50 protein-coding genes and 4 tRNA genes (2 of these 54 only partly in view) are annotated in these 57,671 nt (G+C 54.0%); 15 read left to right on the forward strand and 39 right to left on the reverse strand.

Annotated features, from left to right (window positions below):
* From fliP to FE848_RS02670, 20 genes are all read right to left on the reverse strand, one after another.
* Positions 1-485: the 5' portion of a flagellar type III secretion system pore protein FliP gene (gene fliP / locus FE848_RS02575; protein ID WP_265091879.1), read on the reverse strand. 280 nt of this gene lie to the left of the window's left edge; only the first 485 of its 765 coding nucleotides appear in the window; the start codon lies at positions 483-485; its stop codon lies beyond the left edge, outside the window.
* 8 nt (positions 486-493) lie between these two features.
* Entirely contained in the window at positions 494-949 is a 456-nt protein-coding gene (gene fliO / locus FE848_RS02580; RefSeq protein ID WP_200201156.1) for a flagellar biosynthetic protein FliO, read from the reverse strand.
* Position 950: 1 nt separating this feature from the next.
* Positions 951-1,457 (reverse strand): flagellar motor switch protein FliN, encoded by a 507-nt coding sequence (gene fliN / locus FE848_RS02585; protein ID WP_200201157.1) that lies wholly within the window; start codon positions 1,455-1,457, stop codon positions 951-953.
* Positions 1,450-2,448, reverse strand: a complete 999-nt coding sequence (gene fliM / locus FE848_RS02590; protein WP_200201158.1) for a flagellar motor switch protein FliM — start codon at positions 2,446-2,448, stop codon at positions 1,450-1,452. The genes fliN and fliM overlap by 8 nt, the downstream gene beginning before the upstream one ends.
* 53 nt (positions 2,449-2,501) lie before the next feature.
* Positions 2,502-3,014, reverse strand: coding sequence for a flagellar basal body-associated protein FliL (gene fliL / locus FE848_RS02595; protein ID WP_200201159.1), 513 nt, complete (start codon positions 3,012-3,014; stop codon positions 2,502-2,504).
* 174 nt (positions 3,015-3,188) lie between these two features.
* Positions 3,189-4,328 carry a flagellar hook-length control protein FliK gene (locus FE848_RS02600; protein ID WP_200201161.1) on the reverse strand — a complete coding sequence of 380 codons (1,140 nt, stop codon included), beginning with the start codon at positions 4,326-4,328 and terminating at the stop codon, positions 3,189-3,191.
* A 134-nt stretch (positions 4,329-4,462) separates the two neighbouring features.
* Complete coding sequence (locus tag FE848_RS02605) at positions 4,463-4,819, reverse strand: Hpt domain-containing protein (RefSeq protein WP_200201164.1); 357 nt, start codon at positions 4,817-4,819, stop codon at positions 4,463-4,465.
* Positions 4,820-4,852: 33 nt separating this feature from the next.
* Positions 4,853-6,568 carry a fused response regulator/phosphatase gene (locus tag FE848_RS02610; protein WP_200201166.1) on the reverse strand — a complete coding sequence of 572 codons (1,716 nt, stop codon included), beginning with the start codon at positions 6,566-6,568 and terminating at the stop codon, positions 4,853-4,855.
* Between the two features lie 24 nt (positions 6,569-6,592).
* Positions 6,593-6,898 carry an STAS domain-containing protein gene (locus FE848_RS02615; protein WP_200201167.1) on the reverse strand — a complete coding sequence of 102 codons (306 nt, stop codon included), beginning with the start codon at positions 6,896-6,898 and terminating at the stop codon, positions 6,593-6,595.
* Positions 6,899-7,023: 125 nt separating this feature from the next.
* Positions 7,024-7,467 (reverse strand): flagellar export protein FliJ, encoded by a 444-nt coding sequence (fliJ, locus tag FE848_RS02620; RefSeq protein WP_200201168.1) that lies wholly within the window; start codon positions 7,465-7,467, stop codon positions 7,024-7,026.
* Positions 7,467-8,864, reverse strand: a complete 1,398-nt coding sequence (gene fliI / locus FE848_RS02625) for a flagellar protein export ATPase FliI (protein ID WP_200201169.1) — start codon at positions 8,862-8,864, stop codon at positions 7,467-7,469. The genes fliJ and fliI overlap by 1 nt, the downstream gene beginning before the upstream one ends.
* The gene (locus tag FE848_RS02630) at positions 8,845-9,768 is read right to left on the reverse strand and encodes a flagellar assembly protein FliH (RefSeq protein WP_200201170.1); all 924 of its coding nucleotides are present in this window, start codon (positions 9,766-9,768) and stop codon (positions 8,845-8,847) included. Before FE848_RS02630 ends, fliI begins: the two co-directional genes overlap by 20 nt.
* The gene (gene fliG / locus FE848_RS02635; protein WP_200201171.1) at positions 9,768-10,811 is read right to left on the reverse strand and encodes a flagellar motor switch protein FliG; all 1,044 of its coding nucleotides are present in this window, start codon (positions 10,809-10,811) and stop codon (positions 9,768-9,770) included. The genes FE848_RS02630 and fliG overlap by 1 nt, the downstream gene beginning before the upstream one ends.
* Positions 10,804-12,504 carry a flagellar basal-body MS-ring/collar protein FliF gene (gene fliF / locus FE848_RS02640; RefSeq protein ID WP_200201172.1) on the reverse strand — a complete coding sequence of 567 codons (1,701 nt, stop codon included), beginning with the start codon at positions 12,502-12,504 and terminating at the stop codon, positions 10,804-10,806. The genes fliG and fliF overlap by 8 nt, the downstream gene beginning before the upstream one ends.
* A gap of 15 nt (positions 12,505-12,519) precedes the next feature.
* Complete coding sequence (gene fliE / locus FE848_RS02645) at positions 12,520-12,888, reverse strand: flagellar hook-basal body complex protein FliE (protein WP_200201173.1); 369 nt, start codon at positions 12,886-12,888, stop codon at positions 12,520-12,522.
* A gap of 340 nt (positions 12,889-13,228) precedes the next feature.
* The gene (locus tag FE848_RS02650; RefSeq protein WP_200201174.1) at positions 13,229-14,707 is read right to left on the reverse strand and encodes a sigma-54-dependent transcriptional regulator; all 1,479 of its coding nucleotides are present in this window, start codon (positions 14,705-14,707) and stop codon (positions 13,229-13,231) included.
* A 12-nt stretch (positions 14,708-14,719) separates the two neighbouring features.
* On the reverse strand, positions 14,720-15,982 hold the full coding sequence (locus FE848_RS02655) for a sensor histidine kinase (protein ID WP_200201175.1): 1,263 nt from the start codon (positions 15,980-15,982) through the stop codon (positions 14,720-14,722).
* Positions 15,983-16,205: 223 nt separating this feature from the next.
* Positions 16,206-17,657: a sigma-54 dependent transcriptional regulator gene (locus FE848_RS02660; protein ID WP_200201176.1), complete on the reverse strand. Its 1,452-nt coding sequence runs from the start codon at positions 17,655-17,657 to the stop codon at positions 16,206-16,208.
* A 71-nt stretch (positions 17,658-17,728) separates the two neighbouring features.
* Entirely contained in the window at positions 17,729-18,082 is a 354-nt protein-coding gene (locus FE848_RS02665; RefSeq protein ID WP_200201177.1) for an SOS cell division inhibitor, read from the reverse strand.
* Positions 18,083-18,171: 89 nt separating this feature from the next.
* Positions 18,172-19,530, reverse strand: a complete 1,359-nt coding sequence (locus tag FE848_RS02670; protein ID WP_200201178.1) for a DUF1329 domain-containing protein — start codon at positions 19,528-19,530, stop codon at positions 18,172-18,174.
* Positions 19,531-19,708: 178 nt separating this feature from the next.
* On the opposite strand from FE848_RS02670, the gene FE848_RS02675 reads away from it, so the two are divergent.
* Together FE848_RS02675 and FE848_RS02680 are read left to right on the forward strand one after the other, a co-directional pair.
* Positions 19,709-20,209, forward strand: coding sequence for a DUF6586 family protein (locus FE848_RS02675; RefSeq protein WP_200201179.1), 501 nt, complete (start codon positions 19,709-19,711; stop codon positions 20,207-20,209).
* Positions 20,210-20,258: 49 nt separating this feature from the next.
* Positions 20,259-20,519 (forward strand): hypothetical protein, encoded by a 261-nt coding sequence (locus FE848_RS02680; RefSeq protein WP_200201180.1) that lies wholly within the window; start codon positions 20,259-20,261, stop codon positions 20,517-20,519.
* A gap of 8 nt (positions 20,520-20,527) precedes the next feature.
* Here the strand turns inward: FE848_RS02680 and FE848_RS02685 are convergent, their stop codons facing one another.
* Positions 20,528-21,019 (reverse strand): cell division inhibitor SulA, encoded by a 492-nt coding sequence (locus tag FE848_RS02685; RefSeq protein WP_200201181.1) that lies wholly within the window; start codon positions 21,017-21,019, stop codon positions 20,528-20,530.
* Positions 21,020-21,064: 45 nt separating this feature from the next.
* Positions 21,065-21,673: a transcriptional repressor LexA gene (lexA, locus tag FE848_RS02690; RefSeq protein ID WP_200201182.1), complete on the reverse strand. Its 609-nt coding sequence runs from the start codon at positions 21,671-21,673 to the stop codon at positions 21,065-21,067.
* 228 nt (positions 21,674-21,901) lie between these two features.
* Here lexA and FE848_RS02695 point away from each other — a divergent pair, with 228 nt between their 5' ends.
* Positions 21,902-22,903: an amidoligase family protein gene (locus FE848_RS02695; protein ID WP_227715082.1), complete on the forward strand. Its 1,002-nt coding sequence runs from the start codon at positions 21,902-21,904 to the stop codon at positions 22,901-22,903.
* Positions 22,896-23,627, forward strand: a complete 732-nt coding sequence (locus tag FE848_RS02700) for a gamma-glutamyl-gamma-aminobutyrate hydrolase family protein (RefSeq protein WP_200201183.1) — start codon at positions 22,896-22,898, stop codon at positions 23,625-23,627. Before FE848_RS02695 ends, FE848_RS02700 begins: the two co-directional genes overlap by 8 nt.
* A 32-nt stretch (positions 23,628-23,659) precedes the next feature.
* On the opposite strand, the gene FE848_RS02705 is transcribed toward FE848_RS02700, so the two are convergent.
* Both FE848_RS02705 and FE848_RS02710 read right to left on the reverse strand, forming a co-directional pair.
* Complete coding sequence (locus tag FE848_RS02705; RefSeq protein WP_320159495.1) at positions 23,660-27,445, reverse strand: translocation/assembly module TamB domain-containing protein; 3,786 nt, start codon at positions 27,443-27,445, stop codon at positions 23,660-23,662.
* A complete protein-coding gene (locus tag FE848_RS02710; protein WP_227715083.1) occupies positions 27,442-29,175 on the reverse strand; it encodes an autotransporter assembly complex protein TamA in 1,734 nt (577 codons plus the stop codon). Before FE848_RS02710 ends, FE848_RS02705 begins: the two co-directional genes overlap by 4 nt.
* Positions 29,176-29,369: 194 nt before the next feature.
* Between FE848_RS02710 and FE848_RS02715 the strand changes: the two genes are divergently transcribed.
* Positions 29,370-30,377: a hypothetical protein gene (locus tag FE848_RS02715; protein ID WP_200201185.1), complete on the forward strand. Its 1,008-nt coding sequence runs from the start codon at positions 29,370-29,372 to the stop codon at positions 30,375-30,377.
* 18 nt (positions 30,378-30,395) lie between these two features.
* The gene (locus FE848_RS02720) at positions 30,396-31,871 is read left to right on the forward strand and encodes an amidase (protein ID WP_200201186.1); all 1,476 of its coding nucleotides are present in this window, start codon (positions 30,396-30,398) and stop codon (positions 31,869-31,871) included.
* A gap of 138 nt (positions 31,872-32,009) precedes the next feature.
* Here the strand turns inward: FE848_RS02720 and FE848_RS02725 are convergent, their stop codons facing one another.
* Both FE848_RS02725 and FE848_RS02730 read right to left on the reverse strand, forming a co-directional pair.
* Complete coding sequence (locus FE848_RS02725) at positions 32,010-33,707, reverse strand: NADPH-dependent assimilatory sulfite reductase hemoprotein subunit (protein ID WP_227715084.1); 1,698 nt, start codon at positions 33,705-33,707, stop codon at positions 32,010-32,012.
* Positions 33,707-35,479, reverse strand: coding sequence for an assimilatory sulfite reductase (NADPH) flavoprotein subunit (locus FE848_RS02730; protein ID WP_200201187.1), 1,773 nt, complete (start codon positions 35,477-35,479; stop codon positions 33,707-33,709). The genes FE848_RS02725 and FE848_RS02730 overlap by 1 nt, the downstream gene beginning before the upstream one ends.
* 296 nt (positions 35,480-35,775) lie before the next feature.
* Between FE848_RS02730 and FE848_RS02735 the strand changes: the two genes are divergently transcribed.
* Positions 35,776-37,011 (forward strand): FAD/NAD(P)-binding oxidoreductase, encoded by a 1,236-nt coding sequence (locus tag FE848_RS02735; protein WP_200201188.1) that lies wholly within the window; start codon positions 35,776-35,778, stop codon positions 37,009-37,011.
* An 81-nt stretch (positions 37,012-37,092) separates the two neighbouring features.
* Here FE848_RS02735 and FE848_RS02740 read toward each other — a convergent pair.
* Positions 37,093-37,169, reverse strand: a tRNA-Met gene (locus FE848_RS02740).
* Between the two features lie 91 nt (positions 37,170-37,260).
* Positions 37,261-38,598 carry an acetyl-CoA C-acetyltransferase gene (locus FE848_RS02745; RefSeq protein WP_200201189.1) on the reverse strand — a complete coding sequence of 446 codons (1,338 nt, stop codon included), beginning with the start codon at positions 38,596-38,598 and terminating at the stop codon, positions 37,261-37,263.
* A gap of 313 nt (positions 38,599-38,911) precedes the next feature.
* Here FE848_RS02745 and FE848_RS02750 point away from each other — a divergent pair, with 313 nt between their 5' ends.
* Positions 38,912-40,318 (forward strand): 3-oxoacyl-ACP reductase, encoded by a 1,407-nt coding sequence (locus FE848_RS02750; RefSeq protein ID WP_200201315.1) that lies wholly within the window; start codon positions 38,912-38,914, stop codon positions 40,316-40,318.
* A 40-nt stretch (positions 40,319-40,358) separates the two neighbouring features.
* On the opposite strand, the gene FE848_RS02755 is transcribed toward FE848_RS02750, so the two are convergent.
* The 5 genes from FE848_RS02755 to FE848_RS02775 all read right to left on the reverse strand — a co-directional run bounded on the left by FE848_RS02755 (position 40,359) and on the right by FE848_RS02775 (position 42,828).
* Positions 40,359-40,434: transfer RNA gene (locus FE848_RS02755), tRNA-Val, on the reverse strand.
* 8 nt (positions 40,435-40,442) lie between these two features.
* Positions 40,443-40,519 (reverse strand) — tRNA-Asp (locus FE848_RS02760).
* Between the two features lie 69 nt (positions 40,520-40,588).
* A tRNA-Val gene (locus FE848_RS02765) sits at positions 40,589-40,664 on the reverse strand.
* A 131-nt stretch (positions 40,665-40,795) separates the two neighbouring features.
* On the reverse strand, positions 40,796-41,605 hold the full coding sequence (locus tag FE848_RS02770; RefSeq protein WP_320159497.1) for a DUF2846 domain-containing protein: 810 nt from the start codon (positions 41,603-41,605) through the stop codon (positions 40,796-40,798).
* A 230-nt stretch (positions 41,606-41,835) separates the two neighbouring features.
* Positions 41,836-42,828 carry a hypothetical protein gene (locus tag FE848_RS02775; RefSeq protein WP_200201191.1) on the reverse strand — a complete coding sequence of 331 codons (993 nt, stop codon included), beginning with the start codon at positions 42,826-42,828 and terminating at the stop codon, positions 41,836-41,838.
* 310 nt (positions 42,829-43,138) lie between these two features.
* Between FE848_RS02775 and purE the strand changes: the two genes are divergently transcribed.
* From purE to FE848_RS02805, 6 genes are all read left to right on the forward strand, one after another.
* Positions 43,139-43,630 (forward strand): 5-(carboxyamino)imidazole ribonucleotide mutase, encoded by a 492-nt coding sequence (gene purE / locus FE848_RS02780; RefSeq protein ID WP_200201192.1) that lies wholly within the window; start codon positions 43,139-43,141, stop codon positions 43,628-43,630.
* A gap of 191 nt (positions 43,631-43,821) precedes the next feature.
* Positions 43,822-44,946, forward strand: coding sequence for a 5-(carboxyamino)imidazole ribonucleotide synthase (locus tag FE848_RS02785; RefSeq protein ID WP_200201193.1), 1,125 nt, complete (start codon positions 43,822-43,824; stop codon positions 44,944-44,946).
* Between the two features lie 89 nt (positions 44,947-45,035).
* The gene (gene sodB / locus FE848_RS02790; protein WP_200201194.1) at positions 45,036-45,614 is read left to right on the forward strand and encodes a superoxide dismutase [Fe]; all 579 of its coding nucleotides are present in this window, start codon (positions 45,036-45,038) and stop codon (positions 45,612-45,614) included.
* Between the two features lie 269 nt (positions 45,615-45,883).
* Entirely contained in the window at positions 45,884-47,944 is a 2,061-nt protein-coding gene (locus tag FE848_RS02795) for a putative bifunctional diguanylate cyclase/phosphodiesterase (RefSeq protein ID WP_200201195.1), read from the forward strand.
* Positions 47,945-47,967: 23 nt separating this feature from the next.
* Positions 47,968-48,555 (forward strand): LemA family protein, encoded by a 588-nt coding sequence (locus FE848_RS02800; protein WP_200201196.1) that lies wholly within the window; start codon positions 47,968-47,970, stop codon positions 48,553-48,555.
* A gap of 11 nt (positions 48,556-48,566) precedes the next feature.
* Positions 48,567-50,576, forward strand: coding sequence for a M48 family metallopeptidase (locus FE848_RS02805; RefSeq protein ID WP_200201197.1), 2,010 nt, complete (start codon positions 48,567-48,569; stop codon positions 50,574-50,576).
* 12 nt (positions 50,577-50,588) lie between these two features.
* Here the strand turns inward: FE848_RS02805 and gspD are convergent, their stop codons facing one another.
* From gspD to FE848_RS02835, 6 genes are all read right to left on the reverse strand, one after another.
* A complete protein-coding gene (gene gspD, locus FE848_RS02810; protein ID WP_200201198.1) occupies positions 50,589-52,541 on the reverse strand; it encodes a type II secretion system secretin GspD in 1,953 nt (650 codons plus the stop codon).
* Positions 52,542-52,573: 32 nt separating this feature from the next.
* Positions 52,574-53,431 carry a type II secretion system protein N gene (locus tag FE848_RS02815; protein WP_200201199.1) on the reverse strand — a complete coding sequence of 286 codons (858 nt, stop codon included), beginning with the start codon at positions 53,429-53,431 and terminating at the stop codon, positions 52,574-52,576.
* The gene (gspN, locus tag FE848_RS02820) at positions 53,431-54,222 is read right to left on the reverse strand and encodes a type II secretion system protein N (protein WP_200201200.1); all 792 of its coding nucleotides are present in this window, start codon (positions 54,220-54,222) and stop codon (positions 53,431-53,433) included. The genes FE848_RS02815 and gspN overlap by 1 nt, the downstream gene beginning before the upstream one ends.
* Positions 54,223-54,397: 175 nt before the next feature.
* Positions 54,398-56,050: a chaperonin GroEL gene (gene groL / locus FE848_RS02825; RefSeq protein ID WP_200201201.1), complete on the reverse strand. Its 1,653-nt coding sequence runs from the start codon at positions 56,048-56,050 to the stop codon at positions 54,398-54,400.
* Between the two features lie 78 nt (positions 56,051-56,128).
* A complete protein-coding gene (gene groES / locus FE848_RS02830) occupies positions 56,129-56,416 on the reverse strand; it encodes a co-chaperone GroES (protein ID WP_100639400.1) in 288 nt (95 codons plus the stop codon).
* A 193-nt stretch (positions 56,417-56,609) separates the two neighbouring features.
* Positions 56,610-57,152, reverse strand: a complete 543-nt coding sequence (locus FE848_RS02835) for an FxsA family protein (RefSeq protein WP_200201202.1) — start codon at positions 57,150-57,152, stop codon at positions 56,610-56,612.
* 91 nt (positions 57,153-57,243) lie between these two features.
* Here FE848_RS02835 and FE848_RS02840 point away from each other — a divergent pair, with 91 nt between their 5' ends.
* Positions 57,244-57,671 carry the 5' portion of an SDR family oxidoreductase gene (locus FE848_RS02840; RefSeq protein ID WP_200201203.1) on the forward strand. 334 nt of this gene lie beyond the right edge of the window, so only the first 428 of its 762 coding nucleotides appear in the window; the start codon lies at positions 57,244-57,246; the stop codon falls past the right edge of the window.

A 57,671-nucleotide genomic window follows, 5' to 3' on the forward strand; every position in this document is an offset into this window, starting at 1 on the left:
CGCATGAACAGCGCCAAATCATCTTCCCGGGTTTGCCCCAGCATGAATTCCTTGAACGGCTTACTGGCCAACTCCACTGCTTCCAGGGAAGTTACTTCCTCCTGAAGGTAGGGTTGCAGTCCCACGCGATTAGCCTCTTCAAGCACGGGCTTCATGATAAAAATACTGAGAAACAGCGCAAGGCCAAGCAGTATCTGGTTTGAAGGTGTCGCCTGCAGCCCCAGAGCCTGGCGCAAGATTGCAAACACCACGATGATGCGAGTGAAGGATGTCATCATCATGAGCATGGCAGGCAAGAAGGTCAGCGCGGTCATCAGCGCCAGAATCTGCAAGGTTACCGAGTATTCCTCAACACCTTCACCCTCGCCGGGCTGAACCGTGAATGCGGGAATACCAGGCAAGTCTGCAGCCGCCAACGGGGCCCAGAACATACCTGCAAGTACAACTAAAAATGGAATGTGTCGTTTGAGTGCGGCCACCATCATAGAATCCGTCATTCCTTGCTCGGAGCCGTCCAGGATTTGCCAATCATGCCCTGCAGCCGTTTGGCGAAGTCTCCGGAAGTTGCTTTACCTGCATCCACAACCGGTTCTTCAAAAACCTGAAGCGTTCGTATCGCTGACGGGGTGATCCCCAGTAAAATCTGCTGGCCGCCCACCTCAATCAGCGCGATGCGCTCGCGGGCGCCAATGGCCATTACGGAGACAACCTTGATGGCATTGTTATTCATGCCCGTCATGCCATTCATTCTGCGAATAATCCAGGCGCAACCGTAAATAACGGCTATAACCGCCAACAAGCCGACACCCAGGCTAAGTAACGTGCCCAAGGTATCCGGAGCGTTGCCTGCCACTTTTGCCGGTGCGCTTTTTATGGCCTCAGCGGTTTCTTCCGCAATGGCGGGTAACGCCAACAGGAGTAGCGAGGCTACCGCCGCTTTAATCCACATACTATTTCTGCAGCCGCTTGATGCGTTCGCCCGGGCTGATCACATCGGTCAGGCGGATGCCGAATTTTTCGTTGACCATAACCACTTCGCCGTGGGCAATGAGGGTTCCGTTTACCAACACATCCAATGGCTCACCTGCCAGCCGATCCAGCTCGATCACCGAACCCTGGTTCAGCTGCAGCAAGTTGCGAATGGGTATCTGGGTATTCCCGACCTCCATGGAGATGCTGACAGGTATATCGAGAATCACATCCAGATCCGGCGGCGTAGCGCTGCCCTTGGTTGCCATGCTGCTTTCGTCAAACTCTTCCATAGGGGCTGCGCGAACGCTGCTATCGGCGGCTTTACCGGCCCCAGTCTCCCCGGCCTCTTCCATAGCTTGGGCCCACTCATCTTCCGTGGACTCTTCAGAGCCTTCATCACCGGACTCTTCCATGGCTGCTTCCCATTCGGCAGCCAGCTTTTCGTCCTCGCTCAGCTCCTGACCTTCTTTCTTGTCGTCAGCCATTGCGTCCTACCTTCGATTGTTTTTTTACCTTTGGGCGTTCCGCCCGCTCATGAATTCTCAACGCCAGCTTGCCGTCTCGAGTTCCCATGGTTGCCTTGTAAATAGGAATACCATTGGCGGTAACTGTCAGATGCTCAGGCACCTCTACCGGTATAATATCGCCAGCCTTCAGCTTGGCGACTTCCCTCAGGGAAATCCGACGCCTGCAGACAGTGGTGTTTATTGGAACCTCCACCTCTTTGATGTCCTCCTGCATGGCACTGACCCAGCGCTCATCCACGTCGTCAACGTCGCTTTGCACACCGGAATCGAGCACGTCACGTATAGGCTCAATCATTGAATAAGGTAAGGCAAAGTGTAGCTCACCACCGCCGCCATCAAGTTCGATGTGGAAAGTGCTAACCACCACAACCTCGCTGGGGCTCACAATATTGGCCATGGCAGGGTTTACTTCGGAGCTGAGGTATTCAAAATCTATTTTGATAACCGCTTGCCAGGCTTCCTGCATGTCCTGAAAAACCTGGTTGAGGACCATCTGGACAATGCGATTTTCTGTTGGCGTGAACTCGCGACCTTCGATCTTGGCATGCCGCCCCTCACCACCGAAAAAGTTATCAACCAGTTTGAATACAAGCTTTGCATCCAGAACAAACAGGGATGTTCCCCGCAGCGGACGTACCTTGCAGAGATTCAAACTAGTGGGCACATACAGAGTGTGTATGTACTCGCCAAACTTCATGATCTGAACGCCGCCGGTGGAGACATCCGCATTGCGGCGCAGCAAGTTAAACAGGCTGATACGAGTATAGCGGGCAAAGCGCTCGTTTATCATTTCCAGCGTCGGCATCCGGCCCCGAACGATACGATCCTGACTGGAGAGGTCGTAGGACTTTACGCCGGTTTCGTCGCTTTCTTCATAGGTATCGATGTCACCTTCATCTACGCCGTGAAGGAGCGCATCAATTTCATCCTGTGACAGTAAATCCTGCATACCTAGTCCTGCCGCTGAAAACCTGTGCCCATGTAGGGGCTCTGTTGCGCTAACTATTGAACGACGAAGTTTCTGAACAACACCCTGGTGATCGTGGGTTCGCCTTCCTGTTCCAAAACCTGATTAACCGTATCCAGCATCCTGTCTGCGAGGTTTTTCCGCCCTTCCGGCGTTTGCAACTCGGCAAAGCTGCTACTGCCAAGCACCATCACCAGCTGGCTACGAATCAAGGGCATATGCAGTTTGGCCGCAGCCAGAGCCTGAGGGCCCAGAGATTCCAGCGACACATACACCTGCACATAACGCTGGCGCCCCTCTCCCTGAACCGTTGTTACCAGAGCTTTTTCGATCTCCAGATAAACACTGGGTGTAAAGGGTTCTTCCGTTACCGTACTGTCCTCACTGGCGGCGTCGCCCCCCATTCCGGGTATAGTGCCACCGAGAAACCACAGGGTTCCTGCAACGGATAACGCAATCGCCAGTATCACTACGATCACCAGCAAAATGATCAGTTTCAGTTTACTTTTTTTGGCCGGTGCTGCCTCAGCTGTGCTGTTTTCTGCCATAGTGTTTTTCGCCAGAAATCCGTCAATGAACTCTTATGCCCAAGACGTTTGTATATTTTTTTGCAAGGAGCGGGCCAGAACGCCCTGCCCTCCGTTCAGTCCCGCAGTTTAGCCTTGCGAGAGGTGTGGGGCAAAGCGGATTGGCGAACAGCGTTCAGTATTTAGTGCTGGTGCTCAGGCAAATACATCGATGGCGCCATTCCAGCTCAGGTCAAGACTGCCAGCTTGCCCCCCTTCGTCACCGCTTTCTGCCGCTGACAGTGTTGTGCCAGACCCGGTCGATGAGCCATCCCCGTCACCTGTATTCTGTTCTCCAGACGAGTTCCGAGAGTTATCCGACACGTCAAATTGAGCCAGGGAAAGCCCTTGCTCGCCCAGCATGTCACGGAGCCGGTGGGAATGAAGTTCCAACTGTTCCCGAACAACGGGGTTTGCTGCATGTACAGTGATGTTGGCCTGGTCATTCTGAACCCGAACCCGAACCTCCATTGGCCCCATGTCAGGAGGCGTCAGGTGAATCTCAGCCACCGACAGGTTTTTGGCTGTGAGCCAACTGAGCTTGCCCATGAGTTTGTCGCCCCATTCTGCATGATTTACGGGCACATCAACCGATGTTGCGTAACTCCTCAGAGGCACCTGCGCGTCTGCCGCCAGCTTGCCGGCAGCGTTGTTGGCGTTTTGCTGGGAAACCAGTTCAACTGCCGATTCGAAACGGGTTCCGGTCAGCAGCGCAGAGGGGTCAATTGAACTGGCCGATTTACCGGCCAAGGGCATCACTGAATCGGACAACTGTGTGGCAGTCTGTTCAGGTTTGACTCCGGCAAGACCTGCAAACAACTGGGCGCCCGGCGCTACTGCAGCTGGATTATTCGCAGGTAATCCGCCTGCCACCGCAGCCTGCCCTGTTGTCGGCACCAGCAGCGCCTGCAACTCTGCAAACGTCAGGGGAATAGCCAGCGCTTCCATCTCTGGCGCTATTTCTGCGTTCGCTCCGTCAACACTCATACCAGCCACAGCCGTTTCGTCTGCTGCGGCCGTCTTGTCAGCTTTTGCTGGCGCGCCGGGCTTTCCGGAAGGCTGGGCCTGATTCGCAGTCGGCTCACTGTCTGCTTTCCGGGCGTTTCTGGCTTCGGTTTGTTTGTTATCGTCGTTACGCTGGGCCTGTTGGCGATCCAGTCGCTTCTGCTCCGTGCGGGAAACAGAATCATACCGGCTTTCGCCGCCCACACTGTCGCGAGCTGATCCGGCTTTCGAAGCACCGGCATCATTCTGCATCCCTGGTGCGGGAGTCTGGGGAAGAACCATCTGAGTCATGGCAACCTCTTGCCGCTTTTGAACCCTGGATGCCTGATTCAATCCGCCTAAAGGCGGTTTATCAGGCTCATACCCGGATAACTGCAAAAGCGGTGCCAGCCTACAGCCTTTGGCTCCATTACCGGTTCAGCAGACTATTCCGCGCCCCCGGCCATCAGCGTGTGCAGGGCATCCGTCACCCGCTGAAACTCTGCGTCTATGGTATCCAGAACGGGCTGAACATCACTCAGGCGCCCGTCCTGTCCGGCTTTCTCGACTTCCCGGCAAAGAGCTCCAAGACGCGGTGCTCCAATATTGATACAACTGCCCTTAAAGCTGTGGGCGGTATGGGCCAAAGCCTCGGCATCTCCGTCACTTATGGCTTTTTTCAGGCTTTCGATTCTATCTCTCGAATCGCTCAGGTAGGTGTTAATCAGTGTTTCGAATTCATCTTCCATTACATCCTGAAGCTCTGCCAGAGCTTCTTCATCAAGGTGTGGCTTATCAACCATGACCAACTCCCTTGTTCCTGTTAAAGGTTATTATTAAAAGAACCATTCATAGACAACGTCTACCCGGCTCCCTTTCTTATCAAACTGGACGGTTTTCGCCAGCCGTTTTATTAATGCCAAGCCCCTGCCGCCGTAGCGGGGACCACTCTGAGCCATCTCTGTGGCTTGCAGAACGGGATGGTTCTGGAAATCGAAGCCCTCGCCGCTGTCCTCGCAGACAACACGCAAACGCCCCCCCAAAGCCGTCAAATCGTGATGAAAACTGAACCGTATATAGTGACCATCTACCCGGCTTAGACGTTTGGCCCGTTCGGAATAGTATCGGTCAAAGCCCTCTGGTGTATATTTCCATTCCGATGGAAGCTGAAGTACACCGTGCTCAAGCGCATTATTGTACAGCTCTGAAAGCAGTGTATAAACTTCTCCGCTCCTTCGCCGTAACCCGGGCACTTCCATACAGATGTGCAGGAGTAGTGGCAGAGGGTTAAACTCTCCAAGCGTACTCCCCTGGAGTTCGTAATCACAACGCCACTGCGTTGGCCCAGCCAGGGTCGACAGCTCAACGGCATCAGGCAAAGCCGCCTGACCTGCTTCATCAACCATTTCCAGACAACAAAGCGTTAGATCGTCGCCAAACTTGTGCTGCCCGGTAAACCGCTGTATTTCGCTCATAAGTGCATCAAAAGGGTGCCTGCTCAGGCCAGCATTTTCTATAGCCCTACGAACGCCCTGCTCACCAAAGAGCTGCCCCTCGCTATCAGAGCATTCCAGCACGCCATCGGTCATCAAGAGCAAACGGTCGCCTGGCCGCGACCTCACAGTTTCCATGTCTGCCTTAAACTGGTCCGGACCCAGAATTCCCAGAGGCAAGTGACGCGAAGGCAGGCTGTAACGCTCAGTTGGCGACCGCATCAGCCACATGTCAGGCAAGCCGCCATTCCAGATATTTAACTGATTCAGAGCAAAGTCTACTTCCACCATAGCGCCGCAGCAGAACATATCTTTCGGGAGAATCCGGACCAGCTTCTGGTTTATTTCCCTGAGGATATCGGCACCATTAAAGCCCTTTCCCGCCATGCCATAAAAGGACTCAGCTACGGGCATAGCGCCTATCGCTGCAGGTAATCCATGGCCGGTAAAATCTCCGGCAAATACAAGCATTCCACCGGCCGGCCGGGGTGAGGCAAACAGTACATCGCCACTGAACACTGATAAGGGGGATGCATGAAAACGAATATTAGGCGCATTCAGGCAACCGGTATGAGCGACATTATCAAAAACCCCTCGGGCTATGTGTTGCTCTTTCAGCAACTGCCGGTTTCGCTCATGCATCAGGTCTCGCTGATCAGACAGCGCCTGGTGCATCAGGCGCATCCGGTTAAACGCATTGACCTTGGCTTTGATCATCACCCGGTTATAGGGTTTGCTGAGAAATCCATCCCCTCCGGCTTCAAGGCACCCTGCCAGGTCCTCGGGCTCGGTCAGAGAGGTAATAAAGATCAGCGGCACCAGACGCTCACCCGCAAGTTTCTTGATATGTCGGGCAGCCTCCATGCCGTCCATTGAAGGCATGAGTGCATCCAGCAAGACAATATCCGGTGTTTCCGACTGAAAGAGTGCCACTGCCTCGTGGCCATTGGCCGCATCGACCACCATGTGGCCCAAGCGCTTCAATAAGGTTTTCAGTATCAGGCGGTCACTGTCACTGTCGTCTGCAATGAGAATTTTGAGAGGTGCAGATTCATCCATGACAGGTTCCAGTGATCTGAGGGATCACCGAATGGTGAACAGTTGCTCAAAGTTGGAGATGGTCAGTATCTTGCGGACATCGTTGTTGCAGTTCTGAATGACAATATCGGCACTGTCTCCGCCCGCATGATCCCGGAGCAGAAGCAGCATACCCAGTGCAGAACTATCGAGATAGGTTGCGTCTGACAAATCCACAACGTAGCCACTAACATCCCGCCCACCATGTTCATAGGCATCACGAAAGGCCTGGTGAGTACTGAAATCAAAGCGGCCTTCTATCTTTATGGTCAGGGATCGTCCATCGTGACTACGGTGGGTCTCAATTGGCATCCGCATAAACCTCCGGTGGTATTTATTAAAACATCCGGCAACCTCTGTTCAGGCGCCCCGTGTTTATACAAGGATAGCGCAGCGCTGCCAGTTTGCATGAAGTGAAGAATGATTCAGCGCAAGCATCAACGACTGCGACGTGCAAAAGCCCGGCCAGCAGCCTCATCCGCAAGCTTCTGTTCCTGAACATCCTGTGCCCTGCTTTCTTGCTGGCGACAGGTTTCAATGTATTTTTCCATTCCTCGACGGCGCTCCCAGGCTTGTTGCCACTCTCGCCTGCGGGCCTCAAACACTGCTTCAGCCTGGGTAAGCTGTTTTTGCTGCTGCAGGATAACCTGATCAAGCTGGGCAATAAATGCCTGCCAGGCCTGCAAGCGATTTACCTGCACCACGCCATGCTGGCTTTCTCGAATCTGATCCCGGTATTCCTGCTGGTAGCGGTTGAGCTTTGCCACCTGTTCACTGTGCTGCTCAACCACTTCGCGAGCCTTGCCCATCAATTCGAGCGCTTCCTTCTCCTTTCGCTCTTCAAGAGTGAGCACAACCGCGAGGCGTTTTGAGCGCAGCATTATTCAGCACCTCTATTGGTACCGGCCGTTGGATCAAGAGCGGCAGATTTACGGCGCTCCGGTGAACGCCTCTCCGGAACGACCGACAGCAAGCCCTCAATACTTTCAGGCAAGGAAGCGCGCTCGTTAAGGTCCTGCTGCAGGAATTGGCGCATATTGCTGATATGAGTAATGGCAAAATCGGTTTCCGGGTCAGAACCCTTCACGTATGCACCAACACTGATCAGATCGCGGGCCTGCTGATAACGGGAATAAACCTGTTTAAACCGCTGGGACCGAGCAAAATGCTCGGTTTCTGTTACTTGTGGCATAACCCGACTGATGGAAGCTTCAACGTCGATGGCGGGGTAGTGGCCCTCTTCCGCAAGCCTTCGGGACAGCACAATGTGACCGTCCAGTATCGCCCGGGCTGCATCTGCAATGGGGTCCTGCTGATCGTCGCCTTCGGTCAATACGGTATAAAATGCAGTAATGGAGCCGCCTCCGGGTAAGCCATTGCCCGTTCGCTCCACCAGTTGCGGTAGTTTGGCGAACACAGAAGGCGGATAGCCTTTGGTCGCAGGTGGCTCCCCAACCGCCAATGCAATCTCGCGCTGGGCCTGAGCGTACCGTGTGAGCGAATCCATCAACAGCAGCACGCGCTTGCCTTGATCCCGATAGTACTCTGCAATGCGGGTAGTCAGCATGGCCGCACGCAATCGCATCAGAGGCGAATCATCAGCCGGGGAAGCAACCACAACCGACCGGGCCAGGCCTTCTTCACCCAGAATATCCTCAATAAATTCTTTAACTTCCCGGCCCCGCTCACCAATCAGGCCCACAACGGTGATATCGGCGTCGGTAAACCGGGTCATCATGCCCAACAACATACTCTTACCAACACCACTGCCCGCAAACAGGCCCAAACGCTGCCCCTGACCAACGGTCAACAAGGCATTAATGGCCCGGATGCCCACATCCATGGATTGGCGCACAGGAGCGCGGTTAAGAGGGTTGATAATGTCGCCGGTAAGTGGAACACGGGCTTCAGCCTGCAACGGCCCCTTGCCATCAAGGGGCTCGCCACTGCCATCCACTACACGGCCCAGCATAAGAGGACCAACCGGAACACGGCTGGCTGAGGACAACCGAACTACCCTTGCACCTGGTTTAAGACCTTCAATGGCAGTCAAAGGCATGAGGTAGACTTTATCATCCTCAAACCCCACCACTTCCGCCTCAACCGTGCCGCCACCTTCGCCTTTTATCACACACCTGTCGCCCACCACCATCGGGCAGCCGACACATTCCAGCGTTAGCCCAACCATTCTGGTCAGGCGACCTGAAAGCTCAGGCTCCAGATCTGAGCGGAGATAGGCCTGATATCGATCGAGGCGGTCAGCCAGGGAGGATGTCATCAGGCTCGCCTTCGACAGGTTTATCTTCGGGGGGCATACTGCCCTCAGTAGCCTCTTCGCTTGTTTTTTCTTCCGGAGAGCTCAGTACATCTCGCTGAAAGTCTGTCAGATCATCCATCAGCGCGCCCAATTCTTCAGGTTCGCCGCTTTCACCATTGCCGACCTGAGGCTCCAACATGCTCTGAACAGCGCGCTGAAAGCGTTTTTCGACGGTAAAGTCGACGAGACTATTGCGGGTTTCAACCCGACAGCCGCCAGGCAATACCTTGTCATCCTCTACAACAGAGGCTGTCGCTTCAAAACGCCCAGCCACTTCAACAACGGCGCTGTGATCATCCGGATGCACATAAATCCGAACATTTTCCGCCGTGGTGGGCAAGGCTTCCATGGCTCGGCGCACCACTTTACGTATCTGTGAAGAGTCGATAGTCAATTCGCGGTAAACAACGGCCCGGGCAAGCACCATGGTGAGGTTCAGCAAAGAAGTTTCAATTTCATCCTGGTGCCGACCGATAGGCACCAGCAACTCCCCCAGTAATTGTTCAAGGCGATCCAGGCTTGCGCTGACTTCCTTGCGGGTTTCGTCATAACCCTCGCTCTGGCCCCGTTCCTTCCCTTCGGCAAGCCCGGCTTCAAGGCCTTCTTTGTGGCCCTGCTCATAACCCTCAGCACGACCCTCCTGCAATCCCTGCTCTCGCCCTTCGTTAAAGCCATCATCATGCGCAGCCTGGCGAATTTCGACGATATCACCGGCGGTCAATGGCTTTACGTTACGCTCTTCCACACGGGCAACCTCGTTGCCACGGGCATCGAGCAACGGGAGTTCCCACCGCTCATAGGCGGTAAGTTCCTCTTTGGGAATGCGACTGAGATCTTTAAGAGGGTCTTTGGAGGAGTCTTTCATCACATCATTTCTTCACCCGCGCCGCCCAGCGTGATTTCTCCCGCTTCGGCCATGCGACGGGCAATGTTAATAATGTCTTTCTGAGCGGATTCCACTTCGCTCACCCGCACAGGGCCTTTCGCTTCCAGATCGTCCTGCAGCAGCTCGGCTGCACGCTTGGACATGTTCTTGAATATTTTTTCCTGCACTGCGTCATCAGCGCCCTTGAGGGCAACAACCAGCACTTCTGAAGACACTTCTCGCAGCAACGCCTGAATACCCCGGTCATCAATATCCTTGAGGTTATCAAACACAAACATAAGGTCTTCGATTGTTGTGGCGAGGTCCGGGTCCATATCCTTGATGGAATCCAGCAGGCTGCCTTCAATACTGCGATCCATAAAGTTCATAATGTCCGCCGCGCGCTTTATACCGCCTATGCGACTGGTCTGGGCCGCCGACCCGCCGGAGAACTGCTTTTCCAGAATATCGTTTAGCTCTTGCAGGGCCTGGGGCTGAATACTTTCGAGCGAAGCCACCCGCATCATTACGTCGAGACGTACCTTTTCATCCAGGGTTGCCAATATTTCGGCAGCCTGGTCCGGATCAAGGTAGGAGATAACTATGGCCTGAATCTGCGGATGCTCATAGCGGATAATATCACCGACAGCTCTTGGCTCCATCCATTTAAGCGTGTCCAGGCCGGTGGTATTGCCACCGATAAGAATGCGATCAATCAGGCTCGCAGCTTTATCGTCACCAAGAGCCTGTGTCAGCATGGCGCGAATATAATCATCATTGCCTACGCCAAGCCCGGTCTGGCCACCCACTGCATCCACAAACTGATTGAGCACATAGGTTACATCGCCTTTGCTCACATCCTTCATCTGAGCCATGGCAACACCTACCCGCTGGACCTCTTTGGGCCCCATATGCTTAAGCACTTCAGCAGCATCTGCCTCGCCCAGAGACATCAGCAGAATCGCCGCCTGCTCTACCCGAGGAATTTTCCTCTGAGGCGCTTTAGGTGCATCAGCACCTGGCGCTCCGGATTGATCAGTCATCAACATTCACCCACTGGCGCATCACCTGAGAAACCCTCGCCGGATCTTCGGCAATCAGGCCTTTAAGAGCATTCAGTTGTCTATCATAGCTGTCTGTCGCGCCCGGCAAAAGCAAGTCGTCCTGCGAGGTCAATGCTTGTCGCAGAGCATCGTTTCCACCCTCGTCATCATAACCATCCAAATCGGAATCCCCACTCCGGGCACGCTGAGCGCCACCAGACAGGCTCTTCAATGTTGGACGCAACAGGCCTAACACCAATACCAATATCACCAGACCAGCCAAAACCTGCTTCATGAGATCCCAAAACCAGGGCTGTTCCCAGAACCCGGGAGTGTCAAACTCGTAAGCTTCTTCCGGGGCAAACGCTGTATTCATTACAGTTACACTGTCACCCCGTGCAGCAGAATAGCCTACAGCATCCCGCACAAGCATGCTCAGGCGCTGCAATTCCTGCTCGGGCCAGGCTTCATAGGTTACCGCGCCGGTATCCGGATTGACCACTTTCATGTCGTCAACAGCCAGTGCTACCGTTACACGCCTTACGCGCCCCAACTCCTGCCGCGTGTAACTGACCGTACGGTCCATCTCATAATTTCGTGTTGTTTCCTTGCGCACATTCACTGGCGGCTGCGTTGGTACTCCATCCTCTGCAGCGCCCGCTTGAGCATTAACCTGTTCAGGTACTGTGGCGTTAGCGGGAGGCTGATTAGACAGAGCACCCGGCACACCACCGTTAAATCCGGCAACGCGCTGCTCTGTTAAATCGCGCTCGCTGCGCACAGCTTGCTGCTCCGGATTAAACAGCTCCTCTGCCTGCTCAACTGAGGAAAAATCCAGATCTGCAGAGACTTCGGCCCGGTACCGGCCTTCGCCAACAATAGGTGCGATTAGAGAGGCAACGCGGCGCGTAAGACGCTCTTCCAGGCGCGAGGTGTACTCGTATTGATCCTGCATGCGCTCGCCATCGCCGCGATTGGTTTTACCAGTCAGTAAATTCCCGTTCTGATCAACAACCGTGACATGGTCCTTGTTCATCATTGGAATACTGCCGGCTACCAGATTCACGATCGCTGCAATCTGTTCCTGCTCCGGACGGCGCCCTGCAAAAACTTCCAGAAACACCGAGGCGGTAGGATCACGGGCATCCCGCACAAATACAGAACGCTCGGGTATAGCCAAGTGAACCCTGGCAGCGCGCACGCCACGCATACTGCTGATGGTGCGTGCCAGTTCGCCTTCAAGGCCACGGCGGTAGCTGACCGTTTCCATAAACTGGGATGTACCCAGGCCACGATCTTTGTCGAGCAGTTCGTAACCCATGGTTTTTTGATCTGTAACGCCCTCGGCCGCCAATTTAAGCCGGGCTGTATATACCTGCTCGGAAGGCACCAGCAGAGCACCAGTGCGCGTATCCATTTTATAATCGATACCATTACTGTCGAGAATGGTGGTTACGTCCTGAGGGTTGTACGCAGACAAATCCCCCACCACTGGCTGATAGTTCGGCTCCTGCGCCCAAAGTACAACTGCGAGGCCCAGTGCAACACTGGCAGCAAGCCCCACCATAAGGCCAACCTGTCGCAGCAGGTTCAGGCGGTTAAAGCCCATAAACAAGTCACTGCTGCTTTCGGAGCCACCGCCACCCTGCGTGGCTGGCATATTCGGGACTGTTTCTGCGGGAACGCTGGCCATGTCTGTGCTCCGTTATCAGATTGGCATATTCATGATGTCTTCGTACGCCCTGACCACCCGGTTACGCACCTGGGTTAAGGCCTCAAAAGACACCGTAGATTTCTGGGCTGCAATCATCACTCGGGTAATATCCACAGTGGGGTCGCCCATATCGTAGGCCGTACGCAATGAATTGGCTTCCTGCTGAACCTCGTTCACATTGTTAACGGCCTTGCTCAGCATGTTACCGAAGCTGCTTGTCTCCTGGGTTTGATCAACCTGTCGCGGCCCATCAATACGGCCACGTACTGATAAATCCTGGTCAACACGCTGGTTCTGATTCATTTGCGAACGCAGTGCGCGGATATCGGAAAGAACACTGTTGATGTCGGCACGCTGAACCATAACTTTCTCCTGACACCACCCCGACAGGGGCTGGCTTGCTGATCTAACTGTATTGATTAAGTCTAAGCAATGGTCAGGCCAGGATTACTTTACCCTTAATTTACATAATGTTATGAGCGCCAACTAAAGACAGACGTTCCACAGCGACAGAGTTTTGACAGAATTAAATTACCCACAATACCTGTGGATAAGATTGTTAACACAGCAAGGACAGGTCACCTACAACACCGCGGAATGGGGCCTGCAGAGAACTGGTGTGAAATTGAACAGTATGAGGCACGCAGCGATAAAAAAGGCACCCATAGGGTGCCGAATGAAGGGGTACTACGATAATTCGGTTTTACGCCATAGCCAGCTCAGCATCCAGGTCTATTCCGGCATCGCGCATCTGAGCCAACTTGTATCTCAGTGTTCTGGGGCTGATACCCAACTGTTCCGCCGCCCTGTTGCGGCGACCCCGCTCACTTTTTAGCGTCTGGATGATGATACGAAACTCTTGCTGGCGCAGATCATCTCCCAAGGTCCCCGCTTCAACCATGGCAGGGGCGGGGTCATCTGTTTCATGGACTCGTGATGAAAATGCTGCCGAAGCAGGCTGCCCCTGATGTTGCGGAAAAGATTCTTCAATACCAGCTGCAACCGTTGCCGGGGCTGCTGATACAACCGCGTGGCCATCGAAGCGTCCGCTTGTGCCCATATCGAGACACAGGTCGCCCGCGTGAATCACGTTACCCTGATGCAGAACCAGAGAGCGCTGGATGGCATTATCCAGCTCCCGCACGTTGCCAGGCCAGCTGTGTTGAACCAGAGCGTTGCGGGCATCCGCAGCAAAGCTGATGCCGGTAAGTTTCATCTTGCGACAGTGCTTCTTCAGCAAATAGGTTGCCATGGGCAATATATCCAGAGGACGCTCCCTCAATGACTGCCAATGCATAGGGAATACACTCAACCGATAGTAAAGGTCTTCCCGGAACCGACCTTCCCGCACAAAATCTGCCAGATCCCGGTTGGTGGTCGCAATTACGCGCACATCCAGGGAGATGGTTTTGCGCCCGCCTACCCGCTCCACTTCCCGCTCTTGCAGAACACGAAGCAATTTGGATTGCAGAGCCGGATCCATCTCTGACACTTCATCCAGTAAAATCGTTCCGCCATTAGCTTGTTCAAATTTACCTGGGGCTGATGCAATCGCACCGGTAAAGGCACCTTTTTCATGGCCGAACAGAATCGCTTCAAGCATGTTCTCGGGAATAGCCGCGCAGTTAATGGCCACAAACGGCTGTTCCGCCCGGGGCGACTGCTGATGGATGTACCTGGCCAGCACTTCTTTACCGGTACCGCTCTCGCCGGAAATCATCACCGTAGAATCACTGCCAGCCACCTTGGCTGCCAGTTGAAATATGCGCTTACTGGCCGGGTCTTCAGCTACTGGCTCATCGCCAGACTTCGGGCGACTGCCGCCGACTACCTTGGTAACGGCATCAACCAACACCTTGGGCTCGAATGGTTTCACCAAATAATCCACTGCACCGGATTGCATGGCAGAAACCGCGTGGCTAATTTGGCCGTAGGCTGTGATCAGCATCATCGGCAAGCCCGGGTACAGCCGCTGCACCTCTCCCAGCAATTCATGGCCGGAGAGGCCGGGCATGTTTACATCGCTGACCACCATATCGACTGGCGCCTCTGCCAGACGCACCAGCGCCTCATGGGCATTGGAAGCTTCGCGCACGCGGAACTTTGCCAACTCCAGAGTGGTTACCAGCGCCTCCCGCAGGTCACGGTCATCTTCAACAATCAGTATCTGGGCCTTGGCCATGGTTGCCTCCGATTAAACGGTCTTACGAGAAAGGTTACGGGAAGGGCTACGCAAAAGCGGCAGACGCAGAGTTGCAACAGCACCGCCCTGCTCTGGCGAATCAATAGAAAACTGCCCTTGATGCGCTTTGACAACGGCCTGCACAACCGCCAGGCCAAGCCCGGTGCCGTGAGATTTCGTTGTGTAAAAAGCTTCTGCAAGCCTGCCAGCTTCTGCCTTGGCAAAGCCCGGGCCGTTATCCAGAACACGAATCAGTAGCTCGCCCGCGTCCAAAGTAACCTGAACAGCTACGGCGGTTGCACCCGCTTCAAGACTGTTATTCACCAGATTGGTACAGGCGCCCACCAACGCATCCCGGTTACACATCAACCGACAATCCGCTGGCACATCATTCTTTAGCATCACATCCGAACCGGATGCTGGCTTGATTCCATCTAGTGCAGATTCCAGAGCCGAAACCAGTGTTGCGGCAGAAAGCTCCTCCGCCAACCGGGTTTCGCCCCGGGCAAAAATCAACATATCCCGCACCTGCTGCTCCAGGTGGGTAAGCCTTGACATCAAGCGGGATGCACAACGCTGGCGCATCTCCTCATCCAGATCATCCTGGGTTAAGTGACCGCCATAGAGAATAGCCGCAGACAAAGGGGTACGAATCTGGTGCGCAAGCGACGCAACCATCTTGCCCATGGCGGAAAGCCGCTGTGCGTGAGCAAGCTGTGATTGCAGATGACGGGTTTCTGTCTGATCGGTCAGCAGAATCAGCTGCCCTGGCTGGTTTTCCATGGTACGAATTTCAATGCTCACCCGGCGCCCATCTTTCAAAGACACCTCGTGACCATCATCCCGGCGTGGCGAGAAACAACGGCGAATCACATCCACCCAGCGCTCACCGTCCAAAGGCTCACCCAACAACGCAGCCGCTGCCGGATTACTCTGGGACACCACACCCTGACTATCCAGAACCACCACACCCGCTGGCAGAGCTTTCAAAAGAGTAGAAAGCCGATCAGCCAACTGCTCCTTCTCTTCCAGCTCCTGCTGACGCTGCAGAGACTCCTGGCTCAATTCGCCAGACAACTGGTTAACCCGCGACTCCAGCGTGCGATATGAATCGGTAATCTGCCGCGACATCTGGTTAAACATCTCCAGCGCAGAATCCACCGCCTCATCATCCTGCTGCGGAAACAACGCCCTAACCTTATCGTTAGCATCCGCCGCCGCATTGGCCTGGGCCTCATGCTCCACCGACTGAATGACAAACTGTGCCTGACTCATAACCTGACTCCCGATTAACCCGTCACACCGGGCCACACCCTTCGGATGATTCGTTTGCAGATTACAAAGCGAGCTTCGTGCCAACTAGGCTTTTATCATATAAATCAATGAACAGGATTAACCGAAGAAAGGTGAACGACGGGTTTACGTCGTCCAGAAACGAGAAAACGCCAAAGGCCGAAAACCTTTGACGTCTTATTGTCACAAGAAAAAAGAAGGCTACTCAGGACTCCTCAGACTCCTCCTCCCGAAGCCCATACTTCCGAACCTTCTCAACCAGAGTAGTCCGCCGAACCCTGAGCTTCTCAGCCGCCCGAGCAACCACCCCGCCAGCTTCATCCAATGCCTGCTGAATCAACTGCCGCTCAAGGTTCGATAAATAATCCTTGAGATCAATGCCATTCACCGGCAACAAAGCAGGAGCATCCAGCCCGACCAATCCGGGAATGCCAGACGGCATGCCCGAATCCTCAACGGGCCGGTTCTCATCAAAGTCATCCACATACCGGAACTTCTTGGGCAACTCCTGCACACCGATTACCGAGTATGGGTGCATAATCGCCAGCCGCTCTACCAGGTTCGCAAGCTCCCGTACGTTACCCGGCCAGTCGTGCCGGCACAGACTCATGATCGCCGCCGAATTCATTCGTAAAGAGCCGCGCTTCTCTTTCTCCATGCGGGAAATCAGCTCATTAATCAGCAGCGGAATATCCTCCACCCGATCCCGCAATGACGGCACCTCAATGGGGAACACGTTCAGCCGGTAATACAGATCTTCCCGGAACTCACCGGTTTCAATCATATCCTCAAGGTTCTTGTGGGTTGCAGCAATCACACGAACATCGGCAGAAATCGTACGGTTACTGCCAACACGCTCGAATGTACGCTCCTGCAAAACGCGTAGTATTTTCACCTGCATGTTAAGGGGCATATCGCCGATTTCATCCAAAAACAGGGTGCCACCTTCCGCCATCTCAAAACGCCCGACCCGCGCCGTAATGGCACCGGTAAATGCGCCTTTCTCATGGCCGAAAAGTTCACTCTCCAGCAGCTCCGCCGGAATGGCACCACAGTTTACAGGCACAAATGGCTTGTCACGGCGAGATGAGTAGTAATGGAGATTTCTGGCAACAACTTCTTTACCGGTACCAGACGGCCCGGTAATCAGCACGCTCACGTCCTTATCGGCCACTTGCTCCATCAGCTGGCGTACTTGCTGCACCTTGCGACTGGTACCAACCAGGCTGCGGAACAGCTGCAGCCCCCGCTGCTCACCACGCTCTTTGGAACGCCGGAACTGATCGCTGTAGATTTGCGCACGGTACAGGGAGTCAACAAACTTGGTGTAATTAAGCGGCCATTCCATACGGGCAATAACGCGTGAGGCATCTGTCTCCGCAAGACCTTTGAGTAAAGGGTCGCCAACCATGAGGAAAGGCACGCCATGCACTGCCTTACACACTTTTTCGATTGTGCTGACGATATTCGGGTCTTCCCCGTTTACCACGACAACCGAAATGTCCGCCAAACTTTCTGCATCGCCAGATTCAAGGAGCGCCAAGGCTTCGTCGCCTGCTAAAACCTGTTCCTCGCCGACGAACTCCAGAATAGTCGCCAGATCCCGACGCCTCGACTCGTCCTCACTCAGCACCAGCACCTTGTTATTTTTGGACATTCACAAACATCTCTTTGGGGGATATGTGCGGTATTTAAGACTGTAAACACAGAAGAGTCAATTTTATGACGCTATTTTGGCTGGGTTGTTGAAACGTTGTGATAGGCTTTGGCAGCACTGCGGTTTCGATTCACACCTTTCAGAGCCTGTTCCGCTTCAGCCTTGGCTCGGGTGGCACCCTCACCCGCTGCGTCCATAAACTGGCGCAACTCTTCAAGCCGAGTGCGAACCAGTTCCGGATCGGCCTTCCCGGCTTCCAGCGAGGCCATCAGGGGTTCTATTGTAGGCTTTACCTGCTCGTTAAGCCGCACCAGGGCATCCCAATCCTGGTCTGCGAGTGCGTGACCCAGGTCTGCCATAAGCTGATCGAAGCTATCCAGGTAGGCCTGGAGTTCTGAAGAAGGGGGATTCTGAGGGTCGGCCATAACCTGTTCTCCTGGAAATAAGGGATAGAATACGGGCGACCCGGTCAAGCCGCTGGCTAGCGCCAGCAACTCAACCGTTTACACTGAAATCAGCGGCGAGCGTCTCGCCTTGCTGAGGAAGCCGTAAATTCGCTGCCCCGGAACCCGGGCTCGAAATTATAAGCGGGATAGTTATTGTTCAAACCATCAACATAATAACGCTTCGCCTTGAGGTCGTAGGTCATTTCCATGGTAGTCCAGAATACTGGCACCTGGTAATAACTGATGTTGTGGGCCTCGGAAACACGCCACAAATTGCCCGCCTCGTCATACTCTTCGGACATCAGGATTTGCCAACTGTCTTCATCCACATAGAAAACACGACGGTCATAAATGTGCTTGATGCCGGTGCGGCGAGTTGCCTCGACTACCCATACCCGGTGCAGTTCGTAGCGGGTCAGCTCCTGATTGATATGCCCGGCACGGATGACATCACCCGGCTTGACAGACTCATCATGCAGTTTGTAAGCATTGTAGGGAACAAACATTTCCCGCTTACCCTTCAACTCCCAGTCGTACTGGTTGGGCGCACCGTTATACATATCTTTCTGATCGACCGAGCGCAGAGAAGAAGAGTTCGGCAAGTCTGTTTCATACGCCAGGTTCGGCGAGCGCCTCAGGCGTCGGGATCCGGCGTCATAACGCCAAGCCAGCCGCGGCGAGCGCACCTGATCGAGGGTTTCATGCACCAGTGTGATTGTTCCGGCCAAGGTAGAAGGTGAAATTGTATCGGTCTTGAGATAGAAGATTTTGTTATCTATATCAGCAAGCACCGCCCCTTCCTTGCTGTAAGGGAAGTAGTAGTCGTAGTGATTAACTACAGGGTTGTAGGAGCCATCCACCTGGGGCGTTGCAGAGGCACTCCGGAAGGATACCTCTTCACCGCGATACCGCAAAATGTGGTTCCACATCACTTCAAGCCCGGTTTTCGGAATGGGAAACGGGCTTGTCATAATAGTGTTGCGCACGCCATTACCGTTATCCAGCACCTCCGCAGTCAGAGCATTCTCATAGTATTTCTCGTACACATTCTCAGGAAATGCTGCTGTACGGCGAGTCTGGTAAACCGGCATAAAGAAATTCGGGCCGTACTGGCTCAGCATTTTAATGGAGCCTTCAGAGAGCCTGTCTTTGTAGAGGTGCATGTTGCTCGCAGTGATTACGAACAAGGTTTCGTCTTGGGGAAATGGATCTATCTCAACCTGGCCCTTACGCCAGTTAGCAGGCGCCTCACTCAGCCCGCCGGTCCACTCGGGAATGCTACCGGAGGCATTGCTTGCCCGCTCAGCACCAACCGGCGTCAAATCCCGTTTTAGCCGTTCTGCTTCAGCTACCGTTACTGCTGACAGCACCTGGCCGGTATACCCAACCAAAAGAACTGCCATACATGCGACTAATCGGCTCCGCATTCCATACCCCTCCAGACAAACCAATAACCCAAGACGAAGCATGCTTTTTGCCAAATTCAAACGCCCGTTTCAAGTCATTAATTGTGTTTTATTGTCACTTGGGACCAAGTCTGCAGGGGGGTAAAGAAATCTGCAAACCAAAATGGTAGAATGGCGGATTAATTAAGGTGAGCGCTCGATGGCTTCTCAATGGTATTCGCTGGTTTCACAAAAATTGTTTCTTGCCAGCACGTTACTTGATGTCGCGGCTCAAGCGGCTGCTACAGGAAGCTCGGCGCCAACGCAAAAACTGCAGCAGGAAGCAGCAACACAAGGCTCTATCGAACTGCTGCTGAGAGCGAAACAATTATTACTGGCAATGATTGCCAGGCTTTACCAGAAACGCCCGAATAGGCCTTTGTCCCTCGCGGAACTGGCCAATCTTATTGGCGATGAGGCCACGGAAATAGAGTTTCTTACAACTCTTGAACGGGACAGCAGAAGCTGGTGGAGCCACCTTGATCAGCTCGAGACTGCTCAGAACAACCCACCAGCGACACGGAAGACGGTTAACTCAGAAAACATTATTGCCGTCTCAGCAGAAACCGGGCCAGACCGATCAGCCCAAGCTCTCAGAAAAACTCTGAAAGCCATAAAACAGTTTACCGACAACCTGGAAGCGCAACACGGCGAGTGGTAATCCCTCCCAATACACACTTACAGGTTCTCAACATTAAAAGGTTATTGAAATGTCACCATCGTTTTTCGAAATTGTACAACTGAACAACGGCGATTATGCCCTTCGCCGCATCGACGACGACAGCGCGCCATTAGTCAAAATTTCATTTTCGGATGAAGCCCGTGAAATGATGGGAGATCGGGATATGTCTGTGGCCAAAGCCATGATTGCGGCGGGTATAGAAGCTGCCGGGACTGTGTCTCACGACATTGACTGGGAAGACGACGAACTGGACGTTTCAGACGCCCAGCCCGCATACACACTGCATTAAAACCGGACTCAACGCTGCCTGAGAACGACCCCGTGGCTGTTGCCTTTAGCAGCCGCTTCCTGCAAGGAAGCAAATGCTGTTTTACCCAGCTTCCCCGTCCACATAACCACCGCATGACAGGTACCCGCGCTTAGTGCTATCTCAGCAAGCTGACGAGCCGGGTACTCAGCGGTAGAACGCAAAACCAGCAGTTCACCGGTAATGATACCGTGCATCTTTTGCCACTTACTCACCAGCGCCTGGGGCGGGTCTATCCACGCCAACCAGCGCTTCTCCTGGTTCAGCTGAGTCAGCATTGGCAATAGCAGTTGAAAGTTCTCTACCTGCCCCTCCGGCAGAATGATTTCCGTTACATTTCCAGCCGGCGCAGGACTTTCCACATCAGGCTTGCGCCGCGTCCGGATAACCGTGCGCTGCTTCGGGGCTGTGTATTCCGGTACCAGGCCAGGCATAACGCTCTGCTGCCACGCAATATTCTGATTAAAGCTTAGCTGTTCCATATATTTACCCGCCTTTACAATGCGTCTGTGGTTATGCTGGCCCGATCAGTGCAGATCGGAACGCCGGATAACACCCACACCCAGCCCTTCAATAAACAATTCCTGCTCTTTCAAATCGATTTCTATCGGCGCAAACTCTTCATTTTCAGCGATCAGATAGACTTTTGAACCTTCTTTTCTAAAGCGTTTCACAGTCACTTCATCACCCACCCGGGCTACAACCACCTGGCCATTTCGAACATCCTGAGTGCTGTGCACAGCAAGCAAGTCGCCATCCAGAATCCCGATATCTTTCATGCTCATACCCCTGACACGAAGCAGATAGTCAGCAGAAGGCGAGAAAAACTCCGGCTTGAGCGTGCAATGGTCTTCAACGTGCTCCTGGGCCAGAATCGGACTGCCCGCCGCTACCTGACCAATAACCGGCAAACCGGGGTCTTCGGCAACTTCAGGCAACCGGATACCCCTGCTGGCACCCGGAACCATTTCGATGGCACCCTTACGCGCCAATGCACGCAAGTGCTCTTCCGCCGCATTCGCAGAACGGAAACCCATCTCTGTCGCAATTTCTGCACGTGTAGGTGGATAGCCGGTTTCGTCAACAGATCGACGAATAATTTCCAGTACCTGGGTTTGTCTTGCTGTCAGCTTCATTGTTTCGCTGCTCCGCTTGCTGCATGCAGGGCTTATACAAGCCGGGTCTTATATGTGATGGTGTATACAGTAATCCAACCATCCTGTCTTTTTATACAGTGATTTGACTATATACAGTGTTTTATCCAGTGTAAAGCCGCTCAGGTTATTTTCTTGCAGCTCCCTGACTGGTAGTGCTTTGGTAGTGTGATAGAGTGAAAAACTTCACACTCCGCCTCAGAGAGAACCATGAATAAAACCATCACCTTGAACATGCCAGACGTAGTCAAAACCGCCGACGGGAAAGAGCGCAGGGTGGGTGTGGAGATTGAATTGTCCGGGTTGGGATATCAGGAGTTAGTTGACCTGGCCGGGGCGTTGTTGGGCGGCGTTGCAAAACCGCAGTCCCGCTATGTGAGCACGCTTGAAACCCCCTTGGGCAGTTTCATCATTGAACTGGATTCCGACCCGATCAAAGATCTGGATCTTGCAGACGAGCGCCTTCCCCAACCCATTCGGGAACTTGGCGGGCAGGCAATGGAGGTTATAGACGCAGCGGCTGAATTGATTGTGCCGCTGGAAATTGTAAGTCCGCCCATGGCTTTTTCAGACCTGCACCAGATTGAGACTCTGGTCGACGAACTCCGGGAAGCGGGTGCATTGGGCAGCAGAAACGCGATCTACTTTGCGTTCGGCTTACAGCTTAACCCTGAACTGCCAGACCTCAAGCCGACAACACTTGTGCGCTATTATCAGGCGTTTGCAGTGCTATATGATTGGCTAAAAGCTCGCCATCAACTGGATATCAGCAGAAAGTTCACCCCCTACATTGAGCCGTGGAGCAGCAAGTACACCGACCTGTTGATTGAGGACAACTACGCACCAGATCAGCGGCAAATGATGGTGGATTACCTGGAATCCAACCCTACTCGTAACCGAGCCCTTGATCTACTGCCCCTGTTTGCTCATCTCGACAAACCCCTGCTCGACGAATACGTTGAAGACCCCCGCATCAAAAGCCGGCCAACCTTGCATTACAGACTTCCGGACTGCGACATAGATAACCCTGACTGGCATTTCTCCACTGTCTGGAATGACTGGGTCGTGGTTGAGCAACTGGCCAACCACGCTGAGGATTTGAGAGAACTTCGCGCCCTGTTCATGGACAGCCGTAAAATCAGCATACGCAATCTGACCACAAGCTGGCTGGAAACCTCTACACACTGGCTCGAAAGCAAAGGCTATGTCTGAACACATCGAACCTGACGACAGCCTGCCCGGGCTGACGATAGGCATCAGCGGCCCGGCTCGAAAACGTTTTGCCCAACGCTTGATTAGCTTGGCACTTCGCCTGAAGGGTGCGCATACCTACTACATACGCCCTGGTGCCAGGGTGGATGTGTCTCTGCTTGACGGACTGGTGCTTTCCGGGGGTACCCACGTGCATCCTGAGCGTTATGGCCAGCAGCCGCAGGTAAGCGCCAAGTATGACAAAGCACGGGACACCACAGACCAACTGCTCCTGGAACAAGCAGAAGCAATAGGAATCCCGGTACTGGGTATTTGCAGAGGCGCGCAGTTCATCAACATATTCCACGGTGGCTCCCTGTGCCAGAACGTTACCCCCTTAAGGGTAAACACCAGACACCGCCCTTTATTGCTGCCGATGCAAACCGTACGACTTGTCGCAACAAGCTTGCTGGGGCAGGTTATGAGAGCGCCGGTAATAGGCGCAAACCGCATACACAGCCAGGCCATAAAACAGCTTGGGAAAAACCTGAAGGTGACCGCGGTGGATAACGACCTGTTTGTTCAGGCCATTGAAAGCACCCAGGGGCAATGGCTTATGGGGCTTCAGTGGCACCCTGAATACCTGCTTTACCATGCCGGGCACAGGCGCATCTTTGGTCAGTTTCTGGAGGCAGCCTTAACCGTCAAGCTGGCCCGATTGAGCCAAACTGCTCCAGCTCATTGAGCGTCCGCTGCAACTGACAGGCCTGACAGAGTTTAAAAATCCCGGGTGTAGAAGATATCCAGAGATGCAGCCAGCCCGCTGGCTGCTTCTAGGTAAAAGTACTTACCCAGATCATATCGCAGCGCTACTGTGCTGATCGGTTCGAAAATTCCGACCCCATAACGGATACTGAGTTCATCAGTCAGGTACCCACTGGCTACTACCGACGTTTGGTCGCCACTGCCCTCTGCTTCCAGAGTCAACTGACGAATGCCGAACTCCTCACCGATTTGCCCTGTCACCTTGTTTACCTGGGTCAGGCCAAGTGAAATAGCAGCACGACTCATCTGACCATCATCACCCTGCCCACCGGGCGCCCGACCAAGAATCACATAAGACAGCGCCTCTGCTTGCGGCATGGAGGGGTTTGAGAACACTTCGGTTACGGGCGCCTGCACCGGGCCGCTTAACCGAATCCCTGCCACCACAGAATCCACTTGACGGACAGCTTCAATATCGAGATACGGCTGGACCAGACTGCCGACAAACAGCAATCGCGCCCTGCGCAACTCAAGCTCCTGCCCAAAGGCCTCATATCGACCATTAACCAGTTGCAGGGTGCCTCTGGTATCCATGTCGTTATTGATCCGCAAAGAGCCTTCCAAATCGCCGGTCACCCCGAATGCCGCAAAGGTTACCTGATCCTCACCGACCACAACCGTCACATCCATATCCAGCGAGCGGATAAGAGGCTCTTCCTGCTCCACACCTACAATCACTTCGTCTTCAGATACGGACACTGCCTGATCAGGCAGGCCTTTTATTTCGATACTCCCGCGGGGCACCTCAAGCCGGCCTTCCACACTCAGTGCACTGTCACGGAATGCGATAGTCAGATCTGGCACCACTTCCACGTGAGCGTAGGGTTCAAGACTAAAGGGTAGCCGTTCCCCGGTAATGCGAATTTGACCACCGGGAGCTCCCTGCCAGTCGACCTCTCCCTCAATGATTGCTTCACTGCGGGGATTGCTATGAATCCGGCCGCGAATATCAGCGGAATAGCCGTTGAGCTCCACACTGACAATGACCTCCTCCATGGGGATCGGTAAACGTGGATCCACCACCCGCCCATTGCTCAATGTTATCTCGCCCCTCACTGCAGGCTTCATAAGGGGGCCGGAAATGGTTCCCTCACCGTTAACCTCTCCAGAAATCTCCTCAAGCCCGCTAAACAAGCCGGCCAGGGCAATATCGAGACCGTCCAGTTTGAACTTGCCTTCAACCGGCCGGTCTTCGTCCATGGGGTCCAGACTCACATCCACCGAGAGTTTGCCAAGCTCCGGCCCCGACAGTCGCACAGCGAGGTCTGCCTGTTCAGGCTTCAGCTCCAACTCCGTCGTCAGAGTTGTGTAAGTCAAGGTTTCCCACTCACTATCCAGCAGTATTTCGAAACGGCCTTCGCCAGCATCCAGCGCTATCCGCCCGTCGGGACCTGAATCGTTAGAGGTAAAGGCAATCTCACCATTAATGCTGGAATGCCAGCGCAAGGTCTCTGGCAGAATCGGGGCCAGAGCCGTGGCCGGGAAGCTGTCAATCCGGTAGGCGATGCTAGGCACTGGCAGCAGGGTTTGATCATCAGCACAAACAGAGCTTTGCTGCCAGTTCCAACAGTGGGCAGCAAAACGAAGCTCGCCGCTCTCTCCGTAAACAAGCCCGGCGGGGGCCCCAAGTTCCCAGCTCTGCTCCTGCTCAGGCACATCAATCACACCTCTTGCCAGCTCGCCCTGCCAGCTTGTCCATGCTTCACCCGCTGCGCCCTGAAAATCCAGCTGCAATCTTGCTTCGTCATGTTGAGCATCGAGCGCAACTGTATGATTCCCCTGAGTGCCTTGCGCCCTGACGATTAACGACTCAATGGTTTGGCCACCGGCGGTAATGCCTTTGCCCTGTAACTCGGCGTTAAGACGGAACCCCTGCTCCAACTGGGCGTTTACATCCAGAATCTCAACAACCAGCAGGTCTTGCCAGCGCAATTCAGTTGCACTGGCCGTCAAGGTTCCTCGCGGGCTATCAGGGCTGCCCGAAAGCCGTAGCTGAAGATCAGCCTGCCCGCCTAGGCCCGGCATAATTTTCCCCGGCTCCGTCAGCATAAGGTTAAGGCTGGCTTTTAACTGTGTCCCCCATCGACCACTACCCTCAACCCGATTATCACCAACAGCCAGTTTCAGTGCAGGAACATCCCAGTCACCGCTTGAAGTATCAAGGCGGCCAGCTATCACAGCGGGGCTGGAGCGCCATTGCCCCGACAAGTCCCAGCCGGCTTTCATATCGGGAATAGGGCCGTCTGTAAGTTGCCCTTCTGTAGTAACACCACCGCTGAGGTCTGCATCCAGCATTGGCACCCAGTAGCCCGGATTAAAGTTCTCCAACTCCAAAGCCGCCCGCCAACTCAAAGGCCCGGAAAACTTGACCGTTCCCTCACCGGAAAGTGATCCTGCATCGGTAATCGCAGAGAGCTCGGTCAGACGAGCCTGGGTAGTATCGCCATCAACCGCCGCTGCTAACTCTGAACTGCCCTGGGGGCTGTCCACTTCTGCAGTGAGATTCGCCTGATAACGCCCATCCCGCCATGAGACGCTTCCGTTCAGCATGCGTAAATCAATCGGCGGCTCTTCCAGACCAGCAATCAACGAATACCAGGGAAACTGCCGTAGCTGTATGTCTGCTTCTGCACTCAAGCCGCCTTGCCATTGGGTACTGCCGGTCACTATGACATTTCGGGGCAAGTTGTCTGCCTCGCCCTCCACGCCCTGATTGCCTGCAGACAGTTCCAGCCGTATATCCTTGGCACCATTGGTTGTAACCAATCCCGCCAGCGTCAACTCAATGGGCCCACCGGTACCTGGCAATATGGCCGCCCCATTTGTCTTGAAACCGCTCTGCAAGCTGCCTCGGGCCTCAGCAAACCAGCTCTTCAGCACCAGGGTGTCTGGCTGAGCCTCCACCGCGCGAAAAGATTCAGAGGTTACCCGTATACGCGCTGGCAAACTGGCTGCCAAAGGCTCCACTTTCCCCTCCAGTGAAGCATTCAGATAACCTCGGCTCTGCCCCGCCAGTGCAAGATCCCGCACGCTGCCAGAGAGTGCCAGATCAATCATCCAGTCGGCGCCAAAGGGCGGCGGCAGTGACGCATTAACCTCAAGATTTACTGGCCAGTCCCGCCGCGTTTCAACGCGCCCGGAAGCCTCCACTATGTAATCGTCCCGTTTGTAGTAAACCCGTTCCAGCATCCAGTCAGACCCGGAGCCCTTGGAGTCAAGTTCAAACCTGTCCCAAACTTTGCTGCCATTAAGGGTGAACGTGCCTAGCCTTACATCACTAACCCTGAGGGCGAGCGGTAGCTCAAGCCTCGGCAAGCTGATGTCATCCGGAGAGCCTTGCTGGTCGTCTGAAGGCTGCACATTAACGTCCAGTCGTTCCAGGTGAAGGGTTTCAAGACACACTTGCAGATCAAAGAGACAGGAGGGTGACCAGTCTATGAAAGGGGCTTCAACCGTCACATCCACCCCATAGCCGCGCCACTTGATTCGGTCTGCCTGCCAGGTTCCGAACAGCGAGCCATGGTCGTTCACTGCCTCAAGCCCGGGAACCTGATCAATCACCCAGGCTGTACCTGTTTCTGAGCGCAGCGCCAACAAAACGGCAGCGCATAAAACGACTGGAAGAAAAACAAGTAAACCCAGAATTAGTAATAGCCAGAACCGAAGGCGCCCCGTGCGCGTGCGCCGGGATTTTGATGGTGCGTCAGCACTGCTATTGCCCTTATCCAACTCCGTCACAACTCTGGCCCCATCGAGAAGTGAACCCGCCACTCGCCGCCAAACTCAGGATTCAGACCTTTGGCAAGGTCCAGGCGCAAAGGCCCCAAGGGACTGATCCAGCGAATGCCAGCACCGACCCCGCTGGCGAGAGGATCAAACAGGTCATTAACTGCGTTGCCATGGTCAGCAAAAAGAGCGACACGCCACTTTTGGGCAAACTGATACTGGTATTCAGCACTGCCCACAAGCGTATAACGCCCGCCCACCGGAACGCCGTTTTCGTTCTCTGGCGAGAGAGTCTGGTAACCATAACCGCGAACACTTTGGTCACCACCGGCGAAGAAACGCAAGGAGGGCGGCACATCTTCAAACCGGTTGGTCCCCACACCACCAATCTGAAGCCTTGATAAAAAGCGATGTTTTCCCGCAAATGTGAACAAGCCTTTGGCAATAGCATTCACATGCAGAATATCCACACTGGAAAGAGCCGCCCTATGGGAGCCGGTTACGTTAATCTGCAAACGATAACCCTTGCTGGGGTCCAGCGGCGAGTTGACGTGTAACTTGGAATAGCCAAGCCCCGGAAGCAGCAACGTACTTGTTCCCTGCTCATCACCAATAATATTAAAGCGCTCCCCCTCCCAGTTCAAAGACAGCACCTGCAACCATTCATTATCCAGCTGGTGCTGCCATTGCTGCCCAAACGTCAGTAACTCTGATTCGATGTTTTCGATATCTTCGCGCTGATAACCTGCCGTAAAACGGATGAGATCCGTCATCGGCGGATCCAGAGGCAGCTCATACCAGGTACTCAGATTTTGCCTTGGCTCGGAGAGCTCTGTTTCTGCTCCGCGCGTGTGCCCCATGGGATTGATCCAGTGCTCCCGCCATGTAGCCCGAAAACGCGGCCCAACGTCTGTGGAAAAGCCAAGGCCAGTGGAAATGGAGCGGCCATCCCGCCGGGTCAGACTGATACGAACGGGTATAACGCCATCTTCTGCGCTGGAGGGTGAGGCATCAATGTCTACGCCGGAGAAATAACCACTACTGAGCAGATCGCTGTTCAGCTTTGCTATTTCATCTGCGTGGTACGGAATGCCCGGTTCAAACGTAACAAAATCGTGCAGGAGGTCAGTTTCAAACCAGTGCCCTTCTTCAAAGGTAACCGCTCCCAGCCGATAGCGGTCGCCGCTTTCGAACACCAGCGTAATGTTGGCCTCCAGGGCCTCGGGGTCCACCTCAAGACTGCGGGTAACAAGCCGGCCATCAAAGTAGCCCCTGCGCCTGGCACGTGTTTGCAGGGTATTCCGAAGGTTGCTGTAGTCGCCATGATTCAGCACATCGCCTTCCGCTGGATGCACAGGCAAGTTGTCGGTAAAGCGCGAGTCAGTCGCGGCAGCCCCGCGGATCTCAACAATGCGGGACTTGATACGCACCGGGTCGCCAGGTGTTATTTCCAGGATCAGCCTGGCTGTTTCTTCAGAGTCGCCCTCTTCCACCTGCCAATCCACAACCGGGCTGTAATAGCCTAAGGCTCGCAACCCTTTGCTGGCCTGACCAACCGCCGTAGATGCATAGCGTCGAAGATTGCCTGCACTGCGGCCCTCCACCTCACCAATGAAAGCTTCAGCATTTTCCTTAAGACCGGGATAGTCACCTTTGACACGAACCTCAACCTGTTGGGCAAGGCCCGTGGAAGACCACAGCAAAAGCAGCAGGCCCAGCAGCCGGATCTGTCCCGATTTCAAAATGTGATCAAGTGATAGCATCCGGCTGTTTCAGTGTTGCTTGTAACGGAAGTGATTATCGCTCAAGCGTGAGAGTTTAACGACGGGTGGTCAAGTTAATACGCGCCCAGACAAGTCGTCGGCCCAGTGCAAATGCGCTAACCTGTCGAAATACCAGAGAACGTTATTAGACCATAGAGGACGGATACCAGCGAATGCTGAAAATTAACCGCGAGAACCTGAAATCCAGCCACCAGACTACCTGGTTGATTATCGATTTCCTGATGCTGGGCCTGATCATCATCAACCTCGCGTTTATTATCTGGGATTCTGTCTATAGCTTCATTGCTATCCAGAATGCGCTGAAGGAACACCTTCCGGCCTTTCAGGCCGCCTACCACCCTATTCACGAAAACTTCATTTTTTATGATGCCATGTTCGTTGCAGTCTTCCTGGCCGAATTTTCTTTGCGCTGGGCCTATGCAATCAAGGCCAAAGTATACGACCGCTGGTACTTTTACCCCTTTATCCACTGGTATGATCTGGTGGGCTGTATACCTGTAGGTAGCCTGCGATTCCTGAGAATTTTGCGAATCGTGTCTATTGTGCACCGCTTGCATCAGCACAAGATCATCGATGTTACCAGCACCGGAATTTACCGCTTCTTCAATTTCTACTATGAAGCGTTCATGGAAGAGCTTTCAGACCGTATCGTAACCAAGGTGCTGAGTGGTGTGCAGCACGAAATAACTCTGGGCTCTCCGCTTTTTGAAAAGGTCCAGAACGATATCCTGTACCCACGGCGGGAGATGCTGTCCGGATGGATCTCCCAGCGGGTTGCTCAGGCTGCCAAGGAAGGCTACGTCCCCAACCGCGGAGCATTGAGAAATTACCTTGAGGACCGGGTTGACCATGCGCTGAAACAAAATGTGGAACTGTCACGGCTCAAATACCTGCCAATAGTAGGCTCAACCATTCAGGAAACCCTTGAAGATGCAGTGGGCGATATTGTAGCCAACGTTATCCAGCAGATTCTGGAAGACCTGGCCTCTTCTGCAAACCATGCGTTTATTGAAGATATCGTGAACGCCTTTATTCGCGGGCCAGGAGAAGCAGACAGCGTTGAAGCAAGAAATGAGGCACTGATCGCGCTGATTGTCGAAATCATCGATGCCATCAAAGGCCAGGTCAAAGTCAAACGCTGGCGAGAGCAGCTCCCCTAACATAATAAGAGACGCACTATGGATGTACTGCATTATCAGCCGGCCCATGAGCTGCTGGCACAACTTGAAGCTGGCACCCTGAGCAGCGAGAAGCTTGTGACGGAACTGCTCGCAAGAATCCGCGAGCACAACCCGGTGGTGAACGCCATTGTTACTCTCGACGAAGCTCGCGTGCTTGAGCAGGCGCGGAAAGCCGACCAGAAGCGAGCATCTGGCGCAGCAGTCGGCCCCTTGCACGGACTTCCCCTCACCATAAAGGACACCTGGGAAGTGGCCGGGATGACATGCACTGCCGGCGCCAGCGCGCTGCGCGATCACAAGCCTGAGCGCCATGCCGATGTAGTGCAACGACTGGAAGATGCCGGGGCTATTATTCTGGGTAAAACCAACGTACCTGTATACGCGACCGATCTGCAAAGCTACAACAAGCTGTTTGGCGTAACCAACAACCCGTATAACCCTGCCCACACCCCGGGCGGCTCTTCAGGTGGCGCGGCTGCAGCCTTGGCGGCGGGGATGACACCGCTGGAGGTGGGCAGCGATCTGGCGGGCTCGATTCGCATTCCAGCGCACTTTTGCGGCGTATTCGGGCATAAACCGTCGCGCTCACTGGTGTCATTTCGCGGACACATTCCCGGGCCGCCAGGCACGCAATCGCAACCGGATCTGGCAGAGGGTGGCCCTCTCGCCCGGAACGCGAAGGATCTCGAACTTTTATTAAAGGTAATTGCCGGTCCCAAGCCAGTTGACAGCCGGTGCTGGCAGCTGGAAATGGCGCCCTCACGCCTGAAAACCCTGAAACAGGCACGGGTGGGGCTATGGCTGGAAGACGGCTTGTGCCCGGTAGAACAGGAACTGACCGAAGGCTACCGGGCACTAGGCAAACAGCTTGCAGACAAAGGCGCTCTTGTATCAGAAGCAAAGCATCCCCTGTTGAACCTTGAGCACACACTACCTGCCTACTTCAATCTGCTGGGTAGCCTACTAAGCACTTCGCTAAAACCTGCCCAGCGCCGCCAGCTTAAATGGATTGCCCGACTGGAAAAGTGGCTTACTTTCTTTGGCCCCATGACACCCTTCATTGGTGAATATGGCCGTGGTGCAAACCAGCCTGCCTATCAATGGATGGCCATGAGCGAGGCGCGGGAGAAGATGCGAGCAGAGATCGAAACCCTGTTCCAGGAAGTAGATGTGCTTCTGACGCCCATAACACCCACGGCGGCTATCCGGCATGATCATTCCAACCCCGTGTTCAAACGTCGTATTACCGTTGCCGGGCAACCCCGCGCTTACATGGATCAGTTTTGCTGGATTGCGTTCGCCACGCTTTTAGGATTACCAGCCACGTCCGTTCCCATAGGTCGGACCAGCGAAGGGCTGCCGTTTAATGTGCAAGTGATTGGAGCACCGGGGATGGACCTTACCACCATTGGTTTCGCACGCTTGCTTGAAGAGGCCGGGCTGGCAGGATTTGAGACTCCGCCCGGTTTTTAACTCTAAATAGACAAGTAATGTGCAACATTCTCACTGCGAGCCTCTGAATAATGCCACCGACTTCGGCCATGCTATTCAGAGGTTCCCACACTCACTGGCTTCTGGACCACTCATATCGCTCCTTTTACACAGCCCGGTTCATTTCAATGGTTGATGCAACATAGCCGGCGTGCGCTCCTGCTCCACAATACCAACTCTGACCAGAAAATCACCAAACCGCTCCCGGGCATTCCGCTTTTGCTGATAGGCGCGGAACAGGGGGCGCAACTCGTCCAGTATGGTGTCTGTATCAATATTCTCACGGTAAAGCCTGTTCATACGCTGGCCTGAGAAATCCGCCCCCAGATAGAGATTGTATTTGCCTGGCGCCTTGCCAGTCAGTGCAATCTCTCCCAAATATGGCCGTGCACAGCCGTTCGGGCAACCGGTAATCCTCAGGTTAATGGCATCTGGTTCCAGCCCCTCTTCTGCCATGGTTCTTTCAACCCGGGTCACAAAGTCCGGCAGAAAGCGCTCGGATTCTGCCATCGCCAAGCCACAGGTTGGCAGAGCAACACACGCCATGGAGTTCTGGCGCAGGGGTGAACTGCGATTGCCGGCATCCAGCTTGTATTCCTCTACGATGGCATCCACTGCTGCTTTTTTCTCAGGTGCGACGTTGGCGATCACCAGATTTTGATTGCAGGTAATCCTGAAGCTGCCGTTGTGCGCTTCTGCAATCTTTCGCAATGCCGTTCGCAAAAGCCCGCTTTCAGTATCGGCCACCCGACCGGTAGGAATAAGCAGCGTAAGGTGCTGGTTACCATCTTCGCCCTCAACCCAGCCAAACCGGTCGCCGTTGTGGCTCAAGCTGAACGCGCGCGGTTTTTCAAAGGCGTGCTTGTGGTATTCCTCAAAACGCTCACGGAACCAGTCCATGCCGTAATCATCAATGGTGTACTTGAACCGAGCATGGGCGCGGTTGGTACGGTCACCGAAATCCCGTTGAATGGCACATATTGCTTCGCACGCATCCACAATCTGCTCTTTCGCAACATAGCCCGCCATTGTAGCCAGGCGCGGATAGGTGGCCGGATCGCCATAGGTAAGCCCCATTCCTCCACCAACGACCACGTTGAACCCACGAATCTGGCCATCTTCAACAATAGCGATCAGCCCGATATCGTTAGCAAATACGTCGCAGTCGTTTTCCGGGGGAATCGCCAGCGCAATTTTGAACTTGCGGGGAAGATATTTGTATCCGTAGAAAGGCTCCTCTTCCTCGCCCAGTTTCTGGACGCACTCTTCCCCTAGCCAGATCTCGGCATAAGCTGCCGAGCGCCAGCGCAACCGCTCACTGATTGCCAGAGAGAGTTCATGAATTTCTCCGTGCAGCTGCGACTGATGAGGGTTCACGTTGCTGATCACGTTACGATTCACATCGCCACAGGCTCCACGACTGTCCAGTCCCAAAGCATGGATTTTCTGCATGAACGGCTGCATCTGCTCCTTGAATACGCCGTGGAACTGGAATGTTTGGCGTGTTGTCAGGCGCAAGGTGGAATCCGCACACTCGTCGGCGATTTTATCCAGGCCCAACCACTGATCCGTGGTCAGAACACCCCCGGGCAAACGCAAACGCACCATAAACTGATACAGCGGCTCAAGCTTCTGGCGCCGGCGTTCATCCCGGACTTCCCGGTGATCCTGCTGGTATGAACCGTGGAATTTGGTCAGCTTGGTGTCGTCTTCCGGCAAGGCACCGGTGGTACGATCCGCCAGCCCTTCCAGAATGGTTCCACGCAGATAGTTACTTTCCCGCTTGATCACTTCGGCTTCAGGCAATTTTTCACTCATCAGTACACATCCCGCTGGTAACGTTTATCCCGGTTTAACTGGCGCAGGTAATCCTCAGCCTGCTCCGGATTCAGCCCTCCCTGCTCACTGGCAATATCCAGCAATGCCTGGTGCACATCCGGGGCCATTTTGTCGGCATCGCCGCACACATACAGACTGGCGCCGCGCTGCAGCCAGGCCCATACCTCGGCGCTGTTTTCCTTCAGGCAATGTTGCACATAGCGTTTTTCAGCCTGATCCCGGGAGAAAGCCACATCCAGCCTTGTAAGCAGGCCGTCACGGCGCCACTTGAGCCATTCCGATTGGTAGAGAAAATCACTGCGAAACCGACGATCACCAAAGAACAACCAGTTTTCACCTTCCGCCTCCCGTTCTTCCCGCTCCTGCAGGAAGGCACGGAAGGGCGCTACGCCGGTGCCCGGGCCAATCATGATCACCGGCTTGCTGTCATCCGGCAGGGCAAACTTCGTGTTGGGATCGATATAGACTCGTAGCTTGGCGCCTTCACTCATCCGCTCAGATAACCAGACAGATGCAACACCCTCACGATTTCGACCATGGCTGGCATAGCGCACGGCGGCCACGGTGATATGTACTTCATCTTCTACGGCGGTTTGGCTGGAACTGATGGAGTAGAGCCTTGGGGGCAGCTTGCGCAACAGGTCAACCAACGTTTGTGGTTCAAGTCCGGCTATGGGCCAAGCTTGAACCAGATCCAGAAGGTCACGCCCTTCTGTCCACGCCTTCATTTCAGCCCTATCTGCCACCAAAGCCTTTAGCGCATCACTCTCCACCCGATCTGCCCAATGCTTCATTAGCGGCGGTGTAAGCAGGGTGATTTCCCGGTAGAAAGCCAGGGCCTCCCGCAGCGGAATATCGCTCTCCTCCACGAGCACACGCTGCTCACCATCAAAGCCCAAGGCACTCAACAAATTGTTAACCAGGGCGGGGTTGTTTTCCGGGTATACACCCACCGCATCACCGGGTTTATAAACAAGCCCGGAATCCTCCAGTGACAACTCAATGTGCCTCACCTCCTTATCGGAACCTCGGCCACTGAGCAATTGATTGGTGAGAATAGTCGCCGGATAAGGATTCTTCCGGCTAAAGGTCGAGATTGGTCGCTGCGCTGCCGCAATCGGGCTATTAGCCGCAGGCTGACTCGCTCCTGCCTCACTGGCAATGGTTTCCAGTACCCGGTTGATCCAGTCTTCAGCTTGATCCTCATAATCCACATCGCAATCCACACGCTCAGCCAAAGCCGTTGCGCCCAGAGCCGCAAGCTTGCTATCGAAATCCTGGCCGGTTTTGCAAAAATGCTCGTAACTGGAATCTCCCAACGAGAGAACACTGTAGCGGAGGCCGCCCAGCTTCGGCGCTTTTTTACCATGCAGAAACTCATGCAAATCCAACGCATTGTCTGGTGGATCGCCCTCCCCATGGGTAGATGCCAGCACCGCCAGGTACTGTTCATTCTTCAATTGCCTGGGCTTGTAGTCAGCCATATCTATCGCTTTGGCGGATACGCCTCTTTCCAAAGCACGGGCGGCCAGTCGCTGTGCGAGCTCCTCTGCATTACCGGTTTGCGAGCCGAATAAAACGGTCAGTTCAGGGGTTGCAGACACGGGCGGGTTTGCGGAGCCACCCGAGCACTTCCCGGCCAGAAATCCAGCCAGCCAGAAAAGCTGACCTTCACCTATGCCGTCAAGAAGCTCTGCCAACCGCGCCTGCTGATTCGCAGAGAGGGGAGATGATTTCAGATCTGTCGTCATGTTGGATGATCCGTGTGGGCCGTAAATAAATTACCGGTTTCAACCAAACCTGTTGAAACCTCCACTACTCTAGGAATCACTAGATAAGCGACAAAATGAAATAGACAGGACAAACAAATCGATATATTCGATATATGGGCTAATTAGCTGTTTTTTATATACATTAAAGATATGCAAAATAGCTCTAACCGAAATGACCTTAATCATTTCATAGAATATCGAAATACTTTTAAGCTGATACCACTTTTCTCATGCACAAGGGGCTTCTCAGCAGGCTCCTTCAAGGAGTATCAGCAATGTCACAGAGTGCATCTTTACACACCCACCAAGTAGTCGTTATCGGCGCCGGTGCTGCTGGCACCAGTGTTGCCGCATCGCTGCTTCGACAACGCCCTGGTCTGGATGTCGCCATCGTTGAACCAGGCGATGTGCACTACTATCAACCAGCTCTCACACTTGTGGGTGGCGGTGCATATTCTCTGGCCAAAACGGCTCGCCCCCAAGCGCAAACCCTCCCGAAAGGCGCACGTTGGATAAGAGCTGCTGCACAGGAGCTTCAACCGGAACAGAACCGGATTATTCTTGATGATGGCCGCTCCTTTGGGTATGACATTCTGGTCGTCACGCCTGGCCTGAAGCTGGATTGGGATAAAGTAGAGGGCTTGCGGGAAACTTTGGGGCGCAATGGCGTATGCAGCAACTATGACCCCTCAGTGGCAGAATACACGTGGCAATGCATCAAACAGTTCCGTGGCGGCAAAGCCTTCTTCACGCAACCTCCGGCCCCAATCAAGTGCGCCGGCGCACCCCAAAAAATTGCTTACCTGGCCGCAGACTACTTCCGCAAAAATCAGATAGCCGGGCAGAGTGAATTGAGGTTTTACGCCGCAGGCGGCGCCCTTTTCAGCGTGCCGGACTTTGTCCCGCACCTGGAAAAGGTGGCTCGCAGGCACAACATCGGTCTTTTGATGAACCACAATTTGGTTGCTGTGAATGGCGACACGAAAGAAGCCACATTCCGCTTTACCGATGGCGAGGGAGAAGCCCGGGAAATAACAGAACGCTTTGATCTACTACATGTAACGCCACCACAGTGCGCCCCCGACTTTGTAAAAGCCAGCCCACTGGCGAATGCCGATGGCTGGGTAGATGTAGACCAGCACTCACTGCAGCATGTGCGCTTTCCCAATGTGTTCAGCCTGGGGGATTGCAGTTCGTTGCCAACGTCAAAAACAGCGGCTGCCGTCCGCAAGCAGTCGCCAGTAGCGGCCACCAACATTCTGGCTCAACTGGCGAACGAGCAACTGAAGGCAAGTTACGACGGCTACACCTCCTGCCCCATCGTCACAGGCTATGGAAAGGTGATGCTTGCGGAGTTTGTGTATGGCGGGAAGGTAACACCCACCCTGCCCCTGAGCCCCTTCAAAGAATCTGCCTTCTACTGGCAAGTGAAGAAGCGTGCGCTGCCTCCGTTTTACTTTGACTACATGCTCAGAGGTCGAGAGGGAGACATTGCACACAAAGCCCGTTAAGGCGGACCGCCTCAGGGGTAATTCAAAGAGTCAAAACGAAAAAAGGCAGATCAGTGAGTAACTGATCTGCCTTTTTTTATATGGTAGCGGGGGCAGGATTCGAACCTACGACCTTCGGGTTATGAGCCCGACGAGCTACCAGACTGCTCCACCCCGCATCAAACTGGTTGGTGGTCTCTCGATCACCGTGGCGCGCATACTACGGAGCCGAAGCCGGTCTGTCAAAGACTATTCCGACTTTCGGGCAACTTATCGCTCCAGAATGGCCGTTACGCCCTGACCACCGGCTGCGCAGATTGAAATCAGTCCCCGGCCACTGCCTTTCTCTTCCAGAATCTTGGCGAGCGTAGCCACAATGCGTCCACCCGTGGCGGCAAATGGGTGGCCAGTGGCGAGGCTGCTGCCTTTCACGTTCAGTTTAGCGCGGTCGATGCTGCCCAGAGGCTTATCGAGGCCTAGTTTGTCTTTACAAAACGCAGGATCTTCCCACGCCTTGAGGGTTGAAAGAACCTGAGCGGCAAAGGCTTCGTGGATTTCGTAGAAGTCAAAATCCTGCAGCGTAATACCTGCTTTTTCTAGAAGCCGGGGCACGGCGTATGCCGGAGCCATCAGCAAGCCTTCTTTTTTGTCCACAAAGTCAACGGCGGCCACCTCAGAGAACGTCAGCCAGGCCTTTACTTCAAAGTTGTTGGCTTTCGCCCACCCCTCGCTGGCCAAAAATACGCAGGAAGCGCCGTCCGTTAAAGCCGTGCTATTCGCAGCGGTCAGGGTGCCATTCTCGCGATCAAATGCCGGCTTAAGAGTTGCCAGCTTTTCCAGCGTGGTGTCCGGGCGCAGGATATTGTCTCTCTCAAGACCCGCCAGCGGCGTCATCAAATCATCAAAGAAACCTTCTTCATAGGCTTTGAGCAGCTTCTGATGACTTTCCCATGCCAGCAAATCCTGCTCATCCCTTGGGATTGACCATTCATGAGCCGTAACCTGGGCGTGGGCACCCATGGACATGCCTGTGCGAGGCTCGCCATTTTGCGGGATATCCGGCTTCAGGTGGCTGGGGCGTATGCGGCTGAGAATCTTCAACCTGTCACCGTTAGTCTTGGCACGGTTCAGGTCCAGCAGAATTTCCCGCAGGCCTTCACTTACACCAATAGGCGCATCAGAGGTTGTATCGGTACCACCTGCAATACCACACTCAATCTGGCCGAGAGCGATTTTGTTAGCCACAAGAATGGCCGATTCCAAACCTGTGCCACAGGCCTGTTGAATATCATAAGCCGGTGTTTCCGGTGCAAGCCCACAGCTAAGTGTCGCTTCCCGGGTCAGGTTGAAGTCCCGGGAGTGCTTCATAACAGCACCTGCTACAACCTCACCAAGGCGCTTGCCCTGAAGGTCGAAGCGGTCCACCAGACCGCGCAGGGCAGACGTCAACAGCTCCTGATTGCTGATCTTGCTGTAAACAGTGTTAGAGCGAGCAAAAGGAACCCGGTTGCCGCCAAGAATCGCGACGCGACGAACGCCGTTCGCGCCCTTTTCTGCGGCTTTAGCCGCTGCTGGTTTCTTCTGGTTGGACTTTTGAGCCTGTGCCATGATGCTATCCTTTCGTTAATTTAGTTCCGGAGTAAAAGGGCATGAAGAAGGAGCCTTCCAAAACCGTGCGGAGCCAGGGATGGCGGAGCCGAGCGAACACGGACGTATTCACAGCGTGTTTTGGAAGGCTCCTTCTTCATGCCCCTACACTCAAGATAAGCAGTATAGGAACGCCAGTTTAGCGCTAACTGCAGCTGTCTCATTGGCAGGCATGACAATGCCGTACAAGCGTTGAGTCAATCACATGGCTGGCGGATTCATTACTCTGTGCATCAACATGCTCCACACATCTCACCAACGCAAGGACGAAGCCATGTCTGACATCTATCTCAAACTCGTAAACACACCCGTAGGCAAAACTGCCGCACAAACCCTTGGCCTGCCATCACCTGTGCCTCTGAAGCGCCTCAAGCGCGCAGATCAGCCGTTTATTGAAGGTGACGTGCTGGTTGGCGCAGGCAACGGCGGCAAAGCCATAGCGGTCATTGGCGGCGTGCTGGGTGCCAGTGCAGCCACACTGCACCATGCCAGCGGCAAAGTGTCACTGGAAGATTCATCCAAAGCTGGCAATAAAGCCAAGGCTCTGGATCTGGCTTCAGAAAACACAACAAAATTCTCGGCACTGGTATTCGACGCCACTGGCCTGAAAGGTCCTGACGACCTTCGCGCTCTTTACGATTTTTTCCACCCCACAATCAAAAAGCTTGCCGCCAATGCACGGGTTGTTGTCATAGGCCAAGACCCTGCAACTTGCCGCAAAGCACCTCAGGCTGCAGCACAGCAAGCCCTGGAAGGCTTCACTCGCGCCGTAGGTAAAGAAATCGGCAAGAAAGGCGCCACCGCCAACTTGCTCTGGATTGCACCCAATGCCGAAAAGCAACTGGAATCCAGCCTGCGATTCTTCCTGTCTGCACGGTCCGCGTATGTTTCTGGTCAGGTAGTTCGTATCGGCAAAACCACCGGCACGCCCACTACAAACCCGGTTGCGCCACTGGCCGGCAAAGTTGCACTGGTAACGGGCGCTTCAAGGGGTATTGGCGCATCTATTGCACAGACCCTGTCCCGGGATGGCGCCACGGTGATCGGGCTGGACATTGAGCCCGCGATGGAAGAGCTCGAAAAAGTTACCAACGCCATCAAGGGCAAAGCTCTGGCCTGCGACATCACCGCGGCAGATGCTCCGGCAAAAATCGCAAACTTTATCGAGAAGCACTTTGGTGGCGTAGATCTGGTTATTCACAACGCCGGCATCACCCGTGACAAGACTCTGGGGAATATGCCTGAACACTTCTGGGACATGACCATCGCCGTTAACCTGACAGCTGAAGAACATATCAACGACGAACTCATGGGCCGCGACCTGCTTAAAGAAAATGGCCGTATTGTTTGCATCTCGTCTATCAGCGGCATTGCAGGGAACTTTGGGCAGACAAACTATTCAGCTGCGAAATCCGGCGTGATTGGCTATGTGGAGGCCATGGCAAAGCAGGTAAAGAACGGGGTCACCATCAACGTGGTCGCTCCCGGGTTCATTGAAACCCAGATGACAGCCGCCATGCCTATGACCCTGCGCGAAGCCGGTCGGCGCATGAACAGCCTTTCTCAAGGCGGTCAGCCTGTCGACGTAGCTGAAACCATTGCCTGGTACTGCAGCCCTGCATCTGGTGGTGTGAACGGGAACGTTGTTCGGGTGTGCGGTCAATCACTGATCGGGAAGTAAAAAAAAGGGCAAGTCCATTGGACTTGCCCTTTTTAGTATCTGGTGGGTGGTACTGGGATCGAACCAGTGACCCTCGCCTTGTAAGGGCGATGCTCTCCCAGCTGAGCTAACCACCCAGAAAGAGTGGCGGAGCGGACGGGACTCGAACCCGCGACCCCCGGCGTGACAGGCCGGTATTCTAACCAACTGAACTACCGCTCCGCATTGATCCGGCATTAAGCCTGAATCGTGTACCGAACTCAAGAGCCCGATACTTGCCTTGAAAGAAAGTGGTGGGTGGTACTGGGATCGAACCAGTGACCCTCGCCTTGTAAGGGCGATGCTCTCCCAGCTGAGCTAACCACCCACTTCAGTCACCTTTCAAAGGCACTCACTTGAATTTGCTGATATTGCCTGCGAACAGACTTCATTGCTCAACCAAGTGAGAGGCGCATTTTAAGCATTTGTTCGGCGGTGTCAAATCTTTTTCCGGAAACCCTAGAAAAACCACCAACCACTGGAGTTTTCCTCTTTACGACGTTTGCGCTCCAACTCCAGTTGGGCGTACTCCTGCTCCAACTGCTCCATCTTCTGGTCTGACTCCAACGGAACCGATGGTGCACCACCAAACGGCCAGTACCAGGGCGCTGGCTTATAAAGCCCTTCACGCTCCAGCCGCTCCAACTCCAGCTCACGCTCTTCTTCCAAAAGCGCCTTGCGCCGCTCGTAGTCGGCATCTTCATTGTCTTCCACAATAGATGCTGCCGCGTGGTTAGGCGCCAGCAAATCACTATTCAGGAAACGAGTCGAGACTATTTCCCCCTCCTGCATCGCGTATTCCCGTGTAACCAGGCGAAGGTCACCTTGGGCAAGTGGGTGCTCAGGATCCAGTTCGGGATGGGCCTGCGTGGGCTCAGAGAGTTCGTTGTACCGAAAATAATAAATACCGCCCGGCTCGACAGTAAATGTGGCATCAGCAATCAGGCTAAGACTGAACGAGTTTAGCCCCTCCAGCCCCAGTAGTGGCCTGCGCATGGCAACATGGCGCTCACCGGGGCTGACCACCAGCCAGGTATAGCTATCGTTTCGGATATTAAAATAGTGTGAATCATCAACGTAAACACTGGGGGCTTCAATTTCATCGTCTGCCCATTCGGAGTGAGTACGATAAAAATACAATACGGCGTGCTTGCGATCCCAATCGTCGTTATCAATATGCACGAAATCATGGCCAGACACCGGATGCAAAAACGACCCGGTGCTTTTCCCGATAGACTGGTAAATAGTGCACCCGGATACAGACAACATCGATGCAATTAACAGCACATGGAAGGAAAACGAACGCAGATTGAACGGCTCAAGAAAAGACACAGGGGTTTTCATTTTTGTTAACTCTTCATCCTTTGGTGAGTTGCCCGATCATAGCAACTGCCACGCGGTATAAATGAGAGGTACCGCAAGAGATGAATAACAAAATGTTACGAAAGTGGGCGCCCACTACCAGTGCGGCGCCACTCGGGTATATTCCAGATTAGCTACTACTGGCCGGACACCTGGCTACGAAGCTGATTAACCTCTTCTGACAACCTTACAAGCCGCGACGTAAGTTGCGCACGGGACGAATCAATCGCCTGCACATCCCTCTTGATCGCCGCCAACTCATTCCTGAGGGCCTGCTCACCGTCTTTACTGGAAAGCCCGGCCAACTTCTTCTCAAGGACAGACAAGCGCCCTTCTATGCCGCTGATCCCAAGCTTCTGCTCCTGCTCAAAACGCCGTACCCGCTGCTCAACAACCTGGTCAACATCCGCCAACTGCTTAGACAGCGTGGTCAACTGCTCTGTTGCCTGACGATTTGCAGCCTCCAACACGGCCAGGGACGTTTCTGTTTGCTTCGCTAACGCGGCCACATCGGCACCAAGCGACACCCGAACCTTCTCAACCGTAGCGCTCGTATCGGCCAATGCTTTCTGGTTTTCAGTAAGCCTGGTTTCTACCGCAGCAATCCGGTTTTGATGATCTTCCAGCTGCTTTTTGTTTCGCTCGTTTGCGATAACCCAAAGCTTCCGTATTTCACTATCCGCTGCATCCAACTGCTTCTTCTGGGCCTCCAGATTCTCAGCCAAAGACGCGCCGCTCTCTGCCAGAGTCTCTCCTGTCTCTGAAAGATCTCCCTCAAACCGCGCCAACGCCAACTTACTCTGCCGCGTCCAGTAGTCTGCCTCTTCCAACTGCGCCTCCAAAACCTGAAGCCGCTGATTCTGGGAATACCATCCCGCCACAGATGCAACAGCCACCGCAATCACCAATAGCCATAAAACAGCCAACCCAGACCGACCGCTACCGCCGCCATTGCTCGCGCTTTTGGCCTGCTTCGGTGGCTTTGGATTCCCCCCTGCGCTTTTGCTTCCACTCTTACCAACACTCTCGCCTGAAGATTTCGGCTTCTTCTGGGCAGGCGCTTTTTTTTCCGGCGTGCCGATAGGTCGTTCAGCTCTGAGCTCATCGTCATCTGGACGGATGGGTTCCATTACTACTCCTGGGTATGGGGGATTCATTTAACTGGCCCTGATAATACATGCACCTGCCAAAGGGTTGAAATGAAGAAACCAAAAGGTATGAGTTATACGTTCCCACGCCAGGGATCGGGGTACGGTAGGGGCTTATTTTCCAGGAATGTCGTAGGCCATGGACGGCCGGAGACAAGCGCACAGGGACGTGCTTGTAGCGGTTCCTGGAAAAGAAGCCCCTGCCGTACCATGCACCCAAAGACCTTCCTTGCATGGCAGATAGCCAAAACATACAATGTCCGGCTTTCCAATTATCACAGGACAGTTGCGTATGCAGCCGCTTGTAGGACTTATCATGGGCTCCAAATCCGACTGGCCCACCATGGAACACGCCGCCAACATGCTCGAAAAACTCGGCGTAGCCTATGAAACCAAAGTCGTCTCAGCCCACCGCACCCCGGATCTGCTTTTCGACTACGCGAAAAGCGCCTCCGACCGCGGCCTGAAAGTCATCATTGCAGGCGCCGGCGGCGCAGCCCACCTGCCCGGCATGGTCGCATCGCAGACCTCCTTACCCGTACTGGGCGTGCCCGTTCAGTCCAAAGCACTCAGCGGCCTTGATTCGCTACTCTCCATCGTGCAAATGCCAGGCGGCATTGCTGTAGGCACCCTGGCCATCGGCAACGCCGGTGCCACCAATGCCGGTTTACTGGCCGCACAAATTATTGGCACCTTTGATGCGGATGTGAGAAAAACGGTAGATGAGTTCCGGGCAACACAGACCCAAACAATCCTGGACAACCCTGATCCGCAAGATCAGTGAGCCCACTGACCAGTTCAGATTGCGCGGCTGGGGCAAGGCTTTCCAAAACTGTGCAGGAGCGTGCGGGCAGGGCTTTCCAAAACACGCTGTGAATACATCCATGTACGCTTGGCTCCGCACAGTTTTGGAAAGCCCTGCCCGCCCACTCCCCCAAACTTTGATCAATGCCCGACAGCGGCAGGAGAACACAAATGAGAATTGGTGTATTAGGTGCCGGCCAACTGGGAAGAATGCTTGCCCTCGCCGGATATCCGCTGGCCAAAACCTTTGTTTTCTATGACATGTCCGGCAGCCCCAGCGCTGGTTTGGGTGAAGTTATCATTGATCGCGAAGGCAAATACCTAGACGACTTTCTCTCACGGGTAGATCGCGTAACCTACGAATTTGAACACCTTCCGGTCGAGGTCGCAGAAGCACTGGCAAAAGAAAAGCCAGTCCACCCCTGCCCCCGCGCCCTCCAGATTTGCCAGAATCGCGAAGCCGAAAAAACACTGTTCGGCGAGCTTGGCATCCCAACCCCCCAATGGAAAATTGCCGACAGCGCTGAATCCCTGAAAGCCGCTGCGGAAAGTCTGGGTTGCCCGGTTGTTGCCAAATCCAACACCGAAGGATATGACGGCAAAGGCCAGGCCGTTCTGAAAAGCCCGGAAGATGCAGAAGCCGCTTGGGAAAGCATCGGGCACCCACGGCTGATGGTCGAAAAATTTGTAGAGTTCAGCCGCGAAGTTTCTATCATTGCTGTGCGCGGTGAGGATGGCCAGCTGGCCTTCTACCCGATTTCAGAAAACGTTCACCACGAAGGGATCTTGCGCTACGCCATCGCCCCCGCACCGAAACTGGAAAAACACGTTCAGGAAGATGCCGAGCGGTATATAAAGGCATTGTTGAACGAGCTGGGGTACGTAGGTGTACTTACCCTGGAACTGTTTGAAACAGCCAACGGGCTGGTGGCCAATGAGATGGCACCCCGGGTTCACAACTCAGGGCACTGGACTATTGAAGGCGCAATGACCAGCCAGTTTGAGAACCACATCCGGGCCGTAAGCGGGCACCCACTAGGCAGCGTTGAGCCCCGAGGCCTAAGCTGCATGATTAACATCATCGGAGAACACGGAGATGTTGAACGTCTGCTGGAACTCCCTTACGCTCATGTGCATCTTTACAACAAAGGTGAGCGGCCCGGGCGCAAGCTAGGCCACGTTAATGTTCTTGCGGACAGTTATGAAGAGCTGGTTTGGCGGGTCAGAAACTGCGTGCAATTTCTGCCTGGCAGCCCTGAATTCAACAGCTCACTTATCAGCAACCGTAAAGAATGAATCGCCTTAGGGGTTGATATCGATCAAATCGACCCCATATAAGGTTCGAGACACACACCATAAACAGAGAGACCAGGGAGAACGACCTCATGGCATTTGAACTTCCAGCACTACCTTACGAAAAAAACGCACTGGAACCACACATCTCTGCTGAAACGCTCGAGTATCATTACGGCAAGCACCACAACACTTACGTAACCAACCTGAACGGTCTGGTTGAAGGTACGGACAACGCCAACAAATCACTCGAAGACATTATCAAAAGCGCCAGTGGCCCATTGTTCAACAACGCTGCACAAGTGTGGAACCACACTTTCTATTGGAACTGCCTGAGCCCGAACGGCGGCGGCGAACCCAAAGGTGCGGCAAAAGAAGCAATCGAAAAGGCGTTCGGCTCATTCGAGAACTTCAAAAAAGAATTTAATGACAATGCCGCCAAAAACTTCGGTTCTGGCTGGACATGGCTGGTCAAAAAAGCAGACGGCAGTGTTGCTATTGCCAACACCAGCAATGCGGAAACACCGCTGACCAGCGCAGACAAGCCAGTACTGACTGTTGACGTGTGGGAGCACGCATATTACATCGACTATCGCAACTCCCGCCCAAACTACCTGGCCGCGTTCTGGAATCTGATCAACTGGGATTTCGTGAACGAAAATCTGGCATGATTACTCTGGCTGGATTTCAGGTTGCAGTCGGCAGTGACTGACTAAAAAACGCCCGCTTGCAGCGGGCGTTTTTTGTGGGAGAATCAGTCACACTTACAAATAAAAACGTCAGGATTCTGAAGTATTTGAAATAATCACCCATACTCTATGCAGTGTGGTTTAACCTGAACCATAATCCGCATTGTCGGCAAGGGTATAGACCCGTTTACCGACATTCCGCGGCTTTAAGTTTACGGGCGCCTGACGAACAATGCTAAAGACGGGTCTGAATGCAGAAATCCTTTGAGGTCGAAAACCGCCTTGGCTACCGCATCCTTCGGTGGATACTTGCCGTCGCGCTGGTTAGTGGTGTGATCGTAAGTGCCATACAAGTGGTACTGGATGCACAGCGCGTATCTGCTGACCTGGATAACCAGGCCCAGCAAACCATTGCCATGGTTAGAGATGCAGCCACACAAGCGGTGTTCAGTATCGATGCCGACTTGGCTAATCAGGTCGTCGATGGCTTGTTTGCCCGGGAAGCGGTACTGCTAGCCCAGATTCTTCACACCAATGGGGAACCGCTTAGCAGCCGTGAACGGCCAAAAGCTGATAGTGCGTTCAACCCATTAATAAACGCCATCTTCGACTCCAGACGCCAGTTCACCACAGTACTTACCCGTAGCGGCGACCCTGGCACCGTGTACGGCCACTTTGTAGTTCACTACGATACTGTGCCCTCGGCCCATATATGGCTGAGCCGTGCCATGATCACGTTCACTTCTGTAGTGGCTACCGCTGTTATTCTTGGCATGGTGCTGTACTTCGTTTTCTACATGCTTCTGACTCGCCCATTGTTGCGCATCGTAGACTCAGTTAAACAAGTGAACCCCGAACACCCGGACGACCGCCTGGTCGTTACACCAACCGGGCACGAGAAAGATGAGCTCGGGCTCTGGGTCAGTGCTACCAACACGCTGCTCATTGCCATTGGTGACAGCCAGAAGCGACACCGTGAAGCCGAAGACAAGGTAAGCAGGCTTGCCCGCTACGACCAGCTTACCGGGCTACTGAGCCGGGACAGTTTTATGGAACTGTTAAAGGCCGACATTAAAGAATCCAAACACAACAACACATTATTATCTGTGATTGTTTGCGGCATCGACGACTTCAAATCCATCAACGATCAATGTGGCTTTCGCACTGGGGATTTCACCCTGCAAACTGTCGCAGACAGGTTGATAAGTACACTTAGCGGATCACGCTTTACCATCGCGCGTCTCGGTGGCGACCAGTTTGTCATCACCGAAAAGGGTCTGAAAGACGGCTTTCAAGCTGCAGATACCGCGGAAGCAATCCTCGCCACTGTCAGCGAAACCATGGGCCTCGAAGGCCAAAGCATCTCTATGACAGCAACCTTGGGCATTGCGCTTTATCCCTCCGATGCCATCCAGCCCGATCGGCTGCTGCAAAGTGCAGAACAAACCATGATGCTGGCCAAACAGAAAGGCCGGGATCACTTTCAGTTTTACGTTGCCAGCATCGATCAGGAAATCCGCGACCGCAAACAGCTAGAGAAAGATTTGTCAGAGGCCTTGGCGCTTAACCAGCTGTACCTTGTTTATCAGCCCCAAGTGAACCTTGAAACCAAGCGAGTGATTGGGGCCGAAGCCCTCCTCCGCTGGGATCACCCTGTTCGCGGGCTGGTGCCACCGGATTACTTCATACCCGTCGCAGAAAACAACGGCTCTATTGTCGAAATTGGCCAGTGGGTCCTTGAACAGGCCTGCCTACAAGCCAGGTTGTGGGCAGACAAAGGCTTGCCTTTACGCATTGCCGTAAACCTGTCTGCGGTGCAGCTACGCCAGGATCGTATTGTTGATGATATTCTGGGCACCCTGAAGCGCCATGACATTCCCGCCGGCCGCCTGGAACTGGAAGTTACCGAAACCAGTTTTATGACCAACCTTGCAGATGCAGTAGCCAAGCTTCACACGCTTAACCGCGCTGGTATCAGCATTGCAGTAGACGACTTCGGAACCGGTTATTCGTCCCTTACCTATCTCAAGAAGATGCCGGTACAGCACCTCAAAATTGATAAGCAGTTCATTCGTGACCTGCTGGTTAATGAAGAAGATACCCGCATCACTAACACCATCATTGACCTGGGAAGAAGCCTCAACCTGACAGTTGTTGCAGAAGGTGTCGAAACGGCAGAGCAGGAGTATTACCTCACCCAGCGTGGCTGCAAGCTGGCGCAGGGTTATTTCTTCAGCAAGCCCTTGCGCCCTGCAGACTTTGAGGCTTTTGTGCAGGAATTTCACCAGAAAACCGTCGAAAATGACGCATGATTCATTACATCTGAGGAGTTGCCATGGGAACTACCATTATTGGCCTGATTGTTATTGCCGTTGCCGTAATTTATCTGGTTTCTATATATAACCGCCTGGTTTCCTTGCGCAACCAATTCAAAAACGCATTTGCGCAGATTGATGTGCAACTCCAGCGCAGGCACGATCTGATTCCCAACCTGGTAGAAGCAGCCAAAGCCTACCTCGTGCATGAAAAATCAACGCTCACCCAGGTGATGGAAGCAAGAAACAATGCGGTAAGCGCCCAGAAAGATGCTGCCAGAGATCCCGGTGATGGCACCAAAATCCAACGCCTTGGCGGTGCTGAGAACCTGCTCACCAAAGCACTGGCGAATTTTTACGCCGTAGCCGAAAACTACCCGGACCTGAAAGCCAACGAGACCATTCAGCAGTTGATGGAAGAGCTTTCCAGCACAGAAAACCGGGTGTCCTTCGCCCGCCAGGCCTATAACGATGGTGTAATGAGCTACAACATCTTCCGCGAGCAATTCCCCAACAACGTAATTGCCGGCATGTTCGCCTTCAAGGAAACCTCCCAGCTTGAGCTTGAGTCTCCTGAGGCCCGCCAGGTTCCCAAAGTAGCCTTCTGAGTCTCTGAACCATGGCTCATCCCGGTTTTTTCCAGCGCCAGGCAAGTGCCCGGCGCAATACCAGTCTGCTGGTGTTCCTGTTTCTGACAGCAGTAATACTGATTACCCTGGCTGTGTGTCTGGTAGGTTATTTCGTAACCCGCAGTGAGACCTCAGGCCAACCCTTTCACCACTGGCTGCTTTCCAGCCACGGAATGATTACCGCCTCAGCAGTGGTGCTTCTCATATGCGTGGGGTCCCTCGTGCGGTGGGTAGATCTTGCCGGTGGTGGAAGCCGCGTTGCCAAAATGGTTGGTGCACGGCCTATAGACCCGGATACCCGCGACAGCGACGAGCGAAAGCTACGCAATATTGTAGAAGAAATGGCCATTGCCAGCGGGGTGCCTGTGCCCGAACTCTACATTATGGACAACGAGACAGGCATCAACGCCTTTGTAGCAGGCTACACCCCCGGTTCCGCCGTCATGGTAGTAACACACGGATCTATCACACAACTAACCAGAGATGAGCTCCAGGGCGTTGTGGGACACGAATTCAGCCACATTTTTAACGGTGACATGCGCCTGAACGTTCGCCTTATCGCTTTGCTGTCCGGCATCTTGATGATTGGGCAAATCGGCGGTTTCCTGCTTCGTTCATCGTTCTATAGCGGCGGACGAACCACAGGCCGTAACCGGGATGGCCGGGCCCAGGCGGCCATGGGCATTATCGGCATAGCCCTGTTTGTCATCGGCTATGTGGGCGTATTTTTTGGCCGCCTTATTCAGGCCGCAGTGTCGCGCCAGCGGGAAACCCTTGCAGATGCATCATCTGTGCAGTTCACCCGCAACCCGGACGGGATTGGCGGGGCTCTTTTCAAGATCGGGCTTCGAGGCAGTTACCTGGATACCACTGGCCACGCCAGTGACATGAACCACATGTGCTTTGGCGAAGCTACGCGCATGAAGTTCTCCTCTTTGCTTGCCTCTCACCCGCCTATCGACCAACGCATACACGCAATTCAGCCGGGGCTTATGGCCCGGCTCAAAAGCCGCCTGCGCGATACGGAATCAGGCGATGACCTGCGCTCCGCAACCACGAGCCAGCAGCCAGCTGGCGCATCCGGTTTTGCCAGCGCCGCTACAGACCTTTATGGCACTGCCTCCGGCAGACGAACATCCCTGTCGGGCTCTGCAATTGCCACTCACACGCCTACTCCGGCGGCCAGCATGCAAAAACTGTCAGAGAGAGTCGGCACCATCAGCCCGGAAGGGGAAGACTTTGCGGTCAAACTGCTGCAACGCTTGCCCTCAACCTTTCGCGGTTTGCTTTATACCCGGGCGGGCGCTATTCAGCTCTGTTATGCCCTGCTTATCAGTGACCTGAACCAGAAAGAACAGTCTGAACGCCTTGCCCTGCTTCCTGATAACTCACTGTTTGGCCCACAGCCTGAACTGCTCGCAAAACTCGTTCCGACGCTCCAGAAAATCGGTGAAGCAATTCGCTTTCCGGCCCTGGAGCTCGCAATGCCAGCTCTGAGAAAACTGGACCCTGAAGAGCGTGCCGAGTTGATCCGGTGTGTGAGAATGCTGGTAAAGGCAGATAATCGGGTCACCCTGTTCGAGCTGGCTCTTACCAGCTTTCTCTCCCGCCATCTCGGGGTGGATTCAGCTCGGGTAATCCCGGTGCGTTACCGCAGCTACAAGGCTGTCATGCCCGCACTGCAAAGACTTCTGAGTCTTATGGCCCGGGCTGGATCAGACAGTACACAGGAGGAAGTTAACGCCTTGTATCTTGAGGCTATGGCCGGATTTGCCAACAACGGGGATTCGGAGTACCCAATACTTGCCAAGGTAAGCATGCGCGATTTACAGGAAGCACTCAAAGCTCTTAACGGGCTCTCAGCGCTATTAAAGCCCGCAATTATTGACGCCTGTGGCCACTGCATCACCTATGACGGGGTGATTGAACCGAGAGAGTACGAACTCATGAGGCTTGTGGCGGATCAGATGGACTGCCCGATGCCGCCAATGGTGGTGTAAGGAGAAGCCGGTTTACCGAAGAACCCGCTCCTCCTGATTGAACAGAATATCCACACTCGGGCTAGCGTTAATTTCTGGCAAGCCAAGCTTGTTGCGAATATCGAGGTTTACCTTCCAGAGTTTATTGAACTTCTCCGATGTAGCCTCAACAGCCTCAGCCTTGCCAAGCATGATCTTGGGCCGCAAGAACACCAGCAGATTGCGCTTTACCCGGCGCTCAGACTCTGATGAAAACAGCCTGCCGAGGTAAGGAATATCGCCAAGGAAAGGCACCTTACTTTTGTTAACCAGATAGTCATCGCGGGTAAGACCACCCAGCACAATGGTTTCACCATCATCCGCCAGCACAGTTGTCTTGATCTCGCGCTTGTTGGTTACAATGTCTGATGCATCTTCAATACTGTCGGCAACGCTTTCCGTTGTCTGCTCCACCACAAGTCGCACAAGGCCATCAGCACTGATGGTTGGTGTTACCCTTAGGGTGAGGCCTATATCCCTGCGTTCAATGGTGGTAAACGGGTTGGTAGTGCCATCACCCGTCACCGTAGACTGGCCCGTACGGAAAGGAACGTTCTGGCCCACAATAATTTCCGATTCCTGGTTATCCAGGGTAATGATGCTCGGTGTCGAGAGCAGGTTGGCCGCTGCAGAGGTGGAGAGCGCCTGCAAAAGAACACCCCAGCTCACACCGTTTTCATTTCTCTGGCCAGCACCAACGGTAACACCTCCTACCGCCGGTGTAATGACAGACTCCGTCAGTATGGCGCTGAGCACATCCCCCAGGCTTCGACCCACGTTACCAAAGTTTGTGCCCATTACCGGAGTCGAGCCCCGGGACTCATCACCCACCGCTAGCTGAACGCCTAGGTCCTGGCCCAGCTCATCACTAATCTCCACAATCGCGGCCTCAATCATCACCTGAGCACGACGTACATCCAGTGCTGCGACAATCTCTTCCGCTTCTTGCATCAACGAAGGCTCACCACGAACCACCAGTGCGTTGAGGCCCTCATCAGCAAATACCGCAAAGCTGCCTTGGGGCTTGCTGCTGGCACCACCACCGGGCGCTCCTCCTGAGCCCTCTTTGGATAGCTCACCCATCACACCTTTCAGCAGTTCCGTAAGGCTTTTTGCGTCAGCATGTTTAAGGCGAATAACCTTGGTTGCTCCGCCGCTGGCGGAGGGCTGGTCCAACTGCGAAATCAAACCACGCATTTTGCTCCGGAAAGATTCATCACCCCTGAGAATCAAGCGATTACTGCGCTCATCAGCGGTAACACTGTATTTTCTTGCGGCGCTGTCATTACCTGCCCGACCCAACTCGTCTGGCGCCAACTCCTGCAAAAGAGTCACCATATCCCCAACCCAGGCTTCCCTGAGCTTGATAACCTCCACCTCGTACTTGGAGGGGCTATCCAACTCCCGAACAATCTGTTCCATACGCTGAATGTTGGATGCGTGGTCACTGATAATCAGAGCATTGGCTGCCGCGACACCAGCCAGATGGCCATACTTTGCCACCAGTGGCCGGAGAATAGGTACCAGTTCCAGCGCACTGGCATTATCAATCTGGATAACACGGGTAATAAGCTGTTCGGAGGGAATATTTGAGAATCGACCGAGAACCTCAGCGGATTGCTTGGCATCTACCTGCTGCACAACCTTGATGACTTCTTCACCGGGAATGGCCGTGAAGCCGTGCACGTTCAACACTGCAAGGAACAGATCGTATATTTGTTCCTTGTTCATGGGCGCGCTGGAAAGAACCGTCACCTTGCCCTTCACCCGCGGATCCACCACAAAACTGTACCCGGTTATATCGGCCACCTGAGTAACAAAAGCGCGGATATCCGCGTCTTTAAGGTTCAACCTCCATGTTTCATCCTGGCCGTGCGCCACCGACATCAGGGGAAGTAATATAAGCAGAGCCAAGGCCCGCAAAAAATTGGTCTTGTAGTTATACATCTGGCGATTTCGTCCTGTATCGATGAACCCGGTCAGCGCCACTGCTCAGGTATGGCATAACTGATGTTGAGAATAGACCCGTCACGTTCAATTTCTATATCCAGACTGGCTTGGCCACGCCAGCTTTCCAGCAGCGAACGATCCTGCTGCACATCACCCAGGCGCTGCCCGTTGATAGCAGTAATCACATCGCCCGCTTTGAGATTCACTGCGTTCAACATTGCGTTGGAGCCATCATACACGTAGCCCGCGCCACCAGACTCATCCACTGGCTTAAGTCCGTATGGAGTCAGCGCTGCCGCGCCTGCACTGTCCAGCTGCTGCTTTGCGTTCTCAAGAAATGCTTCCGGTGATGATTCTGCAGGTACCTGTGCCACCTCTGCAACCATTGTGGAAACATCATCTTCCTCAAACGTGAGCGACTCGTACCGCCCGCCACGGCGAATCAGGATTCGACCCGGTTCCACCTCAGCCAGCTCTGCATTGCCCGGCAGCATATCGCCCACACGGTACCACGCGGTTTCACCGTTACTCCCGGCCACTATAGCACCCGAGTCTTCCAGGCGCTGCCCTACCAGAACGCCTTCAAGCCTGAGCCTCAAACCGGTTTCCGGTGCCGAGCGTTTAACCGCTTCAGCTACCTCGCCTGGAGTTTCAGCCCGACCAAAAAACTCATAACCGGCCATTGAGAAACCACCTGACCGAGCAAAAGCCTGGGCACCAGATGAACTGCCTGCAGGCATAGCCACAACTGGCTTATCCTGCCACGCAAACAGCCAGGTAACATTTGCCATGGCAACACCCATATAAACTACCAGCCACATAAGCAGCAGGTTAGCCAGCGTTTGGGCAATTCGGCGCTGGGTGTCCGGAGCCGGCATTGCAACCATCAACGCGCCCCCGGCAACAGCGGCTGCCTGACACGAAACACAATATCATCGGGGCTGGCTGAGTCTGGCCAGGGCTGGCCAGCGAGATCTATCATGCGTTTGTATACTCGCAACTCCATCATCCCGCTCCAGAGAATACTGGCATCCGCCGCCGGGCCACTCCCCGCCTGCTCCGCGATCACCAAGGCCACACCACCACTAGTCGTATCCATAGTAGCCTGCATGGGCGGGAACTTTGCCTGCCCGGTTTGATCACCCATGGGCCAGCTTACGCTACCGCCAGCCCACCGTCCGAGACCATCCGCACGAATAATGCGGTCATCCGCCCATTCAAGAACCAGGCGATCAATACTCACATCGCCCTCAATCATTGCGCCGCCGCTGCGCTGAATCAATTCTTCGAACTCAGCAACTGCAATAGTGCCTCGCGCATTCAGCCGGGCATTTGCGGGCCATCCTATGGCTATATCACCCGAAACCTCAGATTGCAGTGACGCCACAGAAATCCGTACTGGCTGCTCCAACCGGGTAACAGACGGCCATCCCAGCTGCCACTCAACACGCAAGGGGAAACCGGCAACCACCAGACTGGCGGCACCATCCCAAACTCGGCCTGCTATCTGCTGCACCTGTACCTGGGGTGGTAAAGAAACATAGGGAGATGCTTTATGCCAAACCCAGCCGGCTGGAACAAAAACAATCAAGGCGCCCAAGTAAACAAACAGCCCCAGCAGCACAAGCAAAAACAGTTTGCCGGGGCGAAGAAAAGGTTTGGATTCAGCGTCGCTCATTCGGTAGCACACAGACAGTTGACCGGTTGCCGAGTCTAGCAAACGCTCAGGTCAAGTTCATGACAAAAAAACAAAAACCCCGCATCAGTGTGAACCGATGCGGGGTTTTTGAGTGCAGATCAGGCCACGTCGCTATTTTTGCGACGCAGTCGGAATCAGCAAGCTATGAACGGCATCACATCATGCCACCCATGCCTCCCATTCCGCCCATTCCACCCATATCCGGCATTCCGCCGCCAGCGCCTTCTTCTGCTGGCTCGTCTGCAACCATCGCTTCAGTAGTGATGATCAGAGAGGCTACAGAAGCAGCTGCCTGCAGTGCAGAACGGGTAACCTTGGCTGGGTCCAGAATACCCATTTCCAGCATATCGCCGTACTCTTCGATAGCCGCGTTGTAACCAAAGGAACCTTCGCCTTCACGAACCTTGGCAACAACAACCGAAGACTCACCACCTGCGTTAGAAACGATCTGGCGCAGAGGCGCTTCCATCGCACGACGCAGAATGTTAACACCGGCTTTCTGCTCTTCGTTGATAGCATCAACCTTGTCCAGCGCAGCAATAGCGCGGATCAGGGTTACACCACCACCAGGCACAATGCCTTCTTCAACGGCAGCGCGAGTAGAGTGCAGCGCGTCTTCAACACGCGCCTTCTTCTCTTTCATTTCCACTTCAGAACCCGCACCTACCTTGATAACGGCAACACCGCCAGCCAGCTTGGCCACACGCTCCTGAAGCTTCTCTTTGTCGTAATCTGAAGAGCTGTCTTCAATCTGCTTGCGCACCTGCTCAACACGGGCTTCGATATCAGCCTGTGCACCAGCACCGTCAATGATGGTGGTGTTTTCTTTGGTCAGGTTTACACGCTTGGCTGTGCCGAGATCATCAAGAGTGGTGTTCTCCAGGCTCAGGCCCACTTCTTCGGAAATCACAGTACCGCCGGTCAGAATGGCGATGTCCTGCAGCATTTCCTTGCGACGGTCACCAAAGCCAGGCGCCTTGACAGCAGCGACTTTCACAATGCCACGCATGTTGTTCACAACCAGAGTGGCCAGCGCTTCGCCTTCGATGTCTTCAGCAATGATCATCAGCGGCTTGCCAGCTTTGGCAACAGCTTCCAGCACCGGCAACAGCTCGCGGATGTTGGAGATTTTCTTGTCGACCAACAGCATGTACGGGTCATCAAGTTCTACGGACATGTTGTCCTGGTTGTTGATGAAGTACGGAGACAGGAAGCCACGATCGAACTGCATGCCTTCTACTACGTCCAGTTCGTCGTCCAGGCCACGGCCTTCTTCAACCGTGATAACGCCTTCTTTACCAACTTTTTCCATAGCATCAGCAATCAGCTTGCCGATAGTCTCGTCGCCGTTGGCAGAAATGGTACCTACCTGTGCAATGCTGCGGGTATCGTCGCAAGGACGAGCCATTTCGCGGATAGCTTTAACGGCTTCCGTAGTGGCTTTGTCGATGCCGCGCTTCAGATCCATTGGGTTCATGCCGGCGGTAACAGACTTAACGCCTTCATTCACGATGGCCTGAGCCAGAACGGTTGCGGTAGTGGTACCGTCACCCGCTGTTTCGTTCGCCTGGGAAGCAACTTCCTTCACCATCTGGGCGCCCATGTTCTCGAACTTGTCTTTCAGTTCGATTTCTTTGGCAACCGATACACCGTCTTTAGTGATTACCGGAGCGCCAAACGACTTCTCCAGAACCACGTTACGGCCCTTGGGGCCCAGAGTTACGCGAACTGCGTCTGCAAGAACGTTGACGCCTGCAACCATGCGCTTACGGGCGCTATCACCGAATTTAACTTCTTTTGCTGACATGTGTTCTATTCCTGTTCGTTAAATCGAATTCGTTGAATCAATCGAGTTAATGACTGTTCGTGCGAATTGCTTCAGCGATCACTCAAGCACGCCGTAAATATCGCTTTCGCTCATGATGAGCAGCTCTTCACCGTCGATTTTTACGGTGTTGCCGGCGTATTGGCCAAAAACCACGGTATCACCCGCTTTGACTGCCAGCGCACGAGTCTCGCCATTTTCCAGAATGCGACCATTGCCCACGGCGATGACTTCACCCTGGGACGGCTTCTCTTTTGCATTACCCGGCAGCACGATGCCGCCTGCAGTTTTCTCTTCTTCTTCTTTACGGCGTACAACGACACGATCGTGTAGCGGACGAATCTTCATTGCTCGGTTTCTCCAATTAGTCAGATTAATGTGGCAATGACATTTGCTGTTGATGGCCGGATTGCAGATGCAACCCGACAAAATTGCCCGGCTTGTAACCTGCTGTTTTCCAGCAAGTATCAGCCTGCGGCTAACTTGTGATTCCTATGTGGGGCTGGTGTGGGGGTTTTCAACACCTGCCCGGATAAATTTTTCACTTTTTATCGAGGCGGTCATGGTTGGTTTCGGTCTCATCAGAGTATTCCCCTTCAATAATGTCGCCGTTATTATCGCGGTCGAAGGGGCGTTGCCGTCCGAAGGGATTGCCGGAGTCACCAAAGGGGTCCTGACCGAATGGGTTCTGCCCACCGCCAGTACGAAAATAAAACCCACCACTTGTATTGGTCGCCACCATACGCTTCAGGGCTTGAGCGGCGAGCCAGTGCCTGCTGAATGGCAGAAGGCATAAAAAGCCGACCGCATCGGTTATAAACCCCGGGGTGAGCAAAAGTACGCCGCCAACCGCCAAAATCAATCCCTCGGCCACTTCTTTAGCCGGCAACTCACCGCTGTTCAGGCGCTGATTGGCCTTCAACAGAGTTGCCAGCCCTTGCTGCCGAAGCAGCCAGGCGCCAACTACGGCAGTAAGCAATACGAAACCGATGGTATTGAACACGCCAATAACGCTGCCAACCTGAATAAGTACCGCCATTTCAGCGATCGGCATGACAATAAAAATAAACAAAAATATGGACATCAGGCTCTCGTGTTGCGGGTTTGGGTATTCCAAGGTCTGGTATACTCGCAGCCCTTTTGATTACATCTGTTATCTATATTTAGGGCGAAACATGAAACTTCAAGATTCCGTTATAGCAATTACCGGCGGCGGCCAGGGCCTTGGCCGTGCAATGGCAGAATATCTGGCAGCCAAAGGTGCGAAACTGGCACTGATTGACCTTGCCCAGGATAAACTGGAAGAAGCAGCAGCCGCCTGCAAAGCGGCAGGCTCTGAAGCAAAAATCTATTTGTGTAACGTAGCCAAAGAAGACGAAGTAGAAGCAACCTTTGCAGCCATTGCAAAAGACTTCGGCCAACTGAACGGCCTTGTTAACAACGCTGGCATATTGAGAGATGGCCTGCTGTTGAAAACCAAAGATGGCGAGATTACCAAGCGCATGGAGCTGTCCCAGTGGCAATCGGTTATCGACGTTAATCTTACAGGTGTTTTCCTGTGTGGCCGTGAAGCCGCCACACAGATGATCCAGACTGGCAGCAA

The organism is Marinobacter sp. 1-3A, assembly GCF_016597775.1.
GTDB lineage: Bacteria > Pseudomonadota > Gammaproteobacteria > Pseudomonadales > Oleiphilaceae > Marinobacter > Marinobacter xiaoshiensis.

What these genes read in the sequence shown, in the direction of transcription:
- gspN (WP_200201200.1), bottom strand. Translation starts at nt 54,222, where the DNA reads ATGAGCGACGCTGAATCCAAACCTTTTCTTCGCCCCGGCAAACTGTTT.
- fliN (WP_200201157.1), bottom strand. Translation starts at nt 1,457, where the DNA reads ATGGCTGACGACAAGAAAGAAGGTCAGGAGCTGAGCGAGGACGAAAAG.
- FE848_RS02730 (WP_200201187.1), bottom strand. Translation starts at nt 35,479, where the DNA reads ATGACGACAGATCTGAAATCATCTCCCCTCTCTGCGAATCAGCAGGCG.
- FE848_RS02815 (WP_200201199.1), bottom strand. Translation starts at nt 53,431, where the DNA reads ATGGTTGCAATGCCGGCTCCGGACACCCAGCGCCGAATTGCCCAAACG.
- fliO (WP_200201156.1), bottom strand. Translation starts at nt 949, where the DNA reads ATGTGGATTAAAGCGGCGGTAGCCTCGCTACTCCTGTTGGCGTTACCC.
- gspD (WP_200201198.1), bottom strand. Translation starts at nt 52,541, where the DNA reads ATGTATAACTACAAGACCAATTTTTTGCGGGCCTTGGCTCTGCTTATA.
- FE848_RS02665 (WP_200201177.1), bottom strand. Translation starts at nt 18,082, where the DNA reads ATGGCCGACCCTCAGAATCCCCCTTCTTCAGAACTCCAGGCCTACCTG.
- groL (WP_200201201.1), bottom strand. Translation starts at nt 56,050, where the DNA reads ATGTCAGCAAAAGAAGTTAAATTCGGTGATAGCGCCCGTAAGCGCATG.
- FE848_RS02600 (WP_200201161.1), bottom strand. Translation starts at nt 4,328, where the DNA reads ATGACTCAGATGGTTCTTCCCCAGACTCCCGCACCAGGGATGCAGAAT.
- FE848_RS02775 (WP_200201191.1), bottom strand. Translation starts at nt 42,828, where the DNA reads ATGGAACCCATCCGTCCAGATGACGATGAGCTCAGAGCTGAACGACCT.
- FE848_RS02615 (WP_200201167.1), bottom strand. Translation starts at nt 6,898, where the DNA reads ATGCCAATTGAGACCCACCGTAGTCACGATGGACGATCCCTGACCATA.
- FE848_RS02680 (WP_200201180.1), top strand. Translation starts at nt 20,259, where the DNA reads ATGTCACCATCGTTTTTCGAAATTGTACAACTGAACAACGGCGATTAT.
- fliJ (WP_200201168.1), bottom strand. Translation starts at nt 7,467, where the DNA reads ATGCTGCGCTCAAAACGCCTCGCGGTTGTGCTCACTCTTGAAGAGCGA.
- FE848_RS02670 (WP_200201178.1), bottom strand. Translation starts at nt 19,530, where the DNA reads ATGCGGAGCCGATTAGTCGCATGTATGGCAGTTCTTTTGGTTGGGTAT.
- FE848_RS02660 (WP_200201176.1), bottom strand. Translation starts at nt 17,657, where the DNA reads ATGTCCAAAAATAACAAGGTGCTGGTGCTGAGTGAGGACGAGTCGAGG.
- FE848_RS02650 (WP_200201174.1), bottom strand. Translation starts at nt 14,707, where the DNA reads ATGGCCAAGGCCCAGATACTGATTGTTGAAGATGACCGTGACCTGCGG.
- FE848_RS02795 (WP_200201195.1), top strand. Translation starts at nt 45,884, where the DNA reads ATGCAGAAATCCTTTGAGGTCGAAAACCGCCTTGGCTACCGCATCCTT.
- FE848_RS02630 (WP_200201170.1), bottom strand. Translation starts at nt 9,768, where the DNA reads ATGAAAGACTCCTCCAAAGACCCTCTTAAAGATCTCAGTCGCATTCCC.
- fliM (WP_200201158.1), bottom strand. Translation starts at nt 2,448, where the DNA reads ATGCAGGATTTACTGTCACAGGATGAAATTGATGCGCTCCTTCACGGC.
- groES (WP_100639400.1), bottom strand. Translation starts at nt 56,416, where the DNA reads ATGAAGATTCGTCCGCTACACGATCGTGTCGTTGTACGCCGTAAAGAA.
- FE848_RS02700 (WP_200201183.1), top strand. Translation starts at nt 22,896, where the DNA reads ATGTCTGAACACATCGAACCTGACGACAGCCTGCCCGGGCTGACGATA.
- lexA (WP_200201182.1), bottom strand. Translation starts at nt 21,673, where the DNA reads ATGAAGCTGACAGCAAGACAAACCCAGGTACTGGAAATTATTCGTCGA.
- FE848_RS02725 (WP_227715084.1), bottom strand. Translation starts at nt 33,707, where the DNA reads ATGAGTGAAAAATTGCCTGAAGCCGAAGTGATCAAGCGGGAAAGTAAC.
- FE848_RS02835 (WP_200201202.1), bottom strand. Translation starts at nt 57,152, where the DNA reads ATGTCCATATTTTTGTTTATTTTTATTGTCATGCCGATCGCTGAAATG.
- fliI (WP_200201169.1), bottom strand. Translation starts at nt 8,864, where the DNA reads ATGACATCCTCCCTGGCTGACCGCCTCGATCGATATCAGGCCTATCTC.
- FE848_RS02655 (WP_200201175.1), bottom strand. Translation starts at nt 15,982, where the DNA reads ATGAGTCAGGCACAGTTTGTCATTCAGTCGGTGGAGCATGAGGCCCAG.
- FE848_RS02770 (WP_320159497.1), bottom strand. Translation starts at nt 41,605, where the DNA reads ATGTTGTCTGTATCCGGGTGCACTATTTACCAGTCTATCGGGAAAAGC.
- fliE (WP_200201173.1), bottom strand. Translation starts at nt 12,888, where the DNA reads ATGGTTCAGCGTGCCGACATCAACAGTGTTCTTTCCGATATCCGCGCA.
- FE848_RS02610 (WP_200201166.1), bottom strand. Translation starts at nt 6,568, where the DNA reads ATGGATGAATCTGCACCTCTCAAAATTCTCATTGCAGACGACAGTGAC.
- fliL (WP_200201159.1), bottom strand. Translation starts at nt 3,014, where the DNA reads ATGGCAGAAAACAGCACAGCTGAGGCAGCACCGGCCAAAAAAAGTAAA.
- FE848_RS02735 (WP_200201188.1), top strand. Translation starts at nt 35,776, where the DNA reads ATGTCACAGAGTGCATCTTTACACACCCACCAAGTAGTCGTTATCGGC.
- FE848_RS02720 (WP_200201186.1), top strand. Translation starts at nt 30,396, where the DNA reads ATGGATGTACTGCATTATCAGCCGGCCCATGAGCTGCTGGCACAACTT.
- FE848_RS02785 (WP_200201193.1), top strand. Translation starts at nt 43,822, where the DNA reads ATGAGAATTGGTGTATTAGGTGCCGGCCAACTGGGAAGAATGCTTGCC.
- FE848_RS02685 (WP_200201181.1), bottom strand. Translation starts at nt 21,019, where the DNA reads ATGGAACAGCTAAGCTTTAATCAGAATATTGCGTGGCAGCAGAGCGTT.
- sodB (WP_200201194.1), top strand. Translation starts at nt 45,036, where the DNA reads ATGGCATTTGAACTTCCAGCACTACCTTACGAAAAAAACGCACTGGAA.
- FE848_RS02805 (WP_200201197.1), top strand. Translation starts at nt 48,567, where the DNA reads ATGGCTCATCCCGGTTTTTTCCAGCGCCAGGCAAGTGCCCGGCGCAAT.
- fliF (WP_200201172.1), bottom strand. Translation starts at nt 12,504, where the DNA reads ATGGCCAGCGTTCCCGCAGAAACAGTCCCGAATATGCCAGCCACGCAG.
- fliG (WP_200201171.1), bottom strand. Translation starts at nt 10,811, where the DNA reads ATGACTGATCAATCCGGAGCGCCAGGTGCTGATGCACCTAAAGCGCCT.
- FE848_RS02750 (WP_200201315.1), top strand. Translation starts at nt 38,912, where the DNA reads ATGTCTGACATCTATCTCAAACTCGTAAACACACCCGTAGGCAAAACT.
- FE848_RS02695 (WP_227715082.1), top strand. Translation starts at nt 21,902, where the DNA reads ATGAATAAAACCATCACCTTGAACATGCCAGACGTAGTCAAAACCGCC.
- FE848_RS02800 (WP_200201196.1), top strand. Translation starts at nt 47,968, where the DNA reads ATGGGAACTACCATTATTGGCCTGATTGTTATTGCCGTTGCCGTAATT.
- FE848_RS02745 (WP_200201189.1), bottom strand. Translation starts at nt 38,598, where the DNA reads ATGGCACAGGCTCAAAAGTCCAACCAGAAGAAACCAGCAGCGGCTAAA.
- FE848_RS02605 (WP_200201164.1), bottom strand. Translation starts at nt 4,819, where the DNA reads ATGGTTGATAAGCCACACCTTGATGAAGAAGCTCTGGCAGAGCTTCAG.
- purE (WP_200201192.1), top strand. Translation starts at nt 43,139, where the DNA reads ATGCAGCCGCTTGTAGGACTTATCATGGGCTCCAAATCCGACTGGCCC.
- FE848_RS02675 (WP_200201179.1), top strand. Translation starts at nt 19,709, where the DNA reads ATGGCTTCTCAATGGTATTCGCTGGTTTCACAAAAATTGTTTCTTGCC.
- FE848_RS02715 (WP_200201185.1), top strand. Translation starts at nt 29,370, where the DNA reads ATGCTGAAAATTAACCGCGAGAACCTGAAATCCAGCCACCAGACTACC.